Below are 55218 nucleotides of genomic sequence, written 5' to 3'. Positions count from 1 at the left end.
TCTTGCCGAGCGCCAGGCGTTCCGGCAGCCCGTCCTCGATGGCCGCCGGGGCGACGAAGTTGACCGAGTTGGCGGCGGGCGCCCGACCGGTCGCCCCGTACATCGGGCGCGGCAGGACCGGCTGCGGGGTGGGGACGGAGGCGTTGGCGTCGCCCATCTGCGCGTAGGCGATCTGGCCGCCCTTGAGGACCAGGAGGGGCTTCACGCCGAAGAACGCCGGGTCCCACAGCACCAGATCGGCGAGCTTGCCGCTCTCCACGGAGCCGATCTCGCGGGCCAGACCCTGGGCGAGCGCGGGGTTGATGGTGTATTTGGCGACATAGCGACGCACCCGGTGGTTGTCCGCGCGCCCGTCCCCGGGCAGTGCTCCGCGGCGCCGCTTCATCACATGGGCGGTCTGCCAGGTCCGCAGGATCACCTCGCCGACGCGCCCCATGGCCTGGGAGTCGGAGGAGATGACGGAGATCGCGCCCAGGTCGTGCAGGATGTCCTCGGCCCCGATGGTGGACGGCCGGATGCGGGACTCGGCGAAGGCGAGGTCCTCGGGCACCGCCGGATTGAGGTGGTGGCACACCATCAGCATGTCGAGGTGCTCCTCGGCGGTGTTGACGGTGAACGGCCGGGTCGGGTTGGTCGAGCTGGGCAGCACGTTGGGCTCGCCGACCACGGTCATGATGTCGGGCGCGTGGCCGCCGCCCGCGCCCTCGGAGTGGTAGGCGTGGATGCCGCGTCCGGCGATCGCGGCGAGCGTGTCGCCCACGAACCCGGCCTCGTTGAGGGTGTCCGTGTGGATGGCGACCTGGACGCCGGTGCGGTCGGCGACGGTGAGCGCCGCGTCGATGACCGCCGGGGTCGAGCCCCAGTCCTCGTGCAGCTTCAGGCCCACGGCGCCGCCCCGGATCTGGGAGAGCAGCGCCTCGTGGGACACGGTGTTGCCCTTGCCGAGCAGGCCGATGTTGAGCGGGTGGGCCTCCATCGCCTCCAGCATCCGGGCCAGGTGCCAGGGTCCGGGGGTGACGGTGGTCGCCTTGGTGCCCTCGGCGGGCCCGGTGCCGCCGCCGACCAGGGTGGTGATGCCCGACGCGAGCGCCTCGTCGGCGAGCTGCGGGCAGATGAAGTGCACATGGGCGTCGACGGCGCCGGCCGTGAGGACCCGCCCGTTGCCGGCGATGATCTCGGTCTCGGGGCCGATGACGAGGTCCGGATGGACGCCGTCCATGGTGTCGGGATTGCCCGCCTTGCCGATGCCGGTGATCCTGCCGTCGCGGATACCGACGTCGGCCTTGACCACACCCCAGTGGTCGACGATCACCGCGCCGGTGATCACGGTGTCGGGGGTGCCGTCCGCGCGGGCGGCGCGGGACTGGCCCATGGACTCGCGGATGACCTTGCCGCCGCCGAACACGGCCTCGTCCCCGGCGCGTCCGGGCCCGCCGGAGCGGTCCTCCTCGATCTCCACGAGCAGATCGGTGTCGGCGAGCCGGATGCGGTCTCCGGTGGTGGGGCCGAACAGGTCGGCGTAGGCGGCGCGGGAGAGCTCAGGCATCGAGGGCACCTCCGGTCTCCCCGCGCAGTCCGGGCACCACCCGGGCTCCGGCGAGCGGCACGAGCGACACCTCGACGGGGATGCCGGGCTCGAAGCGCACGGCGGTCCCGGCGGCGATGTGGAGCCGTTTGCCCCGGGCCGCCGCACGGTCGAAGTCCAGGCCGGGATTGGCCTCGGCGAAGTGGTAGTGGGAACCGACCTGGACGGGGCGGTCGGCGGTGTTGAGGACGGTGAGGCGGGTGACCTCGCGGCCCTCGTTGTATGCGATCGGGTCCTCGGCGTAGAGGATCTCTCCGGGAATCACGGCGGCCCCCCTCAGACGATCGGCTCGTGGACGGTGACGAGCTTGGTGCCGTCCGGGAACGTGGCCTCGACCTGCACCTCGTGGATCATCTCCGGGACGCCCTCCATCACGTCGTCCCTGGTGAGCAGGGTGCGTCCGGAGGCCATGAGTTCGGCGACGGTCCGGCCGTCGCGGGCGCCCTCGAGGATGTGCGAGGTGATCAGGGCGACCGCCTCGGGGTGGTTCAGTCTCAGTCCGCGTGCCCGGCGCTGGGCGGCCACATCGGCCGCCACATGGATCAGCAGCCTCTCCTGCTCGTGCGGCGTCAGTTGCACGGCGTCCCACCTCACACTTCTCGCTGCGGACCGGTCGCGGCCCGGCGGCCCGTGCCACGGGGCGACGTCCCTGGTGGCGTGGAGGGGGAGGCTAGTGCGACGGCGTTTCGAGCGCGTTAACCGTGCAGCGGGGCCCGGCGGGGCCGGGCAGTCGCGGGCAGCGGGCGCGCCGCCCGGCCGGAGTCAGGAGGGGGCCGGCCCTCGGTGTTCGGCAGCGATGCCGAAGCGACGGCGTTCGTCCGCTGCGGACGCCGGGGAGATCTCGCGGACGGTCGACACGGCGCTGATCACCGGTTCCCCGGTGGCGGTCGCCGGCTCCTGGAGCTGCTCGAGCTCCTCCAGTCGTCGCAGGTCATCGGCGGAGACGAGGGCGACGAGGGGCTTTCCGTGCCGGGTGACGACGACCCGCTCCCCGCCGTAGACCACGCGGTTGATCAGGTCGGCGAGCTCGGCCCTGGCCTGGGTCACCGGAATCTCGTAAGCCATGACCCCATCATAACGTCACGTACATCCTGTACATTTTTTACAGAGACCGCAGCGACGCGTTCCCACCCGAGGAGGGGTACCCATGGACCGGCCGTACGCCCGTCACGTCCTGCCCGAGTTCACCGAACGCACGGCGACGGGGCAGCGGACCAGTGATCCCTACTCGAAGCTCATGGAGGAGCGGATCGTCCTCCTGGGGACCCCCGTCGACGAGACCTCCGCCAACGACGTGATGGCCCAGTTCATGTACCTCGAGCACCAGGCGCCCGACCGGGACATCTCGCTGTACATCAACTCCCCCGGCGGCTCGTTCCACGCCATGTCGGCGGTCTACGACACGATGCAGTACGTGAACTGCGACGTGGAGACGATCTGCCTCGGGCAGGCGGAGGGTGCCGCGGCGCTGCTGCTGGCCGCCGGGACGCCGGGCAAGCGGTACGTACTGCCCGGGGCGCGCATGGTGCTGCGTCAGCCGGCCTTCGCCGGGCCGGTGGAGGGACAGGCCAGCGATCTGGCCATCCAGGCCGGGGAACTGAACCGCGTCCGGGCCCGCATGGAGGAGATCCTGGTCCGGCACACGGGGCGCAGCGCGGAGCAGGTCCGCTCCGACACGGAGCGGGACACCGTGCTCGACGCACGGGCGGCGGTGGACTACGGCCTCGCGGACCGCATCGTGCCCAGCCGCAAGGGCGCGCGCCCCGGCACGAGGTGAGCCGCCGATGCTGCCACCCGAACTGCCCCCGCTGCCCGCGCTGACCCGCGCCGAGGCGGAGTTGATCGACCGTTACCTCGAAGTCGTGGATCTGCTGGGCCGGATCAACCCGGCGCAGACGGACGAGACCTACCGCGGACTGCGGGCCGCCCAGGCCCTGGTGGGCAAGGCCGTCGCGCTGCGCGACGCCCTGGCGCTGATGCACCGGCGCGGCGAGACCGAGCTGCACTCCGCCACTCTGGCCCGCGCGCTGCGGGTGCTGGACGGTGAACGCCGCACCGCACGCGTGACCTTGCCGCCGCTGTCCACGAGCTGACAGCGGCGGGGCGCACGGATCCGGCGTCCGCGGCCGGAACCTGCGCACCCGCGGCCGGCACCTGCACGTTCAGGCCGACGCCGACGCCTTCAGCCGGAGTTGAAACGGACCAAACGGCGTACCCCCATCCGGCGTAGGAAAACCAGGAGTTTGCGGAGTTCCGAAGTTGCGCCCGAGGCGCGGACGGAGTGCGGAACGGAATATTCCGCCGCTGGTCCGGGGCGCGTCGACGCCCCGGACCGGCCCCCGTCCGCACGCATGTCCACCCGAACGGGTGAGTGGTGAGTAACAACACAAATCCCCGGTTCCGTTGGGAAATCGGGCGGGCCATGGGTCAAGATCCGTGACTGACGACAAGACCCCGCCGCAGCGGCGGGGCGATCCGGGCGGACGCCGAGTCCTGCCGCCGCCCGGATGCCCGGTCGACAGGAAGTGGATCGGCAGGAGTGGAGGACCCAAGCACGACGGGTCGCCGGAACCGCGAGGTTCCGAGCAGCCCTTGGGGTGAAGCCGCACCGTGTGCGGCCGGGCCACTTCGCCAGCCCGAATCCGACAGGTCATCCTTCACAGGCGGCTGACGAAGGGTTGCGCATGACTGCGCTCAATCGTGTCCCGTCTCTGATGGCCCGGGCCGGTACGGCCTCGGCCCTCACCCTCGCCGCCGTGGGCGGCACCATTGCGATCCCCGGCGCCGCCTCGGAGGCGGCCGCCGCGAGCCTGGGCACCAAGGCCCTGAAGGTCGCGGCCTCCAAGAAGGGCGCGCCCTACCAGTGGGGAGCCGCCGGGCCCTACCGATTCGACTGCTCCGGGCTCACCCTGTACTCGTTCAAGAAGGCCGGCAAGAAGCTGCCGCGCACCGCGGCCCAGCAGTACAACCAGACGCGCCACATCTCCGCCTCCAAGCGCAAGGCGGGAGACCTGGTGTTCTTCCACTCGGGCCGCAGCATTTACCACGTCGGCATCTACGCGGGCAAGGGCAAGATCTGGCACGCCCCCAAGACCGGGGACGTCGTGCGACTGCAGAAGATCTGGACCAGCAGCGTCTATTACGGCCGGGTCAAGTGATCACCAGTGCGGCGGCGCGGGAACGCGTCGCCGCGCTGCTTTCCCCTTCCCCACTCCCCCTTCAGGGCTCGGGCTGACCCGTCGTGGCGACCGGCTCCGCGGGGGCGGCGGTCCACGGCAGTTCCACCAGCACGGTCTTGCCGCCCTCCCTGGTGCGGCGCACCCGCAGCCGGCCGCCGCACTCCGCGGTCAGCCAGCGGATGATGACCAGGCCGCGGCCGTTGTCCTGCTGGACCGCCGCCGGCAGCCGCTTGGGCAACCGGGGGTGAGAGTCCGTCACCCCGATGCTCAGCCGCTCGTCCCGGTCGAGGACCAGTCGCACCGTGAACGTGGGCGACTGCCCGAAGGTGTGCTGCACGGCGTTGGTGGCCAGTTCGGAGACGATCAGCCGCACCGTGTCCGACACTTCCGTGTCCTCGGGCATGCCCCATTCCGCCAGCGTGCCCACCACATGGGTGCGGGCCGCGGCGACCGAGGCTGGATCGCTCGGCAGAGTGACGGATGCTTCCAGATGGTCTGCCATGGCGACGTCGTCCCTTTCCACGGGACCGCAGTCCGACACGGAGCGGATGGTTCGAGTACGGTCCCGCACTGGTGCTTCGTCGCCAGAGTGCCATCACCGCACGGCGCGGGGCAGCGATCCACCGGGATATGCATATATCTGTCGCCCAAAGCGGTGAACTCTACGACGGGAGACCGTATTTGGGCGGCCTCTAGGGAGTAAGGGGAGGCCCATGCAGCACGGTCCCGCGGTGCGCCGCCGCAAGCTGGGCGCCGAACTGCGCGCGCTGCGTACCTCGGCGGGGCTCACCAGTGGCGAGGCGGCACGGCTGGTGGGCTGGCACCAGTCGAAGGTGAGCCGGATCGAGACCGGGACGAGCGGAGTGAAACCGGCCGACGTCCGGTTACTGCTCGACACCTACGGTGTGTCCGATCCGCAGCTGCGCCAGCTGCTGCTGGTGCTGGCCGGCTCCGGCGACGGCGGTGGCCGGCATCACTGGTGGCAGGCCTACCGGGGCGTACTGCCGCCGACCTACCGGGACTTCATCAGCCTGGAGTCACAGGCGAGCGCCATGCGCACCCTGGAGACCACCGTGGTCCCCGGGCTGCTGCAGACGCCGGAGTACGCGCGGGCGGTCACCGCCGCCGCCCTGGAAGGGGCCTCGGAGGAGCGGCTGGACGCGCTGGTGGAGGTGCGGCTCGCCCGGCAGGACGTGCTGCGCGCCGATCCCCCGCTGGAGCTGAGTGCCGTACTGGACGAGGCGGTGCTGCGCCGGGAGGTGGGCGGCCCCGGGGTGATGGCCCGTCAGCGGCAACGGCTGATCGAGGCGGCCCGGTTGCCCCATGTCAGGCTGCAGGTGCTGCCGTTCTCGGCCGGGGCGCACATCGGCGTCACCGGCCCTTTCGTCATCTTTTCGTTTTCGCGCACTTCTGATCTGGACGTGGTTGTTCTCGACCACTTGACGAGTAGCCTCTATCTGGAGCGGAAAGAAGACCTCAGGGCGTACACGGAGGCCTTCAACGCCCTTTCCATCCACGCCCTTTCGCCCGAGGACTCGTTGGATTTCATCGCCGGGACAGCTGCCGGCGTGTAAGGAGGCACGATGCCTGCACCGCCTCGGACCGTTCCCTCCCTCTCCACCAGCACGGAACTGCACGGCGTGCGGTGGCTGCGCAGCAGCTACAGCACGGGCGCGAACAACTGCGTCGAGACGGCCGCACCGGCCGCCGGACTGCTCGCCGTGCGCGACTCCAAGGATCCGGCCGGACCCGCACTGCTCTTCTCCCGTGAGAGCTGGGCGCGGTTCCTGACCTCCGTCAGTTGATCCCGCTGGTCCGCTGATCCTCCGGGACCAGCCGATCCGCCGAGATCCGCGACCTGGTGGCCGACGCCACCGGTCCCCCGCATCGGACGACGCACGGCCGTGCCACGCCGACTCACGGTCGCGTCTCGCCGATCACCTGTACAGCGCGATCGATCTCCGCCCCGGAGAGGTCGGCGCGGGCGGTCAGTCTGAGCCGGGAGATGCCGTCGGGCACGGAAGGAGGACGGAAACAGCCCACGGACAGACCGGCCGCCCGGCAGTCGGCCGCCCACTGTACGGCCTGCTCCGGGGACGGAGCGCGCACCGACACCACCGCGGCGTCGGGGCGCACCGCCTCCAGGCCCAGCGCCGTCAGCCGGGAGTGCAGCTCCCGCGCCACGGCGCCCGCGCGCGCCGCCCGTTCCGGCTCGCGGCGCAGCAGCCGCAGCGCGGCCAGGGCCGCGCCCGCGGCCGCGGGGGCGAGCCCCGTGTCGAAGATGAACGTCCGGGCCGCGTTGACCAGATGCCCGATGACCCGGGCGGGGCCCAGCACGGCGCCGCCCTGACTGCCCAGCGACTTGGACAGCGTCACCGTCGCCACCACGTCGTCCGCGCCGGCCAGGCCCGCCGCGTGCGGGGCACCGCGCCCGTCGCGGCCCAGCACGCCCAGACCGTGCGCGTCGTCCACCACCAGGCCCGCGCCGTACTCCCGGCAGGCCGCGGCGAGCGCGGCGAGGGGCGCCGCGTCGCCGTCCACCGAGAAGACCGTGTCCGACACGGCGATGGCCGGTCCGTCGTGCCCGGACAGGGCCTTGCCCACCGCGTCGGGGTCGGCGTGCGCCGCGACCTGGGTGCTGCCCCGCGCCAGCCGGCAGCCGTCGATCAGGGAGGCGTGGTTGCCCGCGTCGGAGACGATCAGCGAGCCGTGCGGGGCCAGCGCGGTGACCGCGGCCAGGTTGGCCGCGTACCCGGAGGAGAAGACCAGGGCGGCCTCGAAGCCGCAGAATTCCGCCAGCTCTTCCTCCAGCTCGGCGTGCAGCTCGGTGCTGCCGGTGACCAGCCGGGAGCCGGTGGCGCCCCCTCCCCAGGTCCGCGCGGCCCGCGCGGCCCCCTCGACGACCTCCGGGTGGCGGGCCAGCCCCAGGTAGTCGTTGCTCGCCAGGTCGAGCAGCGCCGTATCGGCGGCGCGCGGCCGCAGCGTCCGTACGAGTCCGTCGCGGCGGCGCAGCCGCGCCTGCTCGTCGATCCAGCCGAACGCCATGGGTCCTCCGGGCTTTTGTAGGCAGTGCACAGACATTAGCGGCAGGCCGGGCGGGGCACGGTGTGGCAATACCCACACCGCCATCCGGCTCTGTTGTACGAACTCTCCTTGGCCTCGGACCGTCCGGTAGGACAGGATCGGCTCTCATGGACCTGCTGAACACGCTGGTGGACAAGGGGCTTCGGCGCGAGACGCCGACCCGCGAGGAAGCGCTGGCCGTCCTGCGGACGACCGACGACGAGCTGCTCGACGTGGTGGCCGCGGCCGGAAAGGTGCGCCGGCACTGGTTCGGGCGACGGGTGAAGCTCAACTACCTCGTCAATCTCAAGTCCGGCCTGTGCCCCGAGGACTGCTCCTACTGTTCCCAGCGGCTCGGCTCGCAGGCCGGGATCCTGAAGTACACCTGGCTCAAGCCGGACGAGGCGTCCAAGGTGGCCGCCGCGGGCCTCGCGGGCGGGGCCAAGCGGGTGTGCCTGGTGGCCTCCGGGCGGGGCCCCACCGACCGGGACGTCGAGCGGGTGTCCGACACCATCAAGGCGATCAAGGAGCAGAACGAGGGCGTCGAGGTGTGCGCCTGCCTCGGCCTGCTCTCCGACGGCCAGGCGGAGCGGCTGCGCGAGGCCGGAGCGGACGCCTACAACCACAACCTCAACACCTCGGAGGCGACGTACGCGGACATCACCACCACGCACACGTACGCGGACCGGGTGGCCACCGTGCAGAAGGCGCACGCGGCGGGGCTCTCGGCCTGCTCCGGGCTGATCGCCGGCATGGGCGAGAGCGACGAGGACCTGGTCGACGTGGTCTTCTCGCTGCGCGAACTCGACCCCGACTCGGTCCCGGTGAACTTCCTCATCCCGTTCGAGGGGACGCCGCTGGCCAAGGAGTGGAACCTGACGCCGCAGCGGTGCCTGCGGATCCTGGCCATGGTGCGGTTCGTGTGCCCCGATGCGGAGGTGCGGATCGCGGGCGGGCGTGAGGTGCATCTGCGGACCATGCAGCCGCTGGCGCTGCACCTGGCCAACTCGATCTTCCTCGGGGACTACCTCACCAGTGAGGGGCAGGCGGGGAAGGCGGACCTGGAGATGATCGCGGACGCCGGGTTCGAGGTGGAGGGGGCCGACGAGGTGACGCTGCCCGAGCACCGGGCGGTGCGTTCGGGCGGCGCGTGCGGGGCGGACTCGGACGGCGGGGGCGTGTGCGGGTCGCATGCGGGGGACGCCGGCGTGTGCGGCGCGGACTCGGGTGGCGGTGACACGTGCGGGTCGCATGAGGAGGGTGCGGCGGCGCCGGTGTCCGGGCCGCGGCCCGATCTCGTCGCGGTGCGGCGCCGGGGTGCCGGGACGGATCTCGCGCCCAATGCCTGAGCTGTCCCTCTCCGAGGTTCTGGACCTGGACCGGCGGCATGTGTGGCATCCGTACGGGCCGATGCCGGGTCAGCGGGAGCCGCTGGTCGTGGAGTCGGCCAACGGGGTGCGACTGCGGCTCGCCGACGGCTCGGGCGAGCTGGTCGACGGGATGTCGTCCTGGTGGTCGGCGATCCACGGCTACAACCACCCGGTACTGAACGAGGCGGCCCGTGAGCAGCTGGCGCGGATGAGCCATGTGATGTTCGGCGGGCTCACCCACGAGCCCGCCGTGCGGCTGGCGAAGCTCCTTGTCGACATGTCCCCCGACGGCCTCGAGCATGTGTTCCTGGCCGACTCCGGATCGGTGTCGGTCGAGGTCGCCATCAAGATGTGCCTGCAGTACTGGCGTTCCCTCGGGCGGCCCGGGAAACGGCGGCTGCTGACCTGGCGGGGCGGCTATCACGGGGACACCTGGCACCCGATGTCGGTCTGCGACCCCGAGGGCGGGATGCACGAGCTGTGGTCCGGCGCCCTGCCCCGGCAGGTGTTCGCGGACGCGCCGCCCGCCGGGTACGAGGAGGGGTACGCCGAGCATCTGCGGGAGACGGTCGCGCGGCACGCCGGAGAGCTGGCCGCGGTGATCGTGGAGCCGGTGGTGCAGGGTGCGGGGGGCATGCGGTTCCACTCCCCCGCGTATCTGCGGGTGCTGCGCGAGGTGTGCGACGCGCATGACGTGCTGCTGGTGTTCGACGAGATCGCCACCGGGTTCGGGCGCACGGGCGCGTTGTTCGCCGCCGGGCACGCGGCTGTGGCACCGGATGTGATGTGCGTGGGCAAGGCGCTGACCGGCGGCTACCTGACCATGGCGGCGACGCTGTGCACGCGGCGGGTGGCCGAGGGCATCTCGCGGGGCGAGGTGCCGGTGCTGGCGCACGGGCCGACGTTCATGGGCAATCCGCTGGCGGCGGCGGTGGCCTGTGCATCGATCGAGCTGCTGCTGGGGCAGGACTGGGCCGCGGAGGTCAAGCGGATCGAGGCGGGGCTGCGGGACGGGCTCGCCGGGGCGGCGGGGCTGCCGGGTGTGCGCGATGTGCGGGTGCTCGGGGCGATCGGGGTCGTGCAGCTCGATCACGAGGTGGACGTGGCGGCGGCGACGCGGGCCGCGGTGGCCGAGGGGGTGTGGCTGCGGCCGTTCCGGGATCTCATCTACACGATGCCGCCGTATGTCACGGCCGACGACGATGTCGCCCGCATCGCTCGTGCGGTGTGCGCCGCGGCGAGGGCGGGGTGACATGACATGCCGGTACTGGTGATCACGGGGACCGGGACCGAGGTCGGCAAGACGGTCGTCACGGCGGCGGTCGCGGCCACGGCGGTGGCTGCGGCCGGGCGGTCGGTGGCGGTGCTGAAGGCCGCGCAGACGGGGGTGGGGCCGGGCGAGGCCGGGGACGCGGAGGAGGTCGCGCGGCTGGCGGGGGACGGCGTCCGGGCCGGGGAACTGGCGCGGTACCCGGAGCCGCTGGCCCCGGCGACGGCGGCACGGCGGGCCGGGCGGGCGCCGGTGCATCCGGAGGACGTGGCGGAGCGGGCGGCGAAGCTGGCGGCGGAGTTCGATCTGGTGCTGGTCGAGGGTGCGGGTGGGCTGCTGGTGCGGTTCGATGCGGCGGGGGGCACGCTGGCGGATGCGGCCGAGTTGCTCGGGGCGCCGGTGCTGGTGGTCACGTCGGCGGGACTGGGGACGCTGAATGTGAGCGAACTGACGGTACGTGAGCTGCAGCGGCGGGGGCTCGAGGTGCCGGGGCTCGTGGTCGGCAGCTGGCCGGCCGATCCGGACCTCGCGGCCCGCTGCAACCTTCTGGACCTCCCCGATGTCACCGGTGTCCCCCTGCTGGGTGCCGTGCCGGAGGGGGCGGCCTCCCTCCCCGCGTCGTCCTTCCGGGCCCGGTCTCCGGAATGGCTGGCCCCCCGGCTCGACGGCACCTGGGACGCGGAGTCGTTCCGCACTCGTGCGGCTGCCGGCCCGGTGGGGGTCGCTGTCTGATGCCTGCGGCACGGCTGCGGCTCGGGCAGTCGTGCCGCTGAGGCGACGGGGCTCCCCCGCTCGGGTGTAGCCGGGAGTATGGGGCGGGTGGGCGCGGCGGGACCCGTCGGCGCCGGAGAGCCCTCCACCCCGGGTGTCCTGCCGGCGGAGAAGCCGCCGGCGGCGTGGCCGAGCCGGATGACACGCAACCGGATACGCACCGAGGACGCATCGAGCGCCCCCCGCGGGGGAGAATCGCGGTAGGGCCCGTTCCCGGGGAGGTACCGATGCCGTTGCGGTCAGCTGGATCCACCAAGGCCCCGCGGGATGCCGTGCACCATCCCCTGTTCGCCCGCTACTACGCCCGCGCCAGCACCGCCGCCGAAACCCGCATGCACATGGCCGACGTCCGCCGGCGCCTCCTGACCGGCCTCTCCGGCAGGGTCATCGAGATCGGCGCCGGAAACGGCCTGAACTTCGCCCACTACCCCGGCACCGTCTCCGAGGTCGTCGCCATCGAACCGGAGCGCCACCTGCGCCGGCTCGCCGTCGACGCCGCCCTGCGCGCCCAGGTGCCCGTGGACGTCGCCCCCGGCGCCGCCGAGGCGCTGCCGGTGAAGAGCGAGGCGTTCGACGCGGCCGTGGTGTCCCTGGTGCTGTGCAGCGTGCGGGACGTCCCGAGGGCCCTGGCGGAGATCCGGCGCGTGCTGCGCCCCGGGGGCGAGCTGCGCTTCTTCGAGCACGGTGCCGGCGGCGGCACGGTCATGCGGTTCACCCAGCGGGCGATGGACGCAACGGTGTGGCCGCCCCTGGCCGGGGGCTGTCATCTGTCCAGGGATCCGGTGGGGGCGCTGCGCGCGGCCGGGTTCGAACTGGGGCCCTACCGGCGGATGATGATGCCCGAGAAGGGGCCGGCGCTGCCTCAGTCGTTCTGTGTGACCGGGACGGCGTGGCGGCCGGTGCCGGACTGAGGGTAGATGGCCCTTACACCGGGTCCCCGGTCCCCTTCCTGGGGTGGAGGCGGTGCCGCACTCACGGGGGATGTCGGCTGCGGGGCGGGTCACTTACCCTCGGGCGCGACAGCTGACGTCCTTGCCTGGGAGGCGGCCTTGTCCACACCTGCTGCGGAGCATGGTCCGGCCGACGGGATCGCGGCCCGGGCCCGCGGTCTGACCAAGGCGTACGGCTCGGGCGAGACCACCGTGCTGGCCCTGGACTCGGTGGACGTGGACATCGCCCGCGGGCGGTTCACCGCGGTGATGGGTCCCTCGGGGTCGGGGAAGTCGACGCTGATGCACTGTCTGGCGGGGCTGGACACCGTCTCGGCCGGTCAGGTGTGGCTCGGGGACACCGAGATCACCGGGCTGAAGGACCGTGAGCTGACCCGGCTGCGCCGGGACCGGGTCGGGTTCATGTTCCAGTCGTTCAATCTGATTCCGACACTGAACGCGCTGGAGAACATCACGCTGCCCATGGACATCGCGGGCAAGAAGCCGGATCAGGAGTGGCTGGACCGGGTGATCGACACGCTGGGCCTGCGGGAGCGGCTCAAGCACCGCCCCGCGCAGCTGTCCGGCGGTCAGCAGCAGCGGGTTGCCTGCGCGCGGGCGCTGGCCTCGCGGCCGGAGCTGATCTTCGCGGACGAGCCGACCGGAAATCTGGACTCACGGGCCGGTCTGGAGGTGCTCGGCTTTCTGCGGGAGGCGGTGGACGGGCTGGGCCAGACGGTGGTGATGGTCACGCATGATCCGGGGGCGGCGGCGCACAGCGATCTCGTGCTGTTCCTGGCGGACGGGCGGATCGTGGACGAGATGCCGCGGCCCACGGCGGAGGCGGTCCTCGAGCGGATGAAGCGCTTCGACGTGATCCGGGCCCAGTCGGACCCCGAGAGGGACTGACGCGGTGCTGAAGGCGACGCTCAGGAGCTTCCTCGCCCACAAGGGGCGGCTGGTGCTGTCCGCGCTGGCCGTGCTGCTGTCGGTGGCGTTCGTCGCGGGCAGCCTGATCTTCTCGGACACCGTCTCGCGTACCTTCGACCGGCTGTTCGCCTCCACCTCCGCCGATGTGACGGTCCTGCCGAAGGAGGATCTGGAGACCTCGGTGCCCACAGGGGCGGTGCAGACCTTGCCGGCCTCGGTCGCGGAGCGGCTGACGGGGGTCGAGGGGGTGCAGGCGGCTCATCCGGATGTCGAGGCCGGGAACGTCACCGTCACGGACGAGGACGACGAGCCGGTGAAGCCGGTGGGGGGTGCGCCGACCCTCGCCGTCGACTGGTACCCCGACGAGCGCAGCGTGGTGGAGCTGACCTCGGGACGGGCGCCGCGCGGTGACGGCGAGGCGGTGCTGGACGCGGACACCGCCGAGGCGAGGGGCGTGCAGATCGGCGACACGCTGTCGGTGCAGGCGCAGCCGGGCACCTTCCGGGTGGAGGTGGTGGGCATCGCCACGTTCACCACCACCAATCCGGGTGCCGCGCTGGTGTTCCTGGAGCCGAGGGTGGCGGCGGAGCGGCTGCTGGGCTCCGCCGCCAAGGCGACGAGCGTGTCGGTGGAGGCGGCGCCGGGGGTGAGCGACGCCGAGCTGAAGCGGCGGGTGGCCGCCGCGGTGGGGGCCGGGGACTACGAGGTGAAGACCTCGGACGAGATGGCCAGGTCTGCGGCCGAGGAGCTCGGCTCGTTCCTCGATGTGATCAAGTACGTGATGCTGGGCTTCGCCGGCATCGCGGTGCTCGTGGGTGTTTTCCTGATCGTCAACACGTTCTCGATGCTCATTGCGCAGCGCACGCGGGAGCTGGGGCTGCTGCGGGCGATCGGGGCCGACCGGCGGCAGGTGCGGCGGTCGGTGCTCACCGAGGCGGTGCTGCTCGGTCTGGTGGGATCGACGCTGGGTCTGGCGGCGGGTGTCGGGCTGGCCTTCGGGCTGATCCGGCTGATGGGCGCCTTCGGCATGAATCTCAGGACCACGGAGATGGTGATCGGCTGGGCCACGCCGGTCACCGCGTATGTGGTGGGCGTCGGTGTCACGTTCGTGGCGGCGTATCTCCCGGCGCGGCGGGCGGCGGGTGTGTCGCCGATGGCGGCGCTCGCCGACGCCGAGATCGCCGGGGTGGGGCGCCCGCTGCGGGCCCGTGCGGTGGCGGGTTCCGTGGTGGGCGCGCTCGGTCTTGCCGCGCTGGCGGGCTGCGTGGCGGCGACCGAGACGTCGTCGGCGGCCTCGCTGCTGGGGCTGGGCGTCGTCCTCACCCTGATCGCCACGGTGATCGCGGGGCCGCTGCTGGTGCGTCCGGTGATCCGGGTGCTGGGCGCCGCCTTCCCTGCGGTGTTCGGCTCGGTGGGCCGGATGAGCCAGCGCAACGCCCTGCGCAATCCGCGCCGGACCGGGGCCACCGCGGCCGCGCTGATGGTGGGGCTGGCACTGGTCGGCGGGATGTCGGTGGCGAGTGCCTCGATGTCCCGCTCCGTCGACCAGCAGATCGACAAGACGCTCGGCGCGGACTTCGTGATCCAGAACGCCCACTTCATCCCGTTCCCGGCGGAGGTCACCGAGCGGGTGCGGGGGACGGAGGGTGTGGGGCTGGTGGTCCGGCAGCGGTTCGCTCCGGTGGCCGTACGGCTGCCGGACGGGAAGCGGATCGAGACCACGGCGGCGGGGTACGACGACCGGGTCGACGACGTCGCCCGCGTGACGTACGAGGAAGGGGACACGGCGGCCGCGCTGGCGGACGGCCACATCGCCATGGACGCCGGCTTCGCCGAGGAGCACCGGGTGCGGGTCGGCAGCACGGTCCCGGTGGAGTTCCCCGGCGGCAAATCGGCCGAGCTGACGGTCGCGGCGCTCACCGACATGGAGGGCGGCGAGGGCTTCGGGATGACCGGCGGGCTGTTCCTCGGCATCGCCGCGGTGGAGGAGCACGTGCCGCAGGGGCAGGACTCAGCGCTGTACGTCAACGCCGCCGAGGGCACCGGTCCGGACGAGCTGCGTCGGCGGCTGGAGGCGGCGCTGGAGGCGTATCCGCAGGTGCAGGTGCGCGACCAGGCCGACTACAAGGAGCTGGTGCACGATCAGATCGCCGTGCTGCTGTACCTGGTGTACGCCCTGCTGGGGCTGGCGATCATCATCGCGGTGCTCGGTGTGGTCAACACGCTGGCGCTGTCGGTGGTGGAGCGCACCCGGGAGATCGGGCTGCTGCGGGCGATCGGGCTGGCGCGGCGGCAGCTGCGGCGGATGATCCGCCTGGAGTCGGTGGTGATCGCGGTGTTCGGCGCGGTGCTGGGGCTGGCGCTGGGGCTGGTGTGGGGGCTGTGCGTGCAGCAGGTGCTGGCGCTGGAAGGCATGACCGCGCTGGCCATCCCGTGGGGCACGGTCGTGGCGGTCGTCGTCGGCTCGGCCGTGGTGGGCATCGCCGCGGCGCTGCTGCCGGCGCTGCGGGCGTCCCGGATGAACGTGCTGGCGGCGATCGCCCACGAGTGAGCCGGTGTCCGGATGGTGGAAATGTGCGGGCGGCCGCGGGGCTCCGTGCTGTGATCACTGCATGAGTGAGCTGCGGATACGGGCCGCGACGGCCGGGGATCTGGACGAGGTGCTGGCCTTCTGGAAGACGGCCGCCGAGGGCACCAGCATCAGCGACGACCGGGAGGGGGTCGGGCGTCTTGTCGCGCGGGATCCGCAGGCGCTGCTGCTGGCCGAGCGGGACGGAGAGCTGGTCGGCACGGTGATCGCGGGCTTCGACGGCTGGCGCTGTCATCTCTACCGGCTGGCGGTGCATCCGGACCGCCGGCGCCGGGGCATCGCCTCCGCGCTGCTCGCGGCGGCCGAGGAGCGGTTCGCACGGCTGGGGGGCCGCCGGGCGGACGCGATGGTGCTGCAGCGCAACGAGACGGCGCATCATGCGTGGGCCGCGGCGGGGTACCAGCCGGAGGAGCAGTGGCGTCGCTGGGTGAAGCCGCTCGGCGGATGAGCCACCACCGCGACCGACTCCTTTGCCGATCCTTTACTCTTGAGGGGTCACTCGGTTCACCGGTCGCAGACAAGGGGCCGGTCACTTCGGAAAGGTTGGTGCGCTCCGCCCATGGGCGAGCCTCCCAGTAGCAGACACCGCGCGGTCGTCCCCGTCCTGTCCGACCATGGGACGGAGGTGACCCGATGACCGAAGTGCTCCTCCTTCTGGTGGCGATCCTGCTCTCCCTCGCCTGTGGCGCCTTCGTGGCGGCCGAGTTCTCCCTCACCACGGTCGAGCGCGCCGAGCTGGAACGCGCGGTGGAGCGCGGCGAGCGGGGCGCCGCCGGCGCGCTCGAGGCGGTCAAGAACCTGACGTTCCAGCTGTCCGGCGCCCAGCTCGGCATCACGGTCACCAATCTGATCGTGGGCATGCTCGCCGAGCCCTCGATCGCCGCGCTCATCGCCGGCCCGATGCGGGACCTCGGGGCCTCCGAGGCGACGGCGCACTCGGTGGCGCTGGTCGTCGGCACGGGCCTGTCCACGGTGTTCCTGATGGTGGTCGGCGAGCTGGTGCCCAAGAACTGGGCGATCTCCTCGCCGCTGGCGATCGCCAAGCGGGTGGGCAATACGCAGCGCTGGTTCAGCGCCGCGTTCCGCCCCTTCATCACCCACCTCAACAACACCGCCAACCGCATCGTGCGCCGCATGGGCCTGGAGCCCGCCGAGGAGCTGGCGCCGGGCCGCAGCCCCCAGGAGCTGGCGGCGCTGGCCCGCCACTCGGCCCGGGAGGGTGCGCTGGAGGCGGACACCGCCGAGCTGTTCGTCCGCACGCTGAACCTGGCCGATCTCACCGCGGAGAACGTGATGACCCCGCGCGTACAGGTGATGGCGCTCGAGGAGCATGCGACCTGCGAGGACGTGGCCAACGCGACCAGGGCGACCGGCCTGTCCCGGTTCCCCGTCTACCGCGACACCCTCGACTCGGTGGTCGGCACCGCGCACATCAAGGACGTCCTCGCGGTGCCCGCGGAGCGCAGGGCGCACATACCGGTGTCCGAGGTGATGCGCGAGCCGCTGCTGGTGCCGGAGTCGCTGACCGTCGACCGGCTGCTCGACCGGTTGTCCGACCGGCGCACCATGGCCGTGGTGATCGACGAGTACGGCGGCACAGCGGGCGTGGCCACGCTCGAGGACATCGTGGAGGAGGTCGTCGGCGAGGTCCGCGACGAGCACGACCCGCACGAGACGCCCGAGCTGGCCCCGGCCGGCACGGACGAGGAGGGGCACGCCCTGTTCTCGGCCGACGGCTCCGCGCGCATGGACCAGCTCGCCCGGGTGGGTCTGCGCGTCCCCGAGGGCCCGTACGAGACGCTGGCCGGGCTGGTGGCGACACATCTGGGGCGCATCCCCGCCGTCGGTGACGCGCTGACGGTGGCCGGATGGCGGATGGAGGTCGTGGACGCGACGGGCCGGCGCGCCGCCCGCGTCCTGCTGCACGCGCCGCTCGACGACGAGCGGGAGGCCGCACGGGACGGCGAGACCGCCGAGGACGGCAAGGAGGCCCGGCGATGACCGCCGTACAGCTGCTGATCGGTCTGGCGACGCTCGTCGTCAACGCCTTCTTCGTGGGCGCGGAGTTCGCGCTGATCTCGGTCCGCCGCAGCCAGATCGAGCCCCGCGCCGATCAGGGCGACCGGCGCGCGAAGAGCGTGCTGTGGGGCCTCGAGCACGTGTCCGCGCTGATGGCGGCGGCGCAGCTCGGCATCACCCTGTGCACCCTGGTGCTGGGTGTGGTCGCCGAGCCGGCCATCGCGCATCTGCTGGAGCCGGTGTTCCACGCGATGGGCGTGCCCTCGGGCGCGGGCCACGCGGTGTCGTTCGTGATCGCGCTGACGCTGGCGACGTATCTGCACATGCTGCTCGGCGAGATGGTGCCGAAGAACGTCGCGCTCGCGGAGCCGGTGCGCAGCGCGCTGCTGCTCGGCCCGCCGCTGGTGGCGCTGTCGCGGGGCCTGCGACCGGTGATCTTCACCGTCAACGCCTTCGCCAACGCCCTGCTCAGGCTGCTGCGGGTCGAGGTGCGGGACGAGGTGGTGGCGTCGTTCTCGGACGCCGAGCTGGCGCAGATCGTGAAGGACTCCGGCGAGGCCGGGCTGATCGACGACCGGGCGCAGGAGCGGCTGCACGACGCGCTGGAGCTGGGCCGCCGGCCGGTGCGGGACGTGGTGCTGCCGCTGGAGCGGGTGGTCTACGCGAGCGTGGGCGTCACCCCGGAGGGCCTGGAGCGGCTGTCGGCCGAGTCCGGGTTCTCCCGCTTCCCCGTGGTCGACGACGGCCGCCGGATCGTGGGCTACCTGCATGTGAAGGACGCCCTGGACGCCTCGCCCCGGGACCTGCCGTTCCGGCTGCGGGACATGCGCCCGATCGCACGGGTGCGGGAGAGCACCCCGCTGGACGACGTGCTCACCGCGATGCGCGGCAGCCGCACCCATCTGGCGGCCGTGATCGGCGCCGACGGGCGGCTGGCGGGCCTGGTGACCATGGAGGACGTGCTGCAGGAGCTGTTCGGGCAGCGGGCCGAGCAGGGCTGAGACACCGGCGGCGGAGCGGGGCGGGAGGAGCCGACCGACCGGCGGGTATGTGCACGGGATAGCATCTGTGCCGTCATGGAGACGAGCGAGACGACGCAGCCGCGTCCCACCCACACCAGCCTGGTCGCCGTCGGCGACTCCTTCACCGAGGGCATGTCGGACCTGCTGCCGGACGGCACCTACCGGGGCTGGGCCGACCTGCTGGCGGCCCGGATGGCCGCGGTCACCCCCGGCTTCCGCTACGCCAACCTCGCGGTGCGCGGCAAGCTGATCCGGCAGATCGTCGACGAGCAGGTGGACGCCGCCGCGGCGATGCGGGCCGATGTGGTCACCCTGGTCGGCGGCCTGAACGACACGCTGCGCCCCAAGTGCGACATGGGACGGGTGCGGGCTCTGCTGACCGAGGCGGTGGAGCGGCTGGCACCGAGCTGCGGTCAGCTGGTGCTGATGCGCAGCCCGGGCCGTCAGGGCCCGGTGCTCGAGCGGTTCCGGCCGCGCATGGAGGCGCTGTTCGAGTGCGTCGAGGAGCTGGCGCACAAGCACGGCGCCCTGGTCGTCGACCTGTACGGGGCGCCGGCACTCGGCGATCCCCGGCTGTGGGACGCCGACCGGCTGCATCTCAACGCCGAGGGGCACCGCCGGGTCGCCGAGGCGGTCTGGCAGACCCTCGGCTACCCGCCCGAGGACCCCGGGTGGCGTCTGCCGCCGGAGGCGACGCTGCCGCCCCGCTGGGTGACCCGGCGGATCGAGGACGTGCGCTTCGCCCGCCGCCATCTGCTGCCGTGGATAGGCCGCCGCCTCACCGGCCGCTCCTCGGGCGACGGCCTGCCGCCCAAGCGCCCCGAACTGCTGCCCTTCGAGGCCGACCGGGTCCCGGGCGCCCGGTAGCCGGCGCCCCCGGCGCTCCCCTGCGGGGGCACCGTTTCCGGGGCGTCGCCTGAGGCGAGGGCGTCTTGTAGCTTCCGCCAAGCGGGCCCGTGGCGCGGACCTGCAGGAATCGCCAGTAGAATCGCTCCACGTGACTGCTGCGCCCGCAAAGCCCCGTATCCCCAATGTCCTCGCCGGACGCTACGCCTCCGCCGAGCTCGCCACGCTCTGGTCGCCCGAGCAGAAGGTGAAGCTGGAGCGGCAGCTCTGGCTCGCCGTGCTGCGCGCCCAGAAGGACCTCGGGATCGAGGTGCCGGACGCGGCGATCGTCGACTACGAGCGCGTCCTGGACCAGGTGGACCTGGCCTCCATCGCCGAGCGCGAGAAGGTCACCCGGCACGATGTGAAGGCGCGGATCGAGGAGTTCAACGACCTCGCCGGCCATGAGCACGTGCACAAGGGCATGACCTCGCGCGACCTCACCGAGAACGTGGAGCAGCTGCAGATCCGGCTCTCCCTGGAGCTGATGCGCGACCGTACGGTGGCCGTGCTGGCCCGGCTGGGCAAGCTGGCCGGGGAGTACGGCGAGCTGGTGATGGCGGGCCGCTCGCACAACGTGGCCGCGCAGGCCACCACCCTCGGCAAGCGCTTCGCCACCGCCGCCGACGAACTGCTGGTGGCCCACGGACGGGTCCAGGAGCTGCTGGACCGCTACCCGCTGCGCGGCATCAAGGGCCCGGTCGGCACCGCTCAGGACATGCTGGACCTGCTCGGCGGCGACGCGGAGAAGCTGGCCGAGCTGGAGCGGCGGATCGCCGGGCACCTGGGCTTCTCCGAGGCGTTCACCTCCGTCGGCCAGGTCTACCCGCGGTCCCTCGACTACGAGGTGGTCACCGCGCTGGTGCAGCTGGCCGCGGCCCCGTCGTCGCTGGCCAAGACGATCCGGCTGATGGCCGGACACGAGCTGGTCACCGAGGGCTTCAAGCCCGGCCAGGTCGGGTCCTCCGCGATGCCGCACAAGATGAACACCCGCTCCTGCGAGCGCGTCAACGGCCTGATGGTCGTTCTGCGCGGCTACGCCTCGATGACCGGCGAGCTGGCGGGCGACCAGTGGAACGAGGGCGACGTCTCCTGCTCGGTGGTGCGCCGGGTGGCGCTGCCGGACGCGTTCTTCGCGCTCGACGGTCTGCTGGAGACCTTCCTGACCGTGCTCGACGAGTTCGGCGCCTTCCCTGCCGTGGTGGCGCGGGAGCTGGACCGCTACCTGCCGTTCCTGGCCACCACCAAGGTGCTGATGGGCGCGGTGCGCGCGGGGGTCGGGCGTGAGGTCGCGCACGAGGCGATCAAGGAGAACGCCGTGGCCACCGCCCTGGCGATGCGCGAGCAGGGCGCCGAGCGCAACGACCTGCTGGACAAGCTCGCCGCCGACGAGCGGCTGCCCCTCGGCCGCGACGAGCTGGAGGCGCTGATGGCGGACAAGCTCTCCTTCACCGGTGCCGCGGGCGACCAGGTCGCCACCGTCGTCGCCCGGATCGAGGAGATCGTCAAGCAGCACCCGGAGGCGGCCGGCTACACCCCCGGGGCGATCCTCTGACCCGCTTCACCCGCGAGGAGCTTCAGGCCGCCCGCGACCGGCTGGTACCGGACGTGGTCGCGGACGGCCTGCGGGTGCTGTTCTGCGGCATCAACCCCGGTCTGATGACGGCCGCGACGGGCCATCACTTCGCCCGCCCCGGCAACCGCTTCTGGCCCGCGCTGCACCGCTCGGGTTTCACCCCGCGTCAGCTGAAGCCGTCGGAGCAGCGGGAACTGCTGTCGTACGGGCTCGGGATCACCAATGTGGTGGCGCGTGCCACGGCCCGGGCCGACGAGCTGAGCCCCGAGGAGTACCGGGAGGGCGGGCACATACTCGCCGCGAAGGTGGCCCGGCTGCGCCCGCGCTGGCTCGCCGTGGTGGGGATCACCGCGTACCGCGCGGCCTTCGGCGACCCCGCGGCACGGGTGGGCCCGCAGGAGCGGGCCATCGGGGACACCCGGGTGTGGGTGCTGCCCAACCCCAGCGGGCTGAACGCGCACTGGACGCCGCAGACGCTGGCGGAGGAGTTCGCGCGGCTGCGCGAGGCAGCGGAGGAGGGCTGAGCGGGTGCGCGAGAGCCTGGGCGGGTGCGCCGGTGACTGGTGGGGCCGGGCGTGCCGATCGGCGTGAGCTGCGCCGATCGCTGATCCGACCGGACCGGGAACGGGCTTCGCGCACGGGATCCGATGACCGGGCTCGCGGATCAGGGCGGGGCGGTCTCCGCGATCACCGCCAGCAGCTGCACCGCGTCGTCCGGGTCCCGGTCGGACACCGCGACGGCCACCCAGCGGCCGGTGCCCTCGACCTCCCACAGCCAGGCCACCCCGGCTCCGGCCGCGAGCCGGGCCCAGGGCTCCGGTATCTCCTCCTCGGCGCCGCGCAGCAGCACCGTCTGCAGGTTCCACAGGTCCGCCGCGCCCCAGCGGGCCGACAGCACCTCGTGCAGGGCGTCGCGTTCCTTCTCGTACTGGTCCACCGTCACCGCGCGGTCGCCCGGGTCGCCGTCGCGCAGGACGGGGTCCGCCCGCAGTACGGCCACATGGTGGCCGGGCCCCGAGAAGCCGGCGCCCGACGGGCCGTGCTCCGCCGGGAAGGGGCGGAAGCACAGCTCGTCGATGAGGGCGATGTGCTGTGCGACGTCCATGGGGTCCAGTAAACCCGTCGCCACTGACACTTGGCGGAGCGTCAGCCGACTTCCGGTCAGGGCACGGCCGGCTTCCGGCCGCTCCGGACCCGCTCCGGACCCGCTCCGGCCGCGAGCGGTGCGGCGAGGCTGGTGAGCGGCCCGCCGGCGGGGAGGGGACGGCGACGGGCGGTGCCTTGCCGCCAGGCGGCTGCCCGGAGGTGTCCGGGGTTCCGCCCGCCGAGTACGATCCGGCCATCACGCGCACGAGCTGGGAGGACGGACGGTGGGGCGGCTGACCGGCGGGGATCCCTCGCTGCTTCGGAGGATCAACTCCGCGGTGGTGCTGCATGCGTTGCGGGCGACGGACTGCGCGACGCTGACCGAGGTCACCCGCGTGACCGGACTGTCCCGGCCGACGGTGGAAGGCGTCGTCGAGGGGCTCATCGAGGCCGGTCTGGTGGTGGAGGCGGCGGCCGACGAGACGTCCGCCCGGCGCCAGGGGCGCCCTGCCCGGAGGTTCCGGTTCCGCGCGGAGGCCGGGCATCTGCTCGGCCTGGAGATCGGGGCGCACCGGGTGGCCGCGCTCCTCTCCGATCTGGACGGCCGGGTGATCGGCGCCGAGGTGAAGGACGTCGACGAGACGGTCGAGGCGGACGAGCGGCTGGAGCGGGCGCGTACCGCCGTCACCGATCTGCTGCGCAGGGCCGGTGTGCCGCGCGACTCGCTCCGTGCCGTGGGCGTGGGCACGCCCGGCATCGTGGAGGCGGACGGCACGGTGCGGCTGGGCACGGCGCTGCCCGGCTGGACGGGGCTGAGTCTGGGCGCACGGCTGAGCCGGTCGTTCAAGTGCCCGGTGCTGGTGGAGAACGACGCCAACGCGGCGGCGGTGGCCGAGCACTGGAAGGGCTCCGCCCAGGAGACCGACGACGTGGTGTTCGTGCTGGCCGGGCTCAGCCCGGGGGCCGGTTCGCTGATCGGCGGCCGGCTGCACCGCGGGTACGGCGGGGCGGCCGGTGAGATCGGGGCGCTGCATCTGCTGGGCCGGGAGGCCACGCCGGAGACGCTGCTGTCCACCACCGACAAGCCGCTGCATCCGCTCGACGAGCAGGCGGTCGCGGCGGTGTTCGCGCAGGCGCGGGAGGGCGACCGGCGGGCGATGGCGGCGGTCGACCGCTTCATCCAGCGGCTGGTGCACGACGTGGCCGCGCTGGTGCTCGCCCTCGACCCGGAGCTGGTCGTGATCGGCGGCTGGGCGGCGGGCCTGGACGGGGTGCTGGAACCGTTGCGCCGTGAGCTTGCCCGCTACTGCCTGCGCCCGCCGAAGGTCGCCCTGTCCATGCTGGGTGAGGCGGCGGTGGCGACGGGGGCGCTGCGGCTGGCCCTCGATCATGTGGAGGAGCAGCTCTTCGCGGTGGAGGGCACGGTGACGGCCCGCAGGTAGGCGGGTCCCCACGGCCCGGTCGGCCATGGCCACCGCAGGGCGGCGAGCTCCCCGGCCGCCGGAGGGACGACGGCCCTTTGGCGGCCCGGGAAGTCCGTGCGTGCCCAGGAGGCCTGCGGCCCGGTAAGTCCGTGCGTGCTCAGGAGGCCTGGCGCTCCGGTCCGTGGTGGATCTCCACCGCGCCCGTGTCACCGAAGGTGAGCCGGCAGGTGTCGGCGCGGTAGGTGGCCACGGAGAGTGCGGCGGTGCGGCCGCGGGTGATGTACCGGGTGGTGACGACCAGGACCGGAGCACCGGGGAGGCGGTCCAGCTCGCGGGCGTCCTCGGCGTTGGCGGAGCCCAGCTCCACGGTGTTCTCCTGGCGCTCCAGCTCCAGGCGCTGCAGTTCGCGCAGGACGGCACGTGCGCGGGCCGTGCCGGACGGCAGGTCGATGCCGGTCAGGTCCGGGACGGAGGAGGCCGGGATGTGGAGGAGCTCTGCGGCGACGGGCTGGCCGTGCGAGACGCGGGAGCGGCGCACGATGTGCACCGGCTCGTCCCGGCCGGTGACCAGGGTCTCGGCCACGGAGGCCGGCGGCACCTCGAGAGTGCAGTCCAGCGCCTGCCAGGCGTCGCCGGGCGCGCCCGGCCAGCCGTGCCGCGCGGGGCCGACGGAGACGCCCATGCGGGGCGGGGCGACGGTCGTGCCGACGCCGCGGCGGCGCTGCAGCCTGCCCTCGAGTTCCAGTTGCTCCAGGGCCTGCCGGAGGGTTGCGCGGGCGACGCCGAACCGTGCCGCGAGCTCACGCTCGTTGGGGAGGATCTCCCCCACCGAGAATTCGTTCTCCAGCGCTTCGCTGAGCACGGTCCTGAGGTGCCAGTACTTCGGTTCCGGCACCGTCTCCAGCTGCGTGGTCCCCACCCTGTCCTCCACGATGGCTGAGTCCGGCGGCGTTTTAGCGCCCTTGTTTATTAAAGGTTGTTTCACTTGTCAGCGACCATAAGGGGGCCCGACCCCTTGGTCAATACCAATCCGCCGCGACGGCGGGACCCCCGCCGGACGACGGGGGTCTGCCGCAGAGGGAGCCGGAACCCGCCGGGACTACGGGGCCGGGGGCGGCGCGGCCGGCGCTTCCGGCGGCAGCGCGGCCAGCGCCTGCAGCTTGTCCGGGTTGCGGATGATGTACACGGTCCGGATGCGTCCGTCGGCGACGTCGACCTGGAAGACCGCGTCGGGCTTCCCGCCGGAGAGCACCAGCAGCGCGGGGCCGCCGTTGACCTCGATGAAGCGCACCGAGAAGTCGGGCACGCCCTTGCCCGCGACGCCCTTGATGAAGCGGCCCACCTTGTCCGCGCCCTCCAGCTCCCGCAGGGGGCCGCGCGTCTTGCCGCCGCTGTCCCCGACGAGGCGCACATCGGGCGCGAGGAGTTCGAGGAGCGCCTCCAGGTCACCGCCGCCGGCCGCGGCGAGGAAGCGTTCGGTCAGGTCGCGCCGCTGGGCGGGATCGACCTCGTAGCGCGGGCGGCGCTCCTCCACGTGCCTGCGGGCCCGCCCGGCGAGCTGCCGCACCGCCGCCTCGCCCCGGTCGAGCATGGCCGCGATGTCGGCGTAGGGGTAGCCGAAGGCCTCGCGGAGGACGAACACCGCGCGCTCCAGCGGCGACAGCGACTCCATCACGACCAGCACGGCGAGGGAGACCGAGTCGGCGAGCACGGCCTGCTCGGCGGTGTCCGGGGCGCGGTCGCCGAAGTCGGTGACGTAGGGCTCGGGCAGCCACGGTCCGACGTAGGTCTCGCCGCGGGACTTGATCTGGCGCAGCCGGTCGATGGCGAGGCGGGTGGTGACGCGCACCAGGTAGCCGCGCGGGTCGCGCACGTCGGAACGGTCGCCGCCGGACCAGCGCAGCCAGGCCTCCTGGACCACGTCCTCGGCGTCGGCCACCCGGCCCAGCATCCGGTAGGCGACCCCGAGGAGGACGGGGCGGTGCTCTTCGAAGACGTCGGTCTCGGTGTCGGTGGTCACCGCTCCATCCCAGCCGACGCCAGCGGCCCTGTCCAGGCGGTTCCCGGCGGGGCGGTGCGGACGCCGTACGCCGGCGGCACGAGTCGGGGCGCGGGCGGCCGTGCGGCCGGAATCGGGGGCTACCCGTCGGTAGCAATTGCTGACAAGCTGTCTACGGCGTCCCCGCCCGCGAGACCCAGACGAGGAGAGCACCTTCATGTCAGCGACCGTCTCCTTCGAGGTCCCCTCACCCCACGGCCCGCAGCGCGTCACCCTGTCCTATGCGCGTGTGGGCCGCGGCGAACCGCTGCTCCTGCTGCACGGAATCGGCCACCACCGACAGGCCTGGGACCCGGTGGTCGACATCCTGGCCACCGAACGCGAGGTGATCGCCGTGGACCTGCCCGGATTCGGGGCGTCCGCCAAGCTGCCGGACGGGCTCGCCCACGACCTGCCGACCATGAACGCCGCGCTGGGCGCGCTCTGCCGGAAGCTGGACCTTGGCCGTCCGCATGTCGCGGGCAACTCGCTGGGCGGTCTGCTGGCCCTGGAGCTGGGCCGCGCCGGGCTCGTACGGTCCGTCACCGCCCTGTCCCCCGCCGGGTTCTGGACGCAGGCCGAGCGGCGCTACGCCTTCGGAGTGCTGCTGGGGATGCGGCGGATCGCGGAGCGGCTGCCGCTGCCGCTGGTGGAGCGGCTGGCCCGTTCGGCCGCCGGGCGGACGGCGCTGACCAGCACCATCTACGCCCGCCCCGCCCGCCGTTCGCCCGAGGCGGTGGTCGCCGAGACACTGGCGCTGAAGGAGGCCGGGGGCTTCTTCGAGACGCTGCGCGCCGGCCGTGCCGTCCGGTTCACCGATCCGGTGCCCGAGGTACCCGTCACCGTGGCCTGGGGCGCCAAGGACCGGCTGCTGCTGCCCCGGCAGGGCGTCCGCGCCAAGCAGACCATCCCGCACGCCCGGCTGGTCCGCCTCCCCGGCTGCGGCCATGTGCCGATGAACGACGACCCGGCCCTGGTCGCCCGCGTCATCCTGGACGGCAGCCGCACCCGGCCGGCGGAGACCGAGCCCGCACAGGTGAACGCCGCGGCCTCGTAGGCGACGAGGATCTCGCCGCCGGTCCGCGGCCCGGTCCGTGAGCGGTCTTCCGGTCCGCCCGCCGGCCCGTCCGCGGTGCGCGACGGCAGCGGAAACCGGTGGGCCGGTTCGGCGGTCCCCTCGTAGAGTGACGGCGACCGAGCCGACGCGATCCCCGGGGTTCCCGCCATGCCGCCAGCACCGACCGACGCGGGTGCCGGAGGGAGCAAGGGCACCACGGGGGCGGGGCGCCCCGAGCTCGCCTCACCCGCCTGGGAGTTGCTGCTGCCCGCCGCGTCGGCGCCCGCCCGCGGACGGGGGCGGGCCCTGCGAGAGGCGCTGCGCGAGGCGGTGCGGGCGGGGCGGCTGGCGCCGGGGACGCGGCTGCCGTCCAGCCGGGACCTCGCCGCCGACCTCGGGGTCTCCCGCGGGCTGATCACCGAGGCCTACGAGCAGTTGACCGCGGAGGGGTATCTGCGGGCCGGGCGGGGCGCCGGGACCTGGGTGAGCGAGACCGTGCGGGCCGCCCGCCCCCGCGCCCGCGATCTCGCCCCGCGCTCCCCCGGCGCCCGCGTCGACTTCGTCCCCGGCACCCCGGATCTGTCCCTTTTCCCGCGCTCGGCCTGGGCCGCCGCGCAGCGCGAGGTGCTGGCGGAGCTGCCGCACCGGGACCTGGGGTACCCGGACCCGCGCGGACTGCCCCGGCTGCGCACCGCACTGGCCGGGCTGCTGGCCCGGCGACGCGGCGTGGTGGCCGATCCGGAGCGGATCGTGGTGGTCTCCGGGGTGGCCCAGGCGTCCACGCTGCTGGGCCTGGTCCTGGCCGCGCGGGGCCGGCGCACCGTCGCGGTGGAGGACCCCGGCAGCCCGCAGCACACCGCGCTGTACGCCTCCGCGGGGGTCCGGACGGTGCCCGTGCCGGTGGACCGGGAAGGGCTCGCCGTGGACGCCCTGCGGGCCTCCGGCGCACGGGCCGTGGTCGCCACGCCGGCCCACCAGTTCCCCACCGGGATCGCCTACTCGGCGCGGCGCCGGGCGGAACTGCTCGACTGGGCACGCTCGGTGGACGGCATCGTCCTCGAGGACGACTACGACGGCGACTTCCGCTACGACCGCGCACCCATCGGCGCCCTCCAGGGCCTCGACCCGGAGCACGTGGCCTACGCCGGCTCGGTGAGCAAGTCGCTCGCGCCCGGGCTGCGGCTCGGCTGGCTGGTGGTGCCCGGGGCGTGGACCGAGGAGGTGGTGGAGCGCAAACGGACCCTGGACCTCGGTCATCCGACGCTGGACCAGGCGGCGTTCGCCCGGTTCCTGGAGCGCGGCGACTACGACCGTCAGCTGCGCCGCTGCCAGCGCGCCTGTCGCGAGCGCCGCGACGCCCTGGCCGGCGCCCTGGCGGAGCACTTCCCTGGGGCGCGGGTGTCCGGTATCGCGGCGGGGCTCCATGTGATCGCCGTGCTGCCCGGGCGTTACGGGCCCGAGGAGCTGCTGCTCGCCCGGGCGAAGGAGGCGGGAGTGGCTGTGCGCCCTCTCGCCCAGTACCTCCACGGCGACGGCGACGGCCGCATCGGCGGCACCGGCGAGGGCGTCCACCTGGTTCTCGGCTACGCGCACCTGCCTCCCGCCCGGATCCGCGAGGGCGTGCGGCTGCTGGCGGAGGCCGTCCGGAGATGAGCGCTGCCGCGGCGGCCGATTGCGGAACTCGTTACCCACCGGTCACAGTGAGTTCGTAACCGGGAAACACCATTCCTTCACAGTGGTGTGCATGAGTCGAGACATGTCTGAAGTGATCTGCAATCTGCGGGAGCTGGCGAGACGGACGGTACGGGGCAGGGCAGGCTTCCATGTGTGGTGGGCACGACGGCACGGGCATGCGCCCCCGGTACCCGAAAGCGATACCGGCGGTGCCCGGCCGCCCTCCGCGGAGGCCGGGCCGAGCGTGCTGTGGCGGATGCGGACGACGGTGCGGGACGAGCCCGGATCGCTCGCCGCGCTGTGCACGGCACTGGCCGGGCACGGGGTCGACATCCTGAGCCTGCAGACCCATCCGCTCGGCGACGGCGTGGTGGACGAGTTCCTGCTGCGCGCGCCGGACGGGCTCGACGGCGGGTCGCTGGCGGAGGCCGCCGAGGGTGCCGGCGGCCGGGACACCTGGATCGAGCGGGCCGACACCCACGATCTGGTGGACGCCCCGGCGCGGGTGCTGGCCCTCGCGGCCCGCACCGCTCAGGACGCGGCGGAACTGCCGCTGGCGCTGCGGCAGTTGCTGGGGAGGTGCACCATCCGGTCGGTGCCCGCCGCCCGCTCCTCGGCGGTGCCGGCGCCGCAGGGGCCGGTGGAGGGGTCGCTGGAGGACACCGTGATGCGGCTGCGCGCCCCGGAGGGCGGGGTGATCGTCGTGGAGCGGCCGTATCTCCCCTTCACCCCGACCGAGTTCGCCCGGGCGCGGGCGCTGGTGGAGCTGGACGCCCGGCTCGGTCCGCGGGTCCCGCGCCGCCGGGACGTGCTCACCCTGCCGGAGGGCGGCGACATCACGGTGCGCCGGGCGGACACCCGTGATCTGCCGGCCGCGCTGGAGATGCACGAGCGGTGCTCGGCCGAGACGCTGCGGCTGCGCTACCACGGCCCCGTCGGCGACGCGGACCGCTACCTGCGCCATCTGCTCAGCCCGCGCTTCGGCCGCACGCTGGCCGCGCAGACCTCCTCCGGCCGCATCGTCGGCCTCGGCCATCTGCTGTGGGACGGCGACGAGACCGAGGTCGCGCTGATCGTCGAGGACGCCTGGCAGCGCCGGGGCATCGGCGGCGAACTGCTGTCCCGGCTGGTGGCGATGGCCGCCGAGGCGGGCTGCTCGGACGTGTACGCGGTGACCCGGGCCGCCAACACGGGCATGGTCGCCGCGATGCGGGCCCTCGGTCTGCCCCTCGACTACCAGATCGAGGAGGGCACGCTGGTGATCACCGCCCGCCTGGACGGGATGGGGCCGCACGGCCCGCGGCAGCGGCACGGGGCGCACGCCGCCCGGCCCTGAGAACACAGCGCACGCCGCCCGCCCCGGAGAACGCGGGCCGCGCCGCCCGGTGCCGGAGCGGACGCGGCAGCCGGCGGCGGCTGGAGAGCGGTGGCCGTCCCCCTCCCCCGGGTGCGGGGGACGGCCGGGTCGTGCACCGGTCGGGCGTCAGCCCTGGACCAGCTCCTCCTGGCGGGTCCCGGTGCCGGTGTGCCCGCCGAGCGCGCCGTCCAGGTCCGCCCACAGGTCCTCGACGTCCTCCAGGCCGACCGAGAGGCGCAGCAGGCGGTCGCTGACGCCGGCACCCCTGCGGTCGTCGGCGTCGACGATGCGGTGGCTGATGGAGGCCGGGTGCTGGATGAGGGAGTCCACGCTGCCCAGGCTCACCGCGGGGGTGATCAGGCGGACCCCGGCGATCACCCGGTGCGGGTCCCCGTGGACCTCGAAGGACACCATGGCGCCGCCGATGCGCGGGTAGTGCACCCGCTCCACGCGCGGGTCGGCGGCCAGCCTGCGGGCCAGCTCGGCGGCGTTGGCGGAGGCGGCCCTCACCCGCACCGGCAGGGTCGACAGGCCGCGCAGCAGCAGATAGCCGGCCAGCGGATGCAGGACGCCGCCGGTGGCGAAGCGGATCTGCCGCAGCGTGCCCGCGAACTCCTCGTCACAGGCCACCACTCCGGCGAGCACGTCCCCGTGCCCGCCGAGGTACTTGGTGGCGCTGTGCAGCACGATGCGCGCCCCGTGCTCGGCCGGGCGCTGCAGGACCGGCGTGGCGAAGGTGTTGTCGACCAGCAGCGGCACCGAGCCGCACGCCTCGGCGACGGCCCGGAGGTCGATCTCGGCCAGCGTCGGGTTGGCCGGGGACTCCACCAGCACCAGACCGGTGTCGGGGCGCAGCGCACCGGCGACGCCGGCCGGGTCGGTCCAGGTCACCTCCGAGCCGAGCAGCCCGGCGGTCAGCAGGTGGTCGCTGCAGCCGTACAGCGGCCGTACGGCCACGACGTGCCGCAGGCCCATGGCGCCGCGGGCCAGCAGGACGGCGCTGAGCGCGGCCATGCCGCTGGCGAAGGCGACCGCCGCCTCGGTGCCCTCGAGCCGGGCCAGGGCGGTCTCGAAGCGGGCGACGGTCGGGTTGCCGAGCCGTCCGTAGACCGGCGGCCCGTCCGGTTCTGCGCCGGTGGTGGCGAAGGCGTCGATGCGGGCGGCCTCGGCGCGGCTGTCGTACGAGGGATAGGTGGTCGACAGGTCGATAGGCGGGGCGTGCAGTCCCAGGCCTGCGAGGTCGTCACGGCCGGCGTGCACGGCCTCGGTGGCCAGTGCGCGAGATGAACGCGTGGTACGCGTGTCCATGCCCAGTTCCATGACCGAAGGGTGAACAACGACCGGGTCTCCGGAGCCGGAAACCGTGCTACGTTCGGCCAGTGGCCGAATCTGTCGTACTGGATCCGGTGGATCTGCATCTGCTGCGGCTGCTGCAGAACGACGCCCGGATGACCTACCGGGATCTCGCCGCGCAGGTCGGAGTCGCACCGTCCACCTGCCTGGACCGGGTGACCCGGCTGCGCCGCTGCGGCGTGATCCTCGGGCACCGCCTGGAGCTGGATCCGGCCCGGCTGGGCCGGGGGCTGCAGGCGCTGCTGTCGGTGCAGGTGCGGCCGCACCGGCGGGAGCTGGTGGGGCCCTTCGTGGAGCGTATCCGGGCGCTGCCGGAGTCGCTCACCGTGTTCCATCTGACCGGCCCCGACGACTATCTGGTGCACGTCGCGGTCGCGGACATGGCGGATCTGCAGCGGCTGGTGCTCGACGAGTTCACCGCCCGGCGTGAGGTGGCCCGGGTGGAGACGCGGCTGATCTTCCAGCAGTGGGACTGCGGGCCGCTGCTGCCGCCTTCGCCCTCGGCTCAATCCGGGTGACGTGCGGCGGGCCGCGTACCAGGATGGTCCGCATGTCACAGACCAACAACGCGCTGCCCCGCCAAGTCGCCGACGCCTACGTCGACGAGCTGATCGCCCTCGACCCGGTGACCGGTACCTACCTCGGTGTGAGGGAGAGCTCCGCCAAGCTGCCCGACCTCTCCCCCGCGGGCCAGGAGGCGCTCGCGGAGCTTCAGCGGGCCACCCTCGCCCGGCTCGACGAGGCCGAGCGCCTCCCCGGCGCCGACAGCGACATCGAGCGCCGCTGCGCCCGGCTGCTGCGCGAGCGGCTCACCGCCGAACTCGCCGTGCACGAGGCCGAGGAGGGCCTGCGCTCGGTGGGCAATCTGGGGACCGTGGTGCATCCGGTGCGTGAGGTGTTCACCGTGACACCGTCCCGGACGGAGGAGGACTGGGCGGCGATCGCCGAGCGGCTGCGCGCGGTGCCGGGCGCGCTGGCCGGCTACCGGCAGTCCCTGGAACTGGGCCTGGAGCGCAAGCTGTACGCGGCGCCGCGTCCGACCGAGGCGTTCATCGGGCAGCTCACCGAGTGGGCCGACACGGGCGAGGGCCGGGGCTGGTTCGAGGACTTCGCCTCGGCGGGACCGGAGGCGCTGCGGGCCGAACTGGACCAGGCCGCGCGTGGCGCGACCGCCGCGGTGGCCGAGCTGCGCGACTGGATGCGCGACACGTACGCCCCGGCCGTCGAGGGCGCCCCGAACACGGTGGGCCGGGAGCGGTACGCCCGCTGGTCCCGCTACTTCAACGGCACCGACCTCGACCTGGACGAGGCGTACGCCTACGGCTGGTCGGAGTTCCACCGGATCCTCGGCGAGATGAAGAAGGAGGCGGAGAAGGTCCTGCCGGGCGCGAAGACCCCGTGGGTGGCGCTGGCCCACCTGGACGAGCACGGCCGGCACATCGAGGGCGTGGACGAGGTGCGCGACTGGCTCCAGGGGCTGATGGACCGGGCGATCGAGTCGCTGGACGGCACCCACTTCGACCTGGCGGAGCGGGTGCGCAGGGTGGAGTCGAAGATCGCCCCGCCGGGCAGCGCGGCTGCCCCGTACTACACCCCTCCGTCGGAGGACTTCTCCCGGCCCGGCCGCACCTGGCTGCCGACGATGGGCCAGACCCGCTTCCCGGTCTACGACCTGGTGTCGACCTGGTACCACGAGGGTGTCCCCGGCCATCACCTGCAGCTGGCGCAGTGGGTGCACGTGGCGGACAGCCTCTCCCGCTACCAGGCCACCGTCGGCATGGTGAGCGCCAACTGCGAGGGCTGGGCGCTGTACGCGGAGCGGCTGATGGACGAGCTGGGCTTCCTGACGGACGCGGAGGAGCGGCTCGGGTATCTGGACGCCCAGATGATGCGGGCCGCGCGGGTCATCGTCGACATCGGCATGCACCTGGAGCTGGAGATCCCGGCGGACTCGCCGTTCCACCCGGGTGAGCGCTGGACCCCGGAGCTGGCGCAGGAGTTCTTCGGCGCGCACAGCAGCCGTCCGGCGGACTTCGTGGAGAGCGAGCTGACCCGGTACCTGACGATCCCGGGCCAGGCGATCGGCTACAAGCTGGGCGAGCGGGCCTGGCTGCTGGGCCGGGAGAAGGCCCGTCAGCGGCACGGCGGTTCCTTCGACCTGAAGGCCTGGCACATGGCGGCCCTGTCGCAGGGCTCGCTCGGCCTGGACGACCTGGTCGACGAACTGGCCGCCCTGTAGGCCCGGTCAGCGGCGGAAGCCGCCCTCGGAGGAGATGACCTGCCCGGTGATCCAGTCCGCCTCGTCGGTGGCCAGCCATGCGATGAGGCGGGCGGGATCGTCCGGCATGCCCCAGCGGCCCGCGGGGAACATCGCGGCGATGGCCTCGTAGGCCTCGCCGGTCATGTAGTCGGTGTCCACGGGGCCGGGGTTGACGGTGTTCACGGTGACGGCCTGGCCGGCGAGGGTCGTCGCCAGCGAGCGGGTGATGGAGGCCAGGGCGCCCTTCTGCAGTGCGTAGGCGATCTCGCCGGGCATGCCGTTCGCGATGTCCTGCCCGGAGGTCATCATCACCACGCGCCCGCCGGGCGTGCGGGGAGCGAGGGTCGCCCGGTGCCGGGCGAACGCCTGGACGAGCAGCAGGACCGAGCGGGTGTCGACGGCCCAGTGGGCGTCGAGCATGGCCGCGTCGACGGTGTCGAGGTCGCCGTCGCTGCCGCTGAGGGCGTGGTTGGCGACGAGGATGTCGAGCCGGCCGCCGAGGGCCTCGACGGCGCGGTCGAGCAGTTCGGCGGGCACGGCCGGATCGGCGAGGTCGCCGGGTCCGGCGATCACGCGTGCCTGCGGATCGCCGAGCGCCTCGGTGACGGAGGCGGTCACCTCCTCGATCCGGTCGGCGCCCCAGGGCCGGCCGGCGTCGTGCGGCACATGGTGGTGCAGATACACGCTCGCTCCGTAGGCGGCCAGGCGCCGGGCGACGGCATGGCCGATCCCGGCGCGCCGGCTGGCGCCCGTGACCAGGGCGGTCCGGCCGCGCAGCGGCAGGGGGTCACGGCGGAGTTCTTCGGGGGCGGGGTGCGGAAGTCGGGGCATGACCGGTCATGATGGCCGGTGCCGGGCCCGGACGCACGCCGTTTTCCGCCGGGCGCGCCCGGCGCGCCTCCGATGGGCTCAGCCGGTCCCGCGCTGCCGCAGCACCGAGCCGGATCTGCCCTTGACCACCTCCAGCTGGGCGTGGATGCGCCTCCGCAGATCGGCGACATGGCTGACGATGCCCACGCTGCGGTCGCGTTCGCGCAGGGAGTCCAGGACGTCCAGCACCTCGTCGAGGGTCTGGTCGTCGAGGCTGCCGAAGCCCTCGTCGATGAACAGGGTGTCGAGCCGCACCCCGCCCGCCTCGTCGGTGACCACGTCGGCGAGGCCCAGGGCGAGGGCGAGGGACGCGAAGAACGTCTCGCCGCCGGAGAGCGTGGAGGTGTCCCGCTCGCGCCCGGTCCAGGCGTCGACGACGTGCAGGCCGAGGCCGCTGCGGCCGCGTCCGGTGCGGTCGTCGGAGTGCACCAGGGTGTAGCGGCCGGACGACATGCGCTGCAGTCGCGCGGACGCGGCGGCGGCGACCTGCTCGAGACGGGCCGCGAGCACATACGACTCCAGGCGCATCTTGCGTTCGTTGTCGGCCGCCGTGCCGGCGGTGAGGCCCGCCATGCGGGCCACCCGGTCGTGCTCCTCACGCAGCGGCGCCAGCCTTCGCACCGATGCGGCGACCCGCGCGGAGAGCCGGTCCAGCTCCATGCAGCGGCGGTCGGCGGCGTCCCGGGCGGAGGCAGCCTCGCGCACCCTGCGGTCCGCCTCCGCGGCGGCCCGCTCGGCGGCGAGCACATCGGCGGGCGGCTGGGCGGCGGCGGTGAGCGTCTCGTGCTCGGCGAGGACCGTGCGCACCGCGGCCTCCTCCTGCTGCCAGGCGTCCAGGCGCCGCTGCAGCTCGCGGTGGGCGGCGGCGTCGAGGAGGGCGTCGGCGGCGGCCTGCGGGGTGTCGAAACCGGCCCGGAAGGCGGCGTCGGCGAGCCGGGCGTCGGCGGCCTTGAGCCTCCTGGCGGTCTCCTCGGCGGCGCGGGCGGCCTCGGCGGCGTCGGTGAGCCGGGCGACGCTGTGCTCCAGCTGTGCGGCGCGCGCGGCGACGCTGGGCGCCTCGCCCCGCGCCTGGGCCAGTTCCTCCTCCAGCGTGGCCCGTTCCCGCTCGAGCCGGTCGCGGTGGCCCACCCGGGCGGCGGCCCGGACGGCGGCCTCGCGCTGGGCGGAGACGCGCAGTTGGTGCTCGTGCTCGGCCTGGCGCAGCCGTTCCTGCGCGGCGTGCAGTCCGGAGGCGGCCTCGCGTGCCTCCGCGTGAGCGTGCTCGAGCTCCCGCAGCTCCCGGGCCAGTTGCTCGGCGGGGGTGTCGCCGGCCTCCGCCGTGGCCGCGGCGAGGGCTTCCCGCAGCCCGGCGTGGCGGCGTTCGTCCTCGGCGTGCTGCTCCTCGGCGAGCTGGTAGTCCTTCAGCGCGCGCTCCTCGGCGGCGCGGTCGACGTGCCCGGCGTCCTTGCGGGCGGGCGCGGGATGCTCCCTGGAGCCGCAGACGGCGCAGGGCTCCCCGTCGGTGAGGGCGGCGGCCAGTTCCGCGGCGATTCCGTCGAGGCGCTGTTCCTTGAGGTCCAGCCAGCGCTTGCGGGCCCCGGCGGCGCGCTCGGCCGAGGCGAGGGCGCGGCCGCGGGCCTCCTCGGTTTCGGCGGCGAGCCGGTCGCGCCGGCGGGCCGCGTCGAGTCTGCGGCGGGCGGGCTCACGGCGCTCGGCGAGCTGTTCGCTCCTGGTGGCGGCCTGCCGGGCGCCGTCGACGGCATTCTGCAGGGCGGTACGGGTCTCCTCCCAGCCGGCCAGCCAGGCCTCGGCCTCCTGGAGGATCTCCTCGTCGGCGCGCTCCTGGCGGTCCAGGCCCGCACGTTCGTCGAGGAGTTCGGCGAGTCTGCGCTCGGCGCGGCGCGCGGACTCCAGTCCGCCCAGTTCCTCGGCGGCGCGGCGGGCGGCGTCGGTCAGGGCGGTCGCGCCGGCGTCGGCGAGGGGGGCCGGCAGCAGGGCACGGGCACGGGTCTCGGCGTCGGCGGCGCGCCGGTGCTCGAGCTCGGCTGCCTCGCGCAGGTCCAGGGCGGGGGCGACCGTCTCGGCCTTGCGGGCCCGCTCCATGCGCCGCTGGGTCTCCTGGTGTGCGCCGGCCCGCTCCTCGAGGCGTGCGGCGCGCTCGCGGGCCTCGGCGAACCGCCGTTGCAGCCGGTCGCGTTCGCGGGTCTCGTGCAGGGCGCGGTCGGCGGCGGTCCGCGCGGACTCGGCGGCGGCGAGCCGGCGGCGGGCGATGTCGAGCTGCTCGCGTGCGGTGCTGCGGGCGACGGCGGCGGCGCTCAGCACGGCGTCGGCGAGGCCGGGGTCGCCGGGCGCCAGTCCGGGCAGGTCCATGGCCTCGCCGGCGGCCTGCTGCATGCGGTGGGCGTCGGCGAGCAGGGCGGCGTCGCCGTCGCGCACCTGGGTCTCGGTGGCGCGCCGGCGCTCGGCGAGCCGCTTCTCGACCTCGGCGAAGCGGCGGGTGTCGAAGAGCCGGCCGAGCAGCTTGCCGCGGGCCTCGGCGTCGGCGCGCAGGAAGCGGGCGAAGTCGCCCTGGGGCAGCAGCACCACCTGGCAGAACTGCTCGCGGCTCATGCCGAGCAGCTGGGTGATCTCCTCGCCGATCTCCTGGTGCGAGCGGCTGAGGTCCTTCCAGCCGCCGGCGGCCGCGTCGTACTCCCGCAGCCAGGTCTGGGCCTTGTCGAGGGTGGTGCCGGTGCCGCGTTTCTTGGCGCGTTCCCAGGGCGGCTGCCGGGTGATCTCGAGGCGGCGTCCGGCGACGGTGAGGTCGAGGGTGACGGAGGTGCGGGTGGCCGGGGCGGCGTGGTCGCTGCGCAGGGACATGCCCTGGCCGCCCTGCCGGGCGCCGGGGACGGCGCCGTACAGCGCGTAGCAGACGGCGTCCAGGACGGAGGTCTTGCCGGCGCCGGTGGGGCCGTGCAGCAGGAAGAGCCCGGCGGCGGACAGGGCGTCGAAGTCGACGCTCTGGGAGCCGCCGAAGGGGCCGAAGGCGGTGATGTCGAGGCGGTGCAGCCTCACCGGGCCACCTCCTGCAGGGCCTCGTCGGCGCGCACGGCGTCGATGGCGTCGCGGAGCACGGCGCGTTCCCGTTCGTCGGGTCCGGCGCCGCGCACGTGGGCCACGAAGTCCTCCGCGATCTGCTGGTCGCTGCGTCCGGCGAGGCGGCGGGCGTAGGAGACTCCGGGGTCGTCGGGGGCGCGTTCGGGGTCGAAGACCAGGCTGAGGGTGTGCGGGAAGCGCTCGGTGAGCCGGGCCATGGGGTCGGCGGGGCGGACCGGGTCGGTGAGGGTGGCCTCGACCCAGGCCTGCTCGTGCGGGGTGAGCGCGGGGTCGGCGAGCAGCTCCTCCAGGGTGCCGCGGATGCGGGCGAGCGGCCGGGGCACCGGGCAGTCGACGCGTTCGGCGGTGACGGCTCCCCCGGCGTCCAGGTCGATCAGCCACATGCTCTTGCGCTGGCCGGCCTCGGAGAAGGAGTAGGCCAGCGGGGAGCCGGAGTAGCGGATGCGTTCGCTGAGCGTCTGACAGCCGTGCAGGTGCCCGAGCGCCACATAGTCGACGCCGTCGAAGACGCCCGCGGGCACGGCGGCGACTCCGCCCACGGTGATGTCCCGTTCGCTGTCGCTGGGTTGGCCGCCGGTGACGAAGGCATGGGCGAGGACCACGCTGCGGGTGCCGGCCGGGCGGGCGGCGAGGTCGGCGCGGACGCGGTCCATGGCGGCGGCGAGCACCGCCTCGTGGCCCGCCCGTTCGACCCCGAACTCGTCCTTGACCAGGGCCGGTTCGAGGTAGGGCAACCCGTAGAAGGCGACGTCACCGTGGGCGTCGGACAGCAGTACCGGTGTGCCGCAGGCGGACGGCTCGGTGCGCAGATGGACGCCGGCGCGCCCGAGGAGCCCGGCGCCGACGCCGAGGCGGCGAGCGGAGTCGTGGTTGCCGGAGATCATCACCGTCGGCACACCGAGGCCGGCGAGGCGGTGCAGGGCGTCGTCGAACAGCTCGACGGCGGCGAGCGGCGGCACAGCGCGGTCGTACACGTCTCCCGACACGACCACGGCGTCGACGTCGCGCTCCCGCACGGTCTCCACCAGGTGGCCGATGAACTCGGCCTGGGCGCCGAGCATGCCGACCCGGTGGAACGCCCGGCCGAGGTGCCAGTCGGAAGTGTGCAGCAGTCTCATGATCCCCGAGACTAACCGCCGGGTCCGACAGCACGGGCGGTTGCTCCCGTATCGCCACCGTTCACGGCGTTCACACCGTCACATCTCACCCAGTACGTCCGCCATGCACCCGGAGTGCACGTCGGGTGCCGCCGGTTCGGGCAGGCTCGGCCGCCGCCCGGCACGGCCGCCGCGCGGCGCGGGCCGGGCGGGCTCAGGCGTCCCCGTACGCCTCCCCGCCCAGTTCGAATCCCGCGGTCCCGGCGGTGGCATCGGCCAGCCAGGCGCGGAAGGCGTCCACGTCCGCGTCGGGCAGCCCGATCTCGATGGTGACCTGCTCGCCGTAGCGCACGTCGCGCACCTCGCGTCCGGTGGCGCGCAGATCGTTCTGGATCTTGCCGGCCCGCTGGTGGTCGACGGTGACGGTGGCCAGCCGGAAGCGGCGCCGGGTGACGGTGCCGAGGGCGTCGAGCGCCTCACCGACGGCGCCCCCGTAGGCGCGGATCAGGCCGCCCGCGCCGAGCTTGACCCCCCCGAAGTAGCGGGTGACCACGGCGACGACGTAGCGCATGTCGCGGCGCAGCAGCATCTGCAGCATGGGCACCCCGGCGGTGCCGCCGGGTTCGCCGTCGTCGCTGGCCTTCTGCACGGAGGCGTCGGCGCCGATGACGTAGGCCCAGCAGTTGTGGGTGGCGTCGGCGTGCTCCTTGCGGACGGCGGCGATGAACTCCTGCGCCTCCTGTTCGGTGGCGGCCGGGGCGAGGGAGCACAGGAAACGGGAACGGTTGATCTCGGTCTCGTGCACACCCGGGCGGGCGACGGTGCGGTACTCGTCCTGCATCGGACCAGCCTATGCGCGCCCGCCCGGGGGCGGCGCGTCCGGGCTGGTGGGTCCCTGGCTAGTGGGTCCCTCGCGGGACGGTCACCGAGGTCAGGAGCGCGCCGCCGGTGTCCAGGTCCCGCCAGGCGGTGCCGTGCCAGGCGAGGACGGCGACGGCCGCGGTGGGGAACTTGGTGCGGACGGCCGCGAGGGTGTCGCCGACCGCGTCGCCCGCCAGCTCCAGGACCAGTTCCTCCAGGCCGGGGTTGTGGCCGACCAGCAGGAGCGTGCGGACCTCCTCGGGCGCCTCGCGGACCACGGCGAGCAGGTCCGCGGTGCCGGCACCGTACAGGCGACGGTCGTAGCGGACCGGCGGCACCGTCGCCCACTCCCCCGCGGCCAGTTCCCAGGTGCGGCGGGCGCGCACGGCCGTGGAGCAGACGGCGAGACCGGGCAGCAGACCGGCCGCGGCCAGGGCCCGTCCGGCGGCGGGCGCGTCCCTGAGCCCGCGCGGTGCCAGCGGGCGCTCGTGGTCGGCGACGCCTTCCGGCCGGGCCGACTTGGCGTGGCGCAGCACCACGAGCCGGCGCGGCGGCCCGGTCTCCGAGGGTCCGGTCATGCCGGGGTCCCGAGGTCGCGGGTGAGGTCGACGCCGAGCAGCCGGTCGGCGTAGGCGTACGTCTCGAAGCGGGCGCCGTCCGGGATGCCGGGGACGCTCGCCACCTCGCGCAGCACGCGCAGGACTCCGGGCACGTCCAGGTCGTTCTCCCAGGCGGCACGCAGGTCGGCGCGCACCGGGTCGGGAATGGGCCGCGAGGGGTGGTGCGCCCAGCCGGCGACCGCGCCGCGCCACTCGGCGAGGGTCCTGGCGGCCTCGTCCAGGTCCTCGGCGCCGAGCCGCACGGCCGTGCCGCGGGGACGGGAGAGCAGAGCGAGCCGGAGGGCTGCGGGGTCCGTGCCGTCGGATGCGCCGGGGATCCCCTCGCCGTGCGCCGGAGCCACCGCCACGCGCACCCCTTCGGGCGCCGCGGCGCTGTCGTCGGCGAGGACGTGCAGCACCTGCGCCTCGCCCAGCCCGGTCCCGGCGTCGTGCGCGTCCTCCAGGGGCCGCACACCGAGGGCCGCGCCCGCGGCGCGCAGCTCGGCGCGTTCGCGTTCGCCGGAGAGCATCGCCCACACCGGGGTGCCGCCGAGTTCCAGGGCACGCACCAGGAGGTCGGCGACGAGCAGGACCCGCAGATTCGTGGGGTCGAAGCCACTGGTGTGGGCCTCGATGCGGGTCAGCCCCCGCCTGGCGGGGGCGGCGTCCACGAGTGCGCCGGTTCGGGCGTCGGTGATGCGCAGCACGAGCCGAGCGTAGGCGCGCGAGCGCCCGCGTGCAGGCATCTCGCTCGGCTTTTCGGGCACTCGTTGCGGTATTCGACGAGGGCGTGGTCGGGGCGCGGGCCGCGGGCCGCGCACGGCGGGGGCGGCACATCCTCGCCGGGCGCCGGGAATCACCGGGCCTCCGGCGCGGTTGTCGCCCGTGCACGGTCTTTTACGGCTCATCACGTCCCGGGAGGCGCACGGTGTACGGCGACGATGCAACGGTCCGCAAGATCCTCACCGAGCTGGGTGACACCTGGGCCGTGGTGGGGCTGTCGAACAACCGGCGGCGCGCCGCGTACGGCGTCGCCCAGGTGCTGCAGAGGTTCGGCAAGCGCGTGGTCCCCGTGCACCCCAAGGCCGAGACCGTGCACGGCGAGCAGGGCTACCCCTCGCTCGCCGACATCCCCTTCGATGTGGACGTCGTGGACGTGTTCGTCAACAGCGACCTCGCCGGCGCCGTCGCGGACGAGGCGGTGGCCAGGGGCGCCAAGGCCGTCTGGTTCCAGCTCGGCGTGATCGACGAGGCGGCCTACGAGCGGACCCGCGCGGCGGGCCTGGAGATGGTGATGGACCGCTGCCCGGCGATCGAGATCCCCCGGCTCGGGCTCCCCCAGCGCGGTTGACCCGCGGGAGTTCGTCCAACAGCACGCCCGCGCCCGCGTGACCGAGGCATGCGCGGTGCGGGGCCCGGAGCGGCATCAGGTCCGTCACCGGGAACTGCTGCGGGCGGACCCGGTGATGACGGCCCGTCAACTCGTGGTGGAGGCGGGAGGGAACGGTACCGCCCGAGGGGGTGCTCGTGCGGCCCGGTACGGCCGCCGCCGGCCGTACCGGTCAGATGCCGAGACCCTCCAGGACGACCGCGTTGGGCAGTTCGGCGAAGGCCTTGCCCGGGACCAGCAGCTTGCCCCTGCGGCGGCCGCTGCCGACGAGGGCGTACGGCAGGTCGGCGACGGCCGCGTCCACCAGGAGGGGCCAGCCGTCCGGCAGGCCGATCGGGGTGATGCCGCCGTACTCCATGCCGGTCTCCCCCGTGGCCGTCTCCATCGGGGCGAACGACGCCTTGCGGGCGCCCAGTTGGCGGCGCACCACATTGTTGACGTCGACCCGGGTGGTGGACAGGACCAGGCATGCGGCGAGGGTGCGCTCGCCGCCCCGTTTGGCGGCCACGATCACGCAGTTGGCCGACTTGTCCAGCAGGTCCTGCCCGTAGTGCTCGACGAAGACGGCGGTGTCCGCCCAGCGCGGGTCGGTGTCCACGTAGACGATCTGTTCGGCGGGCACGCTGCCGCTCCAGGCGCGGACGGCGGCGGCGACCGGCGGGGCGAGCTCGTCGAGGCACTCGGGGGCGGGGGTGGCGTGGTCGAAGTCTCCGATCGGTGCGCGCATGACCGCACCGTAACCCACCTGGGCGGACGGGTCAGTGGACGGGCGGCACGGAGACGGTCAGCACCATCTCCATCGGCACATCGCCCCGGTTGCCGTAGACGTGCGGGACATTGGCCTCGAAGGAGGCGCTGGCGCCCGCCGGCACCCGGTGCTCCTCGCCGTCCACGGTGAGGGTGAGTTCGCCGGCGGTGACGTGCAGCAGCTCGAAGGTGCCGGCCGGGTGAGGGTCGGAGTCGCTGGACTCGCCCGGCATCAGCCGCCAGTCCCACATCTCCAGCGGTCCGGGAGCCTCGGTGCCGACGAGCAGCCGGTTCCAGCTGCCTGCCTCGGTGTGCCACAGGCGCACCGCCTGATCGGCGGGGACGACACGGACCTGCGGGCCGCGCTCGTAGTCGAGCAGCGTGGGGACGCTGACGCCGAGGGCGTCCCCGATCTTGACGACGGTGCCGATGCTGGGATTGGTGCGGGCCTGTTCGATCTGGATGAGCATGCCGCGGCTCACTCCGGCGCGGGCGGCGAGCGCGTCCAGGGTGAAGCCGCGCTCGGTGCGCCAGCGCCTGACGTTGCGCGCGAGGGACTGGGTGAGCAGCTCGAGGTCCGTCACGATGGGTCCGTTCGGTTCACTTCCGTGCGGGCCGGCGGGTGCGCCGGCGGTTCTGCGGTGCGGGAGGCGCGGCCGTGTGTGCCGACTGCGGCGGGACCGCGGTCCGGCGCACGTGGTGGCATCGGATGCACCTGTCCGTGCAGCGAACTGTACTGCGGGGCGGTACGGCGGGGCGCGGGGTGGATCAGCCTTCCGGTTCCAGCTCCGCCAGCCGCTCGATGTCCGCGTCGCCGAGTCCGGACAGCGCCCGCAGCTGGTCCGGAGTGGTCCCCTCCGGGATCGGTACCGGGGCGGGCGTGCGCAGGGGCGGCTGCCAGCCGTCGGCGGGCGTCCAGCGCCGGACCACGCGGGCGGGGGCACCGGCGACCACGGCATGGTCGGGCACCGTGCCCCGGACCACCGCGCCCGCGGCCACCACCACGTTCCGGCCGATGCGCGCGCCCGGCAGGATCACCGCGCCGGTGCCGATCCAGCAGCCCGGCCCGATCTCCACGGGCTCCATCCGGGGCCACTGCTTGCCGATGGGCTGGTGCGGGTCGTCGTAGGAGTGGTTGGTGGAGGTGATGTAGACGTACGGGCCGAAGTAGCAGTCGCTGCCGATGGTGACGCTGGTGTCGGCGATGACGTGGCTGCCGCGTCCGAGGACGACGCCGTCGCCGATGCGCAGGATCGGCTCGGGGCCGAGATCCAGGTCGGGCATGAGTCCGGCGGTGAGGGTGACCTGCTCGCCGATGATGCAGTGCGAGCCGAGGTGGATCCAGGGTTCGCCGAAGACGGTGCCGAGCGGGAACGCCAGGCGGGTGGACTCGCCGATCGCGCCGAAGCGCAGCCGGCCGGGGTTGTCGGCGGTCACCGAGCCCGTGCGCTGGATCCACGCCCAGCCCGCATGGACCGCGCGCTGCGCGAGGCGGCGCGGCCAGGACGAGAACGTGTTCTTGCTCTTCGGCACGGATTCACCGTACTGAGCGGACGATGCCGCCGGGCCGTCCGGGGGCTGTGATCTTCACCCCACGGGTGTGACGTACGGTTCGTTCTCGGACCGACGAGGAGGCGAGATGACGCACGAGGCGCTGATCACCGGTGTGGGCGGCAGGGAACCGAAGGTGGACCCGGAGGCGTTCGTGGCGCCGACCGCGTCCGTGGTCGGGGACGTGACCCTGGAGGCGGGGGCGAGTGTCTGGTACGGCGCGGTGCTGCGGGGCGACGTGGAGTCGATCTCCGTGGGCGCCGGCAGCAATGTGCAGGACAACTGCACGCTGCACGCCGACCCGGGGTTCCCGGTGCGGGTCGGTGAGCGGGTCTCCATCGGCCACAACGCGGTGGTGCACGGGGCGACCGTCGAGGACGACTGCCTGATCGGCATGGGTGCGACGGTGCTGAACGGCGCGGTGATCGGCGCCGGCTCCCTCGTCGCCGCTCAGGCCCTAATCCCGCAGGGCATGGTCGTGCCCGCGGGCTCCCTGGTCGCCGGCGTCCCGGCGAAGGTGAGGCGCGAGCTGACCGCGGAGGAACGCGAGGGGCTCACCCTGAACGGCGCCGTGTACACGGACCTGGCGCGCACGCACCGGGACGAGTTCCGGGCGTAGGCGAGGACACGGGGGCTGCCCCGCGCGGCCACCGGGCGCGGGCGCCCGGTGGCGCTCGGCCGGCGGGCGCCACGGCCGCGCGGGCGCGTCCGGGTGCGGGGCGCCCGCCAGGGTCAGTCCGTGGTGGCGGTGGCGGTCTCGCGCGTCGCCGCTTCCGCCCCGGCCGCCGTCTCCGCCGTCTGTGCCGTCTGTGCCTTCTTCGCCTTGCGCTTCAGGACCAGCATGGACGTGAGGCCGATGAGGACCGCCGCCACCAGGCCCAGCCAGGAGAAGCGCTTCAGCCAGGCCTCGGCGACGATGCCCACGTAGTAGATGACGGCCGTGGTACCGCCCGCCCAGAGGATGCCGCCGAGGACGTTGGCGGTGAGGAACTTCCAGTACGGCATGCGCAGCACGCCCGCCAGCGGGCCGGCGAAGATGCGCAGCAGTGCGACGAAACGGCCGAAGAAGACGGCCCACATGCCCCACTTCTGGAAGGAGCGCTCGGCGGTGGCGATGTGCCCCTCGCTGAAGTGGCGGGGGAACTTCCTGCCGAGCCAGGCGAGCAGCGGGCGTCCGCCCTTGCGACCGATGGCGTAGCCGATGGAGTCGCCGATGATCGCGCCGGCGGTGGCGCAGGCGCCGAGGATCACCGGGTCGATGTCGCCGTGCTGGGAGGCGAGCAGGGCCGAGGAGACCAGGATGATCTCACCCGGCAGCGGAATGCCCAGGCTCTCCAGTCCGATGACCACTCCCACCAGCGCGTAGACGGCGACCGCGGGCACGGTCTCGAGCCATTCCTGGACGTGCAACGCCGATTCCTTCCGATCCCCGAGCTGCGTTCTCTGTCTGCGGGCCGCGCGCCGGTCGGGGCGGGCGGCCCGTGCAGCCTACCGGTTCACAAGAGGGCACCCGGCGCTCACGGGTTCCAGCTCCACTCGGCGACCTCGGGCATGTCGGTGCCGTGCTCACGGATGTACGCGTGGTGACGGGTGCGGGCGTCGGCCATGCGCTGGCGCACGGCGTTGGCGCGGACGGCGAGGCCGGGCACCCGGTCGATGACGTCCATGACGAGCCGGTACCGGTCGAGGTCGTTGCGGACCACCATGTCGAAGGGCGTGGTGGTGGTGCCGGACTCCTTGTAGCCGCGGACGTGCAGGTGCCGGTGGCCGGTGCGGCGGTAGGCGAGGCGGTGGATCAGCCACGGGTAGCCGTGGTAGGCGAAGATCACCGGCTTGTCCGTGGTGAAAAGGCCGTCGTACTCGTGGTCGGTCATGCCGTGCGGGTGCTCCTCGCGGGGCATCAGCCGGGCGATGTCGACCACGTTGACGACACGGACCGCGAGCCGGGGCAGATGGCGGCGCAGCAGCTGGGCCGCGGCCAGGACCTCCTGGGTGGGGACGTCGCCGGCACAGGCGAGGACCACGTCGGGCTCGCCGCCGTTCTCGGTGCCGGCCCACTCCCAGACGCCGGCGCCGCGGGCGCAGTGGGCGCGGGCGGCGTCCATGGTCAGCCAGTCGTGGCAGGGCTGCTTGCCGGCCACGATGACATTGACGTAGTCGCGGCTGCGCAGGGCGTGGTCGGCGACGGAGAGGAGGGTGTTGGTGTCCGGGGGGAGGTAGACCCGGACGACCCCCGGACTCTTGTTGAGCACGTGGTCGACGAAGCCGGGGTCCTGGTGGGAGAAGCCGTTGTGGTCCTGGCGCCAGACGTGCGAGGTGAGCAGGTAGTTGAGGGAGGCGATCGGGGCGCGCCAGGTCAGTTCGCGCGAGGTGCGCAGCCATTTGATGTGCTGGTTGACCATCGAGTCGACGATGTGCACGAACGCCTCGTAGCAGGAGAACAGGCCGTGCCGCCCGGTGAGCAGATAGCCCTCGAGCCAGCCCTGGCACATGTGCTCGGAGAGGATCTCCATGACGCGGCCGTGCCGGTCGAGGTGCTCGTCGACGGCGAGGGTGCGCTCCTGCCAGGCCTTGCCGCTGGCGTCGAAGACGGCGTCGAGGCGGTTGGAGGCGGTCTCGTCGGGGCCGACCAGCCGGAAGTCCCGGCGGGCCTCGGTGTCCCGCATCACCCGGGCGAGCAGGCCGCCGAGGACGCGGGTGGGTTCGTGCAGGGTGGTGCCGGGTTTGTCCACGGGGACGGCGAACTCGTCGAGGTCCGGCAGCGGCAGTTCGCGCAGCAGCCGGCCGCCGTTGGCGTGCGGGGTGGCGCCGAGACGGCGGTCGCCCTCGGGAACGCAGGCGAGGACCTCACCGACGGGCCGGCCGTCGGCGTCGAAGAGCTCTTCGGGGCGGTACGACTTCAGCCAGGCCTCGAGCTGCCGCAGGTGCTCGGGGTTCTCGCGGACGCCGGGCAGCGGCACCTGGTGGGAGCGCCAGGTGTTCTCGACGGGTTCGCCGTCCACCTCGGCGGGGCCGGTCCAGCCCTTCGGCGTGCGCAGCACGATCACCGGCCAGCGGACCCGCTCGGTTGCGCCGTGCTCGCGGGCGGCGCGCTGGGCCGCGGCGATGCGGTCGAGGGCGGTGTCCATGGCGACGGCCATGGCCCGGTGGACGGTGGCCGGGTCGTCGCCGCTCACCGTGATCGGGTCGTGGTTGTAGCCGCGCAGCAGTTCCTCGAGCTCGGGCTCGGGGAGGCGGGCGAGGACGGTGGGGTTGGCGATCTTGTAGCCGTTGAGGTGCAGGATCGGCAGGACGGCGCCGTCGTGGACGGGGTCGAGGAACTTGTTGGAGTGCCAGGAGGCGGCGAGCGGGCCGGTCTCGGCCTCGCCGTCGCCGATCACGCAGGCCACCACAAGGCCGGGGTTGTCGAACGCGGCTCCGTAGGCGTGGGCGAGGGAGTAGCCGAGCTCGCCGCCCTCGTGGACGGAGCCGGGGACCTCGGGGGCGACATGGCTGGGCACGCCGCCGGGGAAGGAGAACTGCCGGAACAGGCGTGCCATGCCGGCCGCGTCCCGGCCGACGTCCGGGTAGGTCTCGCCGTAGGTGCCCTCCAGCCAGGAGTTGGCGAGGACGGAGGGCCCGCCGTGGCCGGGCCCCCAGATGCACAGCGCCTCCAGGTCGCGGGCCCGGATGACCCGGTTGAGGTGGGTGTACACCAGGTTCAGGCCCGGTGAGGTGCCCCAGTGGCCGAGCAGTCTGGGTTTGATGTGCTCGGGCCTGAGGGGTTCGGTCAGGAGCGGGTTGTCCAGCAGGTAGATCTGGCCCGCCGAGAGATAGTTGGCGGCGCGCCAGTGGGCGTCCAGGGTGCGCAGTTCCTCGTCACTGGGTCCGGTGTGCCGGTCCTCGGGCATGGCTGGCTCCGTGAGTGGTCGGCGGGTGCGCTCCGCGCCGGGCATCAGCAGGGAGTACCAGTCTGTGCCGGTGTGATGCCCCTCGCGTGCGTACGGCGGCATGTGGCGCAATGTGCGCGCCGCACGGGATGTCCGTGCGCTGTGGGGTCTCAGTGGTAAGGGATCACCGCGACCGGGGCGGTGGCGTGGTGCAGCACGGCGTGGGTGACGGAGCCGATGCGGGTGCCGATGGCGTGCCGGCGCATCCGGCGTCCGACGATCACCAGCGAGGAGGTGGCGGAGGCCTCGACCAGACGGACGGAGGGGGTGCCGCCGAAGGACTCCTCGGTCACCTCGACGTCCGGGAACTTCTCCCGCCAGGGGCGCACCAGCCCGGCGAGCAGCGCCGCCTGGGCGGAGGCGATCTCCTGGTAGCGCTCGGGGTCGGCGGGCACTCCGTAGACGTAGTACGGCGGCAGGTTCCAGCCGTGCACGATCCGCAGGCCGGTCTCCCGCCGCTCCGCCTCCGCGAACGCGAACGCGAGCAGCTCGTCGGAGGGGTCGTCGACGTCGAGGCCGAGCAGCACGGGCAGGTAGGGAGTGGCGGCGGAGGGGATCCCGGCCGGGTCGGGACGGTGCTCGTCGGCGGCCTGCTCCCCGGCCCGCACCAGGACCACCGGCCGCCGGACGTGCGCCACGACGACCAGCCCCACGGAGCCGACCAGGAACCCGCCGACGCCGCCCATGCCGCGGGAGCCGAGCACCAGCATCTCGGCCTCGTCCGAGGCACGGATCAGCACGTCGTAGGGCGAGCCGATGCGCTGCTCGGTCTCGATCTCCACCCCGGGGTGGCGCAGCCGCAGCCCTTCGGCGGCCTCCCGCAGCATCCGGGGCCAGGATCCTGCCGAGTCCTCCGAGGCGGCGACGGACTCGCTCCAGGACGGCTCGGTCTCCCCGCCGAGCAGCGAGCCGACGACGGTCGGGTGGACATGCAGCAACCGGAGCGGTGCGGCACGCAGGGCCGCTTCGCGGGCCGCCCATTCGGCCGCGGCCCTGCTCTCGGGCGAGCCGTCCAGGCCGGCGATGAGGGGGCGGGACATGGTGACCTCCTGAGGTCGAAGCGGTCACCTTCAGCCTGGTGCGCCCCGGCCCGGGCGCACAGGGGCCGCGAGGGCCCGTCCCGGTGCCGAAGGACCCCGCCCCCCGGGGGGCGCGTCAGGGCCGTGTGCCGGGCCCGCAGGGCCGTTCGGCCCCTCCTGGTGCGACCGGGCGCGCGGGAGGCTGGACGGTGCCAAGGGCAGACCGCTCACCCGCAAAGCCTCGGTTCAGGGAGGCCCGCCATGTTCGCTCCCCCGTCCCCCAGCGCGATCCGCGCACTGCCCGCCGAACACCGGGCACGCCTGATGGAGCTCGCCCGCGAGGTGTCGTTCCCGCAAGGGGCCCGGCTGTTCGAGGAGGGCGGGCGCGCCGACCGGTTCTGGGTCGTCAGGACCGGCACCGTCGCCCTCGACATGCGGGTGCCCGGCCGCCGCCCCGCGGTGATCGAACGCCTCGGGCACAACGAACTCGTCGGCTGGTCCTGGATGTTCGAGCCGCGCATCTGGCATCTGGGCGCCGAGGCGGAGACCCTGGTGCGGGCGTACGAGTTCGACGCCGCTCCCGTCAACGCCCTCCGCCACGCCGACCCGGTCTTCGGTCAGGCCGTCGCCGAATGGGTCGGCAACGTCGTGGCCCACCGCCTCCACGCCGCCCGTGTCCGCCTCCTCGATCTCTACGCCCCGTACGGAGCGGGCAGCACGGTCTGACGTCCACCTCGCCGAGCGGGCCGCCCGGACCGGCGGCTGCGCCCGGCCGCGGCGGCCGGGCGCAGCCGCCCCGCCCGGGACCGTGAGGGAACCGGGCGGGCCTTCTGTGCGCCGGTGCTGCGCCCTTGCCGCTCTGCCGTGCACCGCCGACCGTGGTCGCATCGGACGAGGCTGCGCTGATGGGGGGCATGAGTGCGCGGAAGGCGGGACGACGCCCTGGGCCGGCTGCTCCTGCGCCTGGCGGTGGTGCTGCACCGGTCGGTGACGAGCAAGGAGGCCACCAGGCGCCTGCTGCGGCAGCGCAATGCGGCGCTGCGGCGGGCGCACGGGCGGGGCGTGCCGGTGGAGGAGCTTGCGAAGCAGCTCGGCCTGACGCCGTCCTGGGTGCGGTCCGTGGTCGGGCTCCGGGGCGCGCCGCCGTCGAGGCGGGCGTCCGTGCGGGGCGGCGGGCCGGGCGTCGGCCACGGCCCCCCGGATCCGGGGCGTCCGTAGTGCCCCGGGCTGCTCAGCCGTTCGGGCGCAGGGTCCAGGTGACCGTCATCTCGCCGGTGACGGCGCCGTCCTCGCGGCGGATCTCGATGGTGACCGGGAACTCGGGGCGGCGGCCCTCGTCGAGGTCCGCGACGACCTCGGCGGCCGGGCGGCCGAGGGTGGCGGTGGCGGTGACCGGGCCCATGGCGAGCTTCTTGTAGGAGATCTCCGCGCTGACCGCCAGCGGCACGGCGCGCGAGAGCTGGTCGCCGAACGCGGCGAGCACGATGGCGCCGCTCGCCGACTCGCCGAGGGTGAACATCGCGCCGGCGTGCGGCCCGCCCACGTGGTTGTGGTAGTCGGGCTGGTCCGGCAGCGAGACGACGGCGCGCTCCGGGGTGGTCTCCAGGAACTGGAGGTTCAGGGTCCGGGCCATGGGCACCGTGGCGGCGAGCATCTCGCCGATGGACATCTGCTCTGCGGTCATGCGCGAAGGTTACCCACGAGTAGCCGTGACTGACCAGGGCACGGCGGGTGGCGGCACGGTGCGGGAGCCGCGCGGTGACCGGGGCGGGACCGTCTTGCTACGCCCCTGTCAAAGGGTGGTGACCCAATCGTGTCCCTGGCCCGGCTAGGGTTGCTGCCCATGTGGCCAGGACAGCAACCGCCCGGGGGCGAGCAGAACCCGCAGAACAACCCGTACCAGCAGCCGGGGTATCAGCAGCCGAATCCGTACCAGCAGCCCGGATATCAGCAGCCGAACCCCTACTCCGGCCAGCAGCCGCAGTGGGGGGCCCAAGGTCAGCCGGGTGCGCCGCAGCCGCCGCAGGGCGGCAACGGCAACCGGACCAAGCTGGTGGCGATCATCGCTGCGGCCGCCGTGGTCCTCACCGCGGGTGTGACCGGTTTCCTGGTGCTCGGCGGTGACAAGGACGACACGGCGACCAAGAAGGACGGGAAGCCGTCCGCCACCGCGTCCAAGGACACCTCGGCCGAGCCGAGCACCTCCCCCTCGAACGACAATCCGCGGGGCGGCGAGGAGGAGAAGGCGACCATCCCGGGCTGGCAGGTCGTCGTGAACACCCGCTTCGGCACCAAGTTCGACGTACCCGCCGACTGGGAGATCGAGAACCCCGGCACCAGCGTGGGCTTCGAGTGGAAGGGCAAGGACGGCGAGTGGGAGCGCACCACCGTCACCGCCCCCGCCTACCTGAAGTCCAAGTGGTGCACCACCGACAGCGACAAGGACGGCCGCGAGGAGGACACCGCCCTCGTCACCGCCGGCACCCGCGGTGAGAACGGCGCCAAGGACACCAAGCAGGCGGCCGAGACCCGCGTCCCGTGGTGGATCTACGGCGGATACACCCAGCCCGACAAGAAGAGCGTCAAGTTCGACAAGCCCAAGCCCTACACCACCAAGTCGGGCATCAAGGGCCATGTCGCGACCGCCCACTCGGAGGGCACTCCGCAGAAGGGCAAGTGCGACAGCGAGGGCAAGGCGATCACCTTCGCCTTCAAGAACGGCGCCGGTGACTTCGTCACCTGGAACCTGTACGGGGCCAAGGGCGTGAAGGACGAGATCCCGGAGTCGACCGTGCAGAAGATCCTCAGCACGGTGCGCCTGACCGAGGAGCCCCCGACCAACGACTGACCGGCGGGTGGTCGACGAGTGACCGAGGAGCTCGGCGTGACCCGGGTGCCGGGCCGCCGCGCTCGCCCGGTGACCGGTCCGCTCCGGGGCCCGGTTTGGCAAGTCGGCGCGGCTCCGGCGATAGTCACGGGGTGCCGACCGCCAAGCCCCTGAACCGCCCGGCCTGGGCGGGCCGCAACTACACCCTGCTGACCGCCTCCGCCGTGATCACCGGCCTCGGCGGCAGCGGTGCGCTGATCGCCGCCGCGTTCGCCGTCCTCGAGGCGGGCGGCGACGGCGGTGACGTCGGTCTCGTGGCCGCCGCGCGCACCGTGCCGCTGGTGCTGTTCCTGCTGATCGGCGGGGCGGTGGCGGACCGGCTGCCCCGGCACCGGGTGATGGTCGCGGCCAACGTGCTGAACTGCGGCTCGCAGGCCGCCTTCGCCGCCCTGGTGCTGGCGGGCGAGCCACGGCTGTGGCACATGATGCTGCTCAGTGCCCTCGGCGGCACCGGCCAGGCGTTCTTCGGGCCGGCCGCCGAGGGCATGCTGCTGTCCTCGGTGCAGGGCGAACAGGCGGGACGGGCGTTCGCCGTGTTCCGCATGGCGATGCAGGGCGCGTCCCTCGGCGGTGCCGCCCTCGGCGGAGCCCTGGTCGCCGCGGTCGGACCGGGCTGGGTGCTGGCGGCGGACGCGGCCGCCTTCGCCCTGGCCGCCGCCCTGCGCGCCCTGCTCGACGTCCGGCACGTCCCGGAGCGCGCCCCGGGCGGCGGACTGCTGGCCGATCTCCGGGAGGGCTGGCGGGAGTTCACCGGCCGGCCCTGGCTGTGGAGCATCGTGGTGCAGTTCTCCCTCGCCAACGCGGTGGTCGGCGCCGCCGAGGCGGTCTACGGACCCCTGGTCGCCCGCGATCATCTGGGCGGCGCCGCCCCCTGGGGGCTGGCGCTGGCGTTCTTCGGCGCGGGCACCGTGGTCGGGGCACTGCTGATGACCCGCTGGAAGCCCCGCCGCCTGCTGCGCACCGGCACCCTGTGCGTGTTCCCGCTCGCGCTGCCGTCCGCGGCGCTGGCCGTTCCGACGCCCGCGGCGGTGCTGTGCGCGGTGATGTTCGCGACCGGCGTCAGCCTGGAGGTGTTCGGCGTCTCCTGGATGACCGCGCTGCACCAGGAGATCCCCGAGGAGAAGCTGTCCCGCGTCTCGGCCTACGACTGGTTCGGCTCGGTGGCCTTCGTGCCGCTGGCGACCGCCCTGGCAGGACCGGCCGAGACGGCGTTCGGGCGCCCGCAGGCGCTGTGGGGCTGCGCCGCGCTGATCGTGCTCGCCACGGCGGCGGTGCTGTGCGTGCCCGATGTGCGCCGGCTGCGCCGCCGCACCGTGCGGGTGACGGGTCCGGCGGAGCGGGCCGGCGGCTCAGCCGATGCCGAACGCGCCGTCGGGGGGCTCGGGTGAGGGCACCGCGTCCCCGTCCCGCACCGGCCGGGCGCCGCCGATGAACGCGCCGAGCGCGGCACCGTGCTCGACCCGCGCCGGGAAGGCGTCGGCGGCGGTGAGCCGGCTCAGCACGGCGATGTCCAGCGGCCGGTGCGAGGCGGCCAGCACCGCGTTGCCGAACCGCCGCCCGCGCAGCATCCCCGGCTCGGCGATCAGCACCAGCTCCCCGAACCGGGTGGCGAGGGTGGCGAGCTGGGAGCGCAGGAAGTCGAAGGGCGCAGCGTCCGGCAGGTTGGCCAGATAGACGCCGTCGTCCCGCAGCACCCGGGCCACCTCGCGCACATGCCCGACGGTGGTGAGGTGCGCGGGCACGCGCGAGCCGCCGAAGACGTCCCCGACCACCACGTCCGCGCTGTCGTCCGGTGCGCCCCGGAGCCAGACTCGCGCGTCCGCCGCGTGCAGCGCGATCGGGACGCCCTCGGGCAGCGGCAGGTGCTCGGCGACCAGCCGCAGCAGGGCACCGTCGGCGTCGACGACGTCCTGCCGCGAGCCGGGCCGGGTCACCGCCACGTACCGGGGCAGGGTGAGCGCCCCGCCGCCGAGGTGCACCACGTCCAGGGCCCGCCCGGGCTCGCCGGCCACGTCCAGCAGATGTCCGAGCCGGCGCGCGTACTCGAACTCCAGGTGCGCGGGATCGTCCAGGTCGACGTAGGACTGCGGCGCCCCGTCCACGGTCAGCAACCAGGCCCGCTCCCGGTCGACGTCGGGCATGAGCTTGGCGGTGCCGTGGTCGGTGACCCGGGTGACAGGTACGGCTTCGTTCACCCGCCAATTGTGCCGGGCCCGCGCCGCGCACGGCGGCGCGGGGAACCGCACGACCGGCCGGCAGCCGGTCCGCGGTCCCCCGCGCACGCCCTGATGTGCCCCGCGCACGCCCGGACATGAGAGGAACTCCCCTCACTCGGGCGCTGTTCACAGCACGGCGCCGACCGTCCCGGCGCCGACGGTCCGCCCGCCCTCACGGATGGCGAACCCGAGTCCCGGCTCCAGCGGGACGCTGCGCCCCAGCTCGACGGTCATGGTCACCGTCTCCCCCGGCCTGGCGACACCCGCCGCACCGAGGTCGATGTCGCCGACCACGTCCGCGGTGCGGATGTAGAACTGCGGCCGGTACCCGGTGGAGACGGGTGTGGTGCGGCCGCCCTCACGGGCGGACAGCACATACACCTGGGCGGTGAACCGGCGGCGCGGCTCGACGCTGCCCGGCGCGGCCACCACATGCCCGCGCCGCACGGCGTCCCTCGGCACACCGCGCAGCAGCAGCGCCACGTTGTCCCCGGCCTGCGCCTCCTCCATCGGCTTGCCGAAGGTCTCCAGTCCGGTGACGACGGTCTCCAGGGACGCGCCGAGCACCTCGACCCGCTCGCCGACCCGCACGGTCCCGCGCTCCACCGCTCCGGTGACCACGGTGCCGCGCCCGGTGATGGTGAGCACGTTCTCGACCGGCAGCAGGAACGGCGCGTCCAGATACCGCTCCGGCATGGGCACATAGGTGTCCACCGCGTCGAGCAGCGCGTCGATCGAGGCCGTCCAGCGAGGGTGACCCTCCAGCGCCTTCAGCCCCGACACCCGTACCACGGGCACCGAGTCGCCGCCGTAGCCGTGCGCGGTGAGCAGGTCGCGGACCTCGAGCTCGACCAGGTCGGTCAGCTCCTCGTCCCCCGCGTCGGCCTTGTTGAGGGCGACCACGATGTGGTCGACGCCCACCTGCCGGGCGAGCAGCACGTGTTCGGCGGTCTGCGGCATGATCCCGTCGATCGCGGAGACGACGAGGATCGCCCCGTCGAGCTGCGCCGCGCCGGTGACCATGTTCTTGACGTAGTCGGCGTGGCCCGGCATGTCGACGTGCGCGTAGTGCCGGGTGTCGGTCTCGTACTCGACGTGCGCGATGTTGATGGTGATGCCGCGGGCGGCCTCCTCCGGCGCCCGGTCGATGCGGTCGAACGGCACGAACGTGCCGGCGCCCCGCTCGGCGAGCACCTTGGTGATGGCGGCGGTCAGGGTCGTCTTGCCGTGGTCGACATGACCCATCGTGCCGATGTTGAGATGCGGTTTGGTGCGGACGTACGCCGTCTTGGGCATGGCGGTACCTCGAAGCCTCGTGACGTGGTGAAAGGGAAGCGGACCCCGGTCACTCGCCGACCCTCCCCATGCGGGGTCCGCCGGAACGATCCGGGGAGGGTCAGCCTCGGGCGCCGTCGACGGCGGTGAGGAAGCAGCGAACGGCAGCCTTCGGGGCATCCGCGGCGGCGGATGCGGCGAGGTGGAAGGCGTACCGGAACATGACGACGATCATCGCCGACGCGTGACCTCCGGTCGAACGAT

At 73.6% G+C, this 55218-nt stretch carries 54 protein-coding genes and 1 riboswitch (1 of these 55 running past the window's edge); of the genes, 29 read left to right on the top strand and 25 right to left on the bottom strand.

Going from position 1 to position 55218, the window contains the following annotated elements; genetic code table 11:
* The 4 genes from HCJ93_RS19815 to HCJ93_RS19800 all read right to left on the bottom strand — a co-directional run.
* Positions 1 to 1546: the 5' portion of an urease subunit alpha gene (locus tag HCJ93_RS19815; RefSeq protein ID WP_167997079.1), read on the bottom strand. The gene continues 176 nt to the left of window position 1, outside the view; the window shows 1546 of its 1722 coding nt (coding positions 1–1546); the start codon lies at positions 1544 to 1546; its stop codon lies off the left edge, out of view.
* Entirely contained in the window at positions 1539 to 1850 is a 312-nt protein-coding gene (locus HCJ93_RS19810) for an urease subunit beta (protein ID WP_167997078.1), read from the bottom strand. Before HCJ93_RS19810 ends, HCJ93_RS19815 begins: the two co-directional genes overlap by 8 nt.
* Before the next feature lie 11 nt (positions 1851 to 1861).
* Positions 1862 to 2164 carry an urease subunit gamma gene (locus tag HCJ93_RS19805; RefSeq protein WP_167997077.1) on the bottom strand — a complete coding sequence of 101 codons (303 nt, stop codon included), beginning with the start codon at positions 2162 to 2164 and terminating at the stop codon, positions 1862 to 1864.
* Between the two features lie 183 nt (positions 2165 to 2347).
* Positions 2348 to 2650: a type II toxin-antitoxin system Phd/YefM family antitoxin gene (locus HCJ93_RS19800; RefSeq protein WP_167997076.1), complete on the bottom strand. Its 303-nt coding sequence runs from the start codon at positions 2648 to 2650 to the stop codon at positions 2348 to 2350.
* 82 nt (positions 2651 to 2732) lie between these two features.
* Between HCJ93_RS19800 and HCJ93_RS19795 the strand changes: the two genes are divergently transcribed.
* The 3 genes from HCJ93_RS19795 (at position 2733) to HCJ93_RS19785 (ending at position 4743) form a co-directional block, all read left to right on the top strand.
* Positions 2733 to 3362: an ATP-dependent Clp protease proteolytic subunit gene (locus tag HCJ93_RS19795; RefSeq protein ID WP_167997075.1), complete on the top strand. Its 630-nt coding sequence runs from the start codon at positions 2733 to 2735 to the stop codon at positions 3360 to 3362.
* A 7-nt stretch (positions 3363 to 3369) separates the two neighbouring features.
* Positions 3370 to 3678 carry a hypothetical protein gene (locus HCJ93_RS19790; RefSeq protein WP_167997074.1) on the top strand — a complete coding sequence of 103 codons (309 nt, stop codon included), beginning with the start codon at positions 3370 to 3372 and terminating at the stop codon, positions 3676 to 3678.
* Positions 3679 to 4083: 405 nt separating this feature from the next.
* Positions 4084 to 4266, top strand: a riboswitch (cyclic di-AMP (ydaO/yuaA leader).
* Positions 4267 to 4269: 3 nt separating this feature from the next.
* Positions 4270 to 4743, top strand: a complete 474-nt coding sequence (locus HCJ93_RS19785) for a C40 family peptidase (RefSeq protein WP_167997073.1) — start codon at positions 4270 to 4272, stop codon at positions 4741 to 4743.
* A gap of 61 nt (positions 4744 to 4804) precedes the next feature.
* Here HCJ93_RS19785 and HCJ93_RS19780 read toward each other — a convergent pair whose 3' ends face one another.
* Positions 4805 to 5266, bottom strand: coding sequence for an ATP-binding protein (locus HCJ93_RS19780; protein ID WP_167997072.1), 462 nt, complete (start codon positions 5264 to 5266; stop codon positions 4805 to 4807).
* Positions 5267 to 5477: 211 nt separating this feature from the next.
* On the opposite strand from HCJ93_RS19780, the gene HCJ93_RS19775 reads away from it, so the two are divergent.
* A complete protein-coding gene (locus HCJ93_RS19775; RefSeq protein ID WP_167997071.1) occupies positions 5478 to 6338 on the top strand; it encodes a helix-turn-helix domain-containing protein in 861 nt (286 codons plus the stop codon).
* A 9-nt stretch (positions 6339 to 6347) separates the two neighbouring features.
* Positions 6348 to 6569 (top strand): DUF397 domain-containing protein, encoded by a 222-nt coding sequence (locus HCJ93_RS19770; RefSeq protein ID WP_167997070.1) that lies wholly within the window; start codon positions 6348 to 6350, stop codon positions 6567 to 6569.
* Between the two features lie 112 nt (positions 6570 to 6681).
* Here the strand turns inward: HCJ93_RS19770 and HCJ93_RS19765 are convergent, their stop codons facing one another.
* Complete coding sequence (locus tag HCJ93_RS19765; RefSeq protein WP_167997069.1) at positions 6682 to 7809, bottom strand: 8-amino-7-oxononanoate synthase; 1128 nt, start codon at positions 7807 to 7809, stop codon at positions 6682 to 6684.
* Between the two features lie 146 nt (positions 7810 to 7955).
* Here HCJ93_RS19765 and bioB point away from each other — a divergent pair, with 146 nt between their 5' ends.
* From bioB to mug, 12 genes are all read left to right on the top strand, one after another.
* Positions 7956 to 9176, top strand: coding sequence for a biotin synthase BioB (bioB, locus tag HCJ93_RS19760; RefSeq protein WP_167997068.1), 1221 nt, complete (start codon positions 7956 to 7958; stop codon positions 9174 to 9176).
* Positions 9169 to 10449, top strand: a complete 1281-nt coding sequence (locus HCJ93_RS19755) for an adenosylmethionine--8-amino-7-oxononanoate transaminase (protein ID WP_167997067.1) — start codon at positions 9169 to 9171, stop codon at positions 10447 to 10449. Before bioB ends, HCJ93_RS19755 begins: the two co-directional genes overlap by 8 nt.
* A 6-nt stretch (positions 10450 to 10455) precedes the next feature.
* The gene (gene bioD, locus HCJ93_RS19750) at positions 10456 to 11199 is read left to right on the top strand and encodes a dethiobiotin synthase (protein ID WP_167997066.1); all 744 of its coding nucleotides are present in this window, start codon (positions 10456 to 10458) and stop codon (positions 11197 to 11199) included.
* A gap of 266 nt (positions 11200 to 11465) precedes the next feature.
* Entirely contained in the window at positions 11466 to 12149 is a 684-nt protein-coding gene (locus tag HCJ93_RS19745; RefSeq protein WP_167997065.1) for a class I SAM-dependent methyltransferase, read from the top strand.
* A gap of 138 nt (positions 12150 to 12287) precedes the next feature.
* Complete coding sequence (locus HCJ93_RS19740; protein ID WP_167997064.1) at positions 12288 to 13076, top strand: ABC transporter ATP-binding protein; 789 nt, start codon at positions 12288 to 12290, stop codon at positions 13074 to 13076.
* A gap of 4 nt (positions 13077 to 13080) precedes the next feature.
* Positions 13081 to 15648 (top strand): ABC transporter permease, encoded by a 2568-nt coding sequence (locus tag HCJ93_RS19735; RefSeq protein WP_167997063.1) that lies wholly within the window; start codon positions 13081 to 13083, stop codon positions 15646 to 15648.
* Between the two features lie 61 nt (positions 15649 to 15709).
* Positions 15710 to 16135, top strand: coding sequence for a GNAT family N-acetyltransferase (locus HCJ93_RS19730; protein WP_167997062.1), 426 nt, complete (start codon positions 15710 to 15712; stop codon positions 16133 to 16135).
* Positions 16136 to 16320: 185 nt separating this feature from the next.
* Positions 16321 to 17688 (top strand): hemolysin family protein, encoded by a 1368-nt coding sequence (locus HCJ93_RS19725; RefSeq protein ID WP_167997061.1) that lies wholly within the window; start codon positions 16321 to 16323, stop codon positions 17686 to 17688.
* Positions 17685 to 18707, top strand: a complete 1023-nt coding sequence (locus HCJ93_RS19720; RefSeq protein ID WP_167997060.1) for a hemolysin family protein — start codon at positions 17685 to 17687, stop codon at positions 18705 to 18707. The genes HCJ93_RS19725 and HCJ93_RS19720 overlap by 4 nt, the downstream gene beginning before the upstream one ends.
* 75 nt (positions 18708 to 18782) lie before the next feature.
* Positions 18783 to 19595 carry an SGNH/GDSL hydrolase family protein gene (locus tag HCJ93_RS19715; RefSeq protein ID WP_167997059.1) on the top strand — a complete coding sequence of 271 codons (813 nt, stop codon included), beginning with the start codon at positions 18783 to 18785 and terminating at the stop codon, positions 19593 to 19595.
* 130 nt (positions 19596 to 19725) lie between these two features.
* Positions 19726 to 21168 (top strand): adenylosuccinate lyase, encoded by a 1443-nt coding sequence (gene purB, locus HCJ93_RS19710; protein WP_167997058.1) that lies wholly within the window; start codon positions 19726 to 19728, stop codon positions 21166 to 21168.
* Positions 21165 to 21713, top strand: a complete 549-nt coding sequence (gene mug, locus HCJ93_RS19705) for a G/U mismatch-specific DNA glycosylase (RefSeq protein ID WP_167997100.1) — start codon at positions 21165 to 21167, stop codon at positions 21711 to 21713. Before purB ends, mug begins: the two co-directional genes overlap by 4 nt.
* A gap of 140 nt (positions 21714 to 21853) precedes the next feature.
* Here the strand turns inward: mug and HCJ93_RS19700 are convergent, their stop codons facing one another.
* Complete coding sequence (locus HCJ93_RS19700; protein ID WP_167997057.1) at positions 21854 to 22294, bottom strand: hypothetical protein; 441 nt, start codon at positions 22292 to 22294, stop codon at positions 21854 to 21856.
* A gap of 265 nt (positions 22295 to 22559) precedes the next feature.
* Between HCJ93_RS19700 and HCJ93_RS19695 the strand changes: the two genes are divergently transcribed.
* Positions 22560 to 23717, top strand: coding sequence for an ROK family transcriptional regulator (locus HCJ93_RS19695; protein WP_167997056.1), 1158 nt, complete (start codon positions 22560 to 22562; stop codon positions 23715 to 23717).
* A 139-nt stretch (positions 23718 to 23856) separates the two neighbouring features.
* On the opposite strand, the gene HCJ93_RS19690 is transcribed toward HCJ93_RS19695, so the two are convergent.
* On the bottom strand, positions 23857 to 24618 hold the full coding sequence (locus HCJ93_RS19690; RefSeq protein WP_167997055.1) for a GntR family transcriptional regulator: 762 nt from the start codon (positions 24616 to 24618) through the stop codon (positions 23857 to 23859).
* 180 nt (positions 24619 to 24798) lie between these two features.
* A complete protein-coding gene (locus HCJ93_RS19685; protein ID WP_167997054.1) occupies positions 24799 to 25719 on the bottom strand; it encodes an RNA polymerase sigma-70 factor in 921 nt (306 codons plus the stop codon).
* Positions 25720 to 25915: 196 nt separating this feature from the next.
* Here HCJ93_RS19685 and HCJ93_RS19680 point away from each other — a divergent pair, with 196 nt between their 5' ends.
* From HCJ93_RS19680 to HCJ93_RS19670, 3 genes are all read left to right on the top strand, one after another.
* On the top strand, positions 25916 to 26794 hold the full coding sequence (locus HCJ93_RS19680) for an alpha/beta fold hydrolase (protein WP_167997053.1): 879 nt from the start codon (positions 25916 to 25918) through the stop codon (positions 26792 to 26794).
* A 168-nt stretch (positions 26795 to 26962) separates the two neighbouring features.
* Positions 26963 to 28447 (top strand): MocR-like pyridoxine biosynthesis transcription factor PdxR, encoded by a 1485-nt coding sequence (gene pdxR / locus HCJ93_RS19675; RefSeq protein ID WP_167997052.1) that lies wholly within the window; start codon positions 26963 to 26965, stop codon positions 28445 to 28447.
* Between the two features lie 103 nt (positions 28448 to 28550).
* Positions 28551 to 29804, top strand: a complete 1254-nt coding sequence (locus HCJ93_RS19670) for a GNAT family N-acetyltransferase (protein WP_240967711.1) — start codon at positions 28551 to 28553, stop codon at positions 29802 to 29804.
* A 147-nt stretch (positions 29805 to 29951) separates the two neighbouring features.
* Here the strand turns inward: HCJ93_RS19670 and HCJ93_RS19665 are convergent, their stop codons facing one another.
* On the bottom strand, positions 29952 to 31145 hold the full coding sequence (locus tag HCJ93_RS19665; protein ID WP_167997050.1) for a trans-sulfuration enzyme family protein: 1194 nt from the start codon (positions 31143 to 31145) through the stop codon (positions 29952 to 29954).
* Positions 31146 to 31204: 59 nt separating this feature from the next.
* On the opposite strand from HCJ93_RS19665, the gene HCJ93_RS19660 reads away from it, so the two are divergent.
* Positions 31205 to 31696 carry an Lrp/AsnC family transcriptional regulator gene (locus HCJ93_RS19660; protein WP_167997049.1) on the top strand — a complete coding sequence of 164 codons (492 nt, stop codon included), beginning with the start codon at positions 31205 to 31207 and terminating at the stop codon, positions 31694 to 31696.
* 32 nt (positions 31697 to 31728) lie between these two features.
* Entirely contained in the window at positions 31729 to 33417 is a 1689-nt protein-coding gene (locus HCJ93_RS19655) for a DUF885 domain-containing protein (RefSeq protein ID WP_167997048.1), read from the top strand.
* Between the two features lie 6 nt (positions 33418 to 33423).
* On the opposite strand, the gene HCJ93_RS19650 is transcribed toward HCJ93_RS19655, so the two are convergent.
* The 6 genes from HCJ93_RS19650 to HCJ93_RS19625 all read right to left on the bottom strand — a co-directional run bounded on the left by HCJ93_RS19650 (position 33424) and on the right by HCJ93_RS19625 (position 40686).
* Positions 33424 to 34269 (bottom strand): SDR family oxidoreductase, encoded by an 846-nt coding sequence (locus tag HCJ93_RS19650; RefSeq protein ID WP_167997047.1) that lies wholly within the window; start codon positions 34267 to 34269, stop codon positions 33424 to 33426.
* 78 nt (positions 34270 to 34347) lie between these two features.
* Positions 34348 to 37341 carry an AAA family ATPase gene (locus HCJ93_RS19645; protein ID WP_167997046.1) on the bottom strand — a complete coding sequence of 998 codons (2994 nt, stop codon included), beginning with the start codon at positions 37339 to 37341 and terminating at the stop codon, positions 34348 to 34350.
* Positions 37338 to 38501 (bottom strand): exonuclease SbcCD subunit D, encoded by a 1164-nt coding sequence (locus tag HCJ93_RS19640; RefSeq protein ID WP_167997045.1) that lies wholly within the window; start codon positions 38499 to 38501, stop codon positions 37338 to 37340. The genes HCJ93_RS19645 and HCJ93_RS19640 overlap by 4 nt, the downstream gene beginning before the upstream one ends.
* 193 nt (positions 38502 to 38694) lie before the next feature.
* Complete coding sequence (locus HCJ93_RS19635) at positions 38695 to 39321, bottom strand: YigZ family protein (RefSeq protein ID WP_167997044.1); 627 nt, start codon at positions 39319 to 39321, stop codon at positions 38695 to 38697.
* 58 nt (positions 39322 to 39379) lie between these two features.
* Positions 39380 to 39919 carry a SixA phosphatase family protein gene (locus HCJ93_RS19630; protein ID WP_167997043.1) on the bottom strand — a complete coding sequence of 180 codons (540 nt, stop codon included), beginning with the start codon at positions 39917 to 39919 and terminating at the stop codon, positions 39380 to 39382.
* A complete protein-coding gene (locus HCJ93_RS19625) occupies positions 39916 to 40686 on the bottom strand; it encodes a hypothetical protein (protein WP_167997042.1) in 771 nt (256 codons plus the stop codon). The genes HCJ93_RS19630 and HCJ93_RS19625 overlap by 4 nt, the downstream gene beginning before the upstream one ends.
* Before the next feature lie 182 nt (positions 40687 to 40868).
* Between HCJ93_RS19625 and HCJ93_RS19620 the strand changes: the two genes are divergently transcribed.
* Positions 40869 to 41291: a CoA-binding protein gene (locus HCJ93_RS19620; RefSeq protein ID WP_167997041.1), complete on the top strand. Its 423-nt coding sequence runs from the start codon at positions 40869 to 40871 to the stop codon at positions 41289 to 41291.
* 211 nt (positions 41292 to 41502) lie between these two features.
* Here the strand turns inward: HCJ93_RS19620 and HCJ93_RS19615 are convergent, their stop codons facing one another.
* The 3 genes from HCJ93_RS19615 to HCJ93_RS19605 all read right to left on the bottom strand — a co-directional run bounded on the left by HCJ93_RS19615 (position 41503) and on the right by HCJ93_RS19605 (position 43610).
* Positions 41503 to 42057 (bottom strand): YbaK/EbsC family protein, encoded by a 555-nt coding sequence (locus tag HCJ93_RS19615; RefSeq protein WP_167997040.1) that lies wholly within the window; start codon positions 42055 to 42057, stop codon positions 41503 to 41505.
* A 31-nt stretch (positions 42058 to 42088) separates the two neighbouring features.
* Complete coding sequence (locus tag HCJ93_RS19610) at positions 42089 to 42661, bottom strand: helix-turn-helix domain-containing protein (protein ID WP_167997039.1); 573 nt, start codon at positions 42659 to 42661, stop codon at positions 42089 to 42091.
* A gap of 184 nt (positions 42662 to 42845) precedes the next feature.
* The gene (locus tag HCJ93_RS19605) at positions 42846 to 43610 is read right to left on the bottom strand and encodes an acyltransferase (RefSeq protein ID WP_167997038.1); all 765 of its coding nucleotides are present in this window, start codon (positions 43608 to 43610) and stop codon (positions 42846 to 42848) included.
* 106 nt (positions 43611 to 43716) lie between these two features.
* Between HCJ93_RS19605 and HCJ93_RS19600 the strand changes: the two genes are divergently transcribed.
* Entirely contained in the window at positions 43717 to 44247 is a 531-nt protein-coding gene (locus tag HCJ93_RS19600) for a gamma carbonic anhydrase family protein (protein ID WP_167997037.1), read from the top strand.
* A 113-nt stretch (positions 44248 to 44360) separates the two neighbouring features.
* Here HCJ93_RS19600 and HCJ93_RS19595 read toward each other — a convergent pair whose 3' ends face one another.
* The 3 genes from HCJ93_RS19595 to HCJ93_RS19585 form a co-directional block, all read right to left on the bottom strand.
* The gene (locus HCJ93_RS19595; RefSeq protein ID WP_167997036.1) at positions 44361 to 45038 is read right to left on the bottom strand and encodes a DedA family protein; all 678 of its coding nucleotides are present in this window, start codon (positions 45036 to 45038) and stop codon (positions 44361 to 44363) included.
* 107 nt (positions 45039 to 45145) lie between these two features.
* Entirely contained in the window at positions 45146 to 47518 is a 2373-nt protein-coding gene (locus HCJ93_RS19590) for a phosphoketolase family protein (RefSeq protein ID WP_167997035.1), read from the bottom strand.
* 149 nt (positions 47519 to 47667) lie between these two features.
* On the bottom strand, positions 47668 to 48597 hold the full coding sequence (locus tag HCJ93_RS19585; protein WP_167997034.1) for a universal stress protein: 930 nt from the start codon (positions 48595 to 48597) through the stop codon (positions 47668 to 47670).
* Between the two features lie 240 nt (positions 48598 to 48837).
* Between HCJ93_RS19585 and HCJ93_RS19580 the strand changes: the two genes are divergently transcribed.
* Positions 48838 to 49302, top strand: coding sequence for a cyclic nucleotide-binding domain-containing protein (locus HCJ93_RS19580; protein WP_167997033.1), 465 nt, complete (start codon positions 48838 to 48840; stop codon positions 49300 to 49302).
* 192 nt (positions 49303 to 49494) lie between these two features.
* A complete protein-coding gene (locus tag HCJ93_RS29580; protein WP_240967710.1) occupies positions 49495 to 49794 on the top strand; it encodes a hypothetical protein in 300 nt (99 codons plus the stop codon).
* Between the two features lie 13 nt (positions 49795 to 49807).
* Here the strand turns inward: HCJ93_RS29580 and HCJ93_RS19570 are convergent, their stop codons facing one another.
* The gene (locus tag HCJ93_RS19570) at positions 49808 to 50245 is read right to left on the bottom strand and encodes a DUF4442 domain-containing protein (RefSeq protein WP_167997099.1); all 438 of its coding nucleotides are present in this window, start codon (positions 50243 to 50245) and stop codon (positions 49808 to 49810) included.
* Between the two features lie 174 nt (positions 50246 to 50419).
* On the opposite strand from HCJ93_RS19570, the gene HCJ93_RS19565 reads away from it, so the two are divergent.
* Together HCJ93_RS19565 and HCJ93_RS19560 are read left to right on the top strand one after the other, a co-directional pair.
* The gene (locus HCJ93_RS19565) at positions 50420 to 51424 is read left to right on the top strand and encodes a DUF8017 domain-containing protein (protein WP_167997032.1); all 1005 of its coding nucleotides are present in this window, start codon (positions 50420 to 50422) and stop codon (positions 51422 to 51424) included.
* A gap of 131 nt (positions 51425 to 51555) precedes the next feature.
* Positions 51556 to 52851: an MFS transporter gene (locus HCJ93_RS19560; RefSeq protein WP_167997031.1), complete on the top strand. Its 1296-nt coding sequence runs from the start codon at positions 51556 to 51558 to the stop codon at positions 52849 to 52851.
* Here HCJ93_RS19560 and HCJ93_RS19555 read toward each other — a convergent pair.
* Both HCJ93_RS19555 and tuf read right to left on the bottom strand, forming a co-directional pair.
* On the bottom strand, positions 52813 to 53658 hold the full coding sequence (locus HCJ93_RS19555; protein ID WP_167997030.1) for a spermidine synthase: 846 nt from the start codon (positions 53656 to 53658) through the stop codon (positions 52813 to 52815). The two genes, HCJ93_RS19560 and HCJ93_RS19555, sit on opposite strands and share 39 nt — an antisense overlap.
* Positions 53659 to 53805: 147 nt before the next feature.
* Entirely contained in the window at positions 53806 to 54975 is a 1170-nt protein-coding gene (tuf, locus tag HCJ93_RS19550) for an elongation factor Tu (protein ID WP_167997029.1), read from the bottom strand.
* Between the last annotated feature and the right edge of the window lie 243 nt (positions 54976 to 55218).

The sequence above is a fragment of the Streptomyces composti genome (assembly GCF_012034205.1).
Classification (GTDB): domain Bacteria; phylum Actinomycetota; class Actinomycetes; order Streptomycetales; family Streptomycetaceae; genus Streptomyces; species Streptomyces composti.
Note: the sequence above shows the minus strand (reverse complement) of the source record. Positions and strands in the feature narration are given on the sequence as shown.

What these genes read in the sequence shown, in the direction of transcription:
- tuf (WP_167997029.1), bottom strand. Translation starts at nt 54,975, where the DNA reads ATGCCCAAGACGGCGTACGTCCGCACCAAACCGCATCTCAACATCGGC.
- HCJ93_RS19565 (WP_167997032.1), top strand. Translation starts at nt 50,420, where the DNA reads ATGTGGCCAGGACAGCAACCGCCCGGGGGCGAGCAGAACCCGCAGAAC.
- bioD (WP_167997066.1), top strand. Translation starts at nt 10,456, where the DNA reads ATGCCGGTACTGGTGATCACGGGGACCGGGACCGAGGTCGGCAAGACG.
- HCJ93_RS19800 (WP_167997076.1), bottom strand. Translation starts at nt 2,650, where the DNA reads ATGGCTTACGAGATTCCGGTGACCCAGGCCAGGGCCGAGCTCGCCGAC.
- HCJ93_RS19570 (WP_167997099.1), bottom strand. Translation starts at nt 50,245, where the DNA reads ATGTCCATCGGCGAGATGCTCGCCGCCACGGTGCCCATGGCCCGGACC.
- HCJ93_RS19700 (WP_167997057.1), bottom strand. Translation starts at nt 22,294, where the DNA reads ATGGACGTCGCACAGCACATCGCCCTCATCGACGAGCTGTGCTTCCGC.
- HCJ93_RS19745 (WP_167997065.1), top strand. Translation starts at nt 11,466, where the DNA reads ATGCCGTTGCGGTCAGCTGGATCCACCAAGGCCCCGCGGGATGCCGTG.
- HCJ93_RS19650 (WP_167997047.1), bottom strand. Translation starts at nt 34,269, where the DNA reads ATGCCCCGACTTCCGCACCCCGCCCCCGAAGAACTCCGCCGTGACCCC.
- HCJ93_RS19630 (WP_167997043.1), bottom strand. Translation starts at nt 39,919, where the DNA reads ATGACCGGACCCTCGGAGACCGGGCCGCCGCGCCGGCTCGTGGTGCTG.
- bioB (WP_167997068.1), top strand. Translation starts at nt 7,956, where the DNA reads ATGGACCTGCTGAACACGCTGGTGGACAAGGGGCTTCGGCGCGAGACG.
- HCJ93_RS19790 (WP_167997074.1), top strand. Translation starts at nt 3,370, where the DNA reads ATGCTGCCACCCGAACTGCCCCCGCTGCCCGCGCTGACCCGCGCCGAG.
- HCJ93_RS19615 (WP_167997040.1), bottom strand. Translation starts at nt 42,057, where the DNA reads ATGCGCGCACCGATCGGAGACTTCGACCACGCCACCCCCGCCCCCGAG.
- HCJ93_RS19720 (WP_167997060.1), top strand. Translation starts at nt 17,685, where the DNA reads ATGACCGCCGTACAGCTGCTGATCGGTCTGGCGACGCTCGTCGTCAAC.
- HCJ93_RS19795 (WP_167997075.1), top strand. Translation starts at nt 2,733, where the DNA reads ATGGACCGGCCGTACGCCCGTCACGTCCTGCCCGAGTTCACCGAACGC.
- HCJ93_RS19785 (WP_167997073.1), top strand. Translation starts at nt 4,270, where the DNA reads ATGACTGCGCTCAATCGTGTCCCGTCTCTGATGGCCCGGGCCGGTACG.
- HCJ93_RS19590 (WP_167997035.1), bottom strand. Translation starts at nt 47,518, where the DNA reads ATGCCCGAGGACCGGCACACCGGACCCAGTGACGAGGAACTGCGCACC.
- HCJ93_RS19600 (WP_167997037.1), top strand. Translation starts at nt 43,717, where the DNA reads ATGACGCACGAGGCGCTGATCACCGGTGTGGGCGGCAGGGAACCGAAG.
- HCJ93_RS19580 (WP_167997033.1), top strand. Translation starts at nt 48,838, where the DNA reads ATGTTCGCTCCCCCGTCCCCCAGCGCGATCCGCGCACTGCCCGCCGAA.
- HCJ93_RS19775 (WP_167997071.1), top strand. Translation starts at nt 5,478, where the DNA reads ATGCAGCACGGTCCCGCGGTGCGCCGCCGCAAGCTGGGCGCCGAACTG.
- HCJ93_RS19665 (WP_167997050.1), bottom strand. Translation starts at nt 31,145, where the DNA reads ATGGAACTGGGCATGGACACGCGTACCACGCGTTCATCTCGCGCACTG.
- pdxR (WP_167997052.1), top strand. Translation starts at nt 26,963, where the DNA reads ATGCCGCCAGCACCGACCGACGCGGGTGCCGGAGGGAGCAAGGGCACC.
- HCJ93_RS19635 (WP_167997044.1), bottom strand. Translation starts at nt 39,321, where the DNA reads ATGCAGGACGAGTACCGCACCGTCGCCCGCCCGGGTGTGCACGAGACC.
- HCJ93_RS19715 (WP_167997059.1), top strand. Translation starts at nt 18,783, where the DNA reads ATGGAGACGAGCGAGACGACGCAGCCGCGTCCCACCCACACCAGCCTG.
- HCJ93_RS19755 (WP_167997067.1), top strand. Translation starts at nt 9,169, where the DNA reads ATGCCTGAGCTGTCCCTCTCCGAGGTTCTGGACCTGGACCGGCGGCAT.
- HCJ93_RS19655 (WP_167997048.1), top strand. Translation starts at nt 31,729, where the DNA reads ATGTCACAGACCAACAACGCGCTGCCCCGCCAAGTCGCCGACGCCTAC.
- HCJ93_RS19725 (WP_167997061.1), top strand. Translation starts at nt 16,321, where the DNA reads ATGACCGAAGTGCTCCTCCTTCTGGTGGCGATCCTGCTCTCCCTCGCC.
- HCJ93_RS19585 (WP_167997034.1), bottom strand. Translation starts at nt 48,597, where the DNA reads ATGTCCCGCCCCCTCATCGCCGGCCTGGACGGCTCGCCCGAGAGCAGG.
- HCJ93_RS19770 (WP_167997070.1), top strand. Translation starts at nt 6,348, where the DNA reads ATGCCTGCACCGCCTCGGACCGTTCCCTCCCTCTCCACCAGCACGGAA.
- HCJ93_RS19780 (WP_167997072.1), bottom strand. Translation starts at nt 5,266, where the DNA reads ATGGCAGACCATCTGGAAGCATCCGTCACTCTGCCGAGCGATCCAGCC.
- HCJ93_RS19670 (WP_240967711.1), top strand. Translation starts at nt 28,551, where the DNA reads ATGTCTGAAGTGATCTGCAATCTGCGGGAGCTGGCGAGACGGACGGTA.
- HCJ93_RS19640 (WP_167997045.1), bottom strand. Translation starts at nt 38,501, where the DNA reads ATGAGACTGCTGCACACTTCCGACTGGCACCTCGGCCGGGCGTTCCAC.
- HCJ93_RS19765 (WP_167997069.1), bottom strand. Translation starts at nt 7,809, where the DNA reads ATGGCGTTCGGCTGGATCGACGAGCAGGCGCGGCTGCGCCGCCGCGAC.
- HCJ93_RS19680 (WP_167997053.1), top strand. Translation starts at nt 25,916, where the DNA reads ATGTCAGCGACCGTCTCCTTCGAGGTCCCCTCACCCCACGGCCCGCAG.
- HCJ93_RS19625 (WP_167997042.1), bottom strand. Translation starts at nt 40,686, where the DNA reads ATGCCTGCACGCGGGCGCTCGCGCGCCTACGCTCGGCTCGTGCTGCGC.
- HCJ93_RS19730 (WP_167997062.1), top strand. Translation starts at nt 15,710, where the DNA reads ATGAGTGAGCTGCGGATACGGGCCGCGACGGCCGGGGATCTGGACGAG.